We start from the raw sequence: 55428 nt of genomic DNA, 5'->3' as shown, positions 1-55428 counted from the left end.
GCCGCCACCTCCGCGCGGCGGCGCTTGGCCAGCGAGGACAGGTGGTCGTCCAGGTCGGCGAACTCCTCGTCCAGGCGTTCGGCCGGGGTCGGGGCCTCGGGGGCGCCGCTCAGGTCCCCCGACTCCTCGATCTCGTCGGCCGCCTCCTCCAGGCGGTCGGCGATGCGGTCCAGGATCTCCGGGATCGGGCCCGCGTCGACCGACTGCTCGCGCGCCATCCGGCCCACCGCGATCAGGTGGTCGCGGACGCGGTGGGCGGCGGCCACCGTCGACCGCAGCCGGGAGATCCGCTCGGTGTCGGGGACGCGTTCGTCGGCCAGGCGGGTGCGGGTCTCCGACACCGTCTCGGCCGCCTGCTCGGCGGCGACCAGCCGGTCGTGGGGCAGGGTCTCGCGTTCGCCCTCCACGACCTCGGCCGCCGAACGCGCCAGGTCCGCGTGGGCCGTCAGCATCCTGCCCAGCTGGACGGGCAGGCGCTCGGCGTGGCCCGTCGGCCACAGGAGGCGGACCGCCAGGAACGCCAGCCCCCCGCCCGCCAGCGTCAGCGCGATCCGCTCCCCGGCCGCCGTCCAGTCCGAGGGCGTCGAGAAGTCCAGCAGCATCATCGCCAGCGGAGTGCCGAACAGCGCCCAGTAGGCGAAGTTCACCGGCCGCATCGTGAAGCCCAGCAGGGCGAAGCCGAACAGGATCAACGCGGCCGTCGTCTGGTTCGGGGCCAGCGCCAGCAGCACCGCGGCGACGATCGACCCCACGGCCGTGCCGACGATCCGCTGCGTCAGGCGCGTCACGGTCTCGCCGTAGGTGCCGCGCAGGCACATCATCACCGTCAGCGACATCCAGTGGCCGTGCGGCAGCCTCAGCGCGGCGGCCAGCGCCATCGCCACCGCGACCGTCAGCCCCACCCGGGTGACCTGCCGGAAGCCGGGGGAACGGGTCCGCACCGCCCGTCCCATCCGGTCCCACGCCGACACCGGGTGCGGGGCGGGCAGTCGGCGGGGCGGGCCGACGCCGATGCGGACGCCGCCCGCGACGATCCGGCGGGCCGCGTCCACCGAGCCCGCGATCCGGTCGATGGACCGCCGGACCTGCCCGATCAGCGCGGCCGCCACCAGGTCCTCGTCCCCGGCCAGCCCGGCGCGGCGGATCTTCTCGGACTGGCGGGCCAGCCGCCGCACCGCCATCGACTCCATCGAGCCCAGCGGCGCGTCGCCGGGGCGGGCGACCGCCCCGGCCAGCAGCCGGACGCGGGCGGCGAGCGCGGCCACGGCGACCCGCGCCTCCATCTCCCACTCGCGGTCCGGCGGGCGGCGGCCCGCCGCCTCGACCAGCGTCCGCAGCGCCACCGTCTCGTGCATGATCCGCGCGAGGGCGTCGATGAGACGTTCGGGGCGGGACGGCTCCTCCCGGTTGCGGCCCGCGCGGTAGAAGCCCACGGTGGTGCGGGCCGCCCCGATCGCCCGCGACGCGGCGCGCCGCCGTTCCTCCCAGACCGGCACGCGGGTCACCGCCGCCAGGTCGGGGTCGGTGATGTCCACGGCGTCCAGCGCGGAGGTGTCGGACGTCCCGATCTCCTGGGCGACCGCGTCCAGGGCCTCGGCGACGGCGTCGGCCGCCTCCGCCAGCGCCGCCCGCAGGGGCCGCAGCCGCCGCGCGGGCCACGGCGCGAGCAGCAGCAGGCTGGCCAGCAGCCCGCCGAGCAGCTCCAGGAAGCCGTTGTAGACGACGTCGTGGGTGGGCGGCCGGACGGCCGTCAGCAGCACCGCCAGCGCCGCCGTGGGACCGATCCAAGTGATCATGCTGCCGAGCGCCACGATCGGCGGCACCACCAGCACCGCCAGCCAGGTGTGCCCGGCCAGGTGCCCGCCGACCGTCGCCCCGGCGGCGACGACGAGCACGGCGCTGGCCAGGTTGCGGGCGCGGTGGCCGTAGGGGCCCTCGGGGGCGCGCAGCGCCACCAGGTACGCCCCCAGCGCGATCATCGCCCCCTGGGCGGCGTGTCCGGTGGCGGCCCCGGCCAGCAGCGGAACGGCCATCGCGAGCGCGGCGGCCAGCCCGTAGAACGGGGCGGCCCGCCCCTCGATCCGGGCCAGACTCTCCCGGAACCCCTCGAACGCCACGTCTCCCCCCTTACCCCGCGATCAGCCGGAACGATCACATCGGGGCACGGGCGGCATCAGTCGGCGGGAGTGCCCGGGTCGGCGGCGTCGGCCGCTTCGATCTCCTCCCGGGAGATCCCCAGCAGGAACAGGATCGTGTCGAGGTAGGGGACGTTCACGGCGGTGTCGGCGGCCTGCCGGACGACGGGCTTGGCGTTGTAGGCGATGCCGAGCCCGGCGGCCTGGAGCATGTCCAGGTCGTTGGCGCCGTCGCCGATCGCGACGGTCTGGCTGACCGGGATGCCCGCCTCGCGGGCGAACCGCTCCAGCGCGGTGGCCTTCCCGGCGCGGTCGATCACGGGCCCGACGACGCGGCCGGTGAGCTTGCCGTTCGCGATCTCCAGCGTGTTGGCGGCCGAGTAGTCGATCCCCAGGTCCTCCACCAGCGCGTCGGTGACCTGCGTGAACCCGCCGCTGACGATCGCGAACTTGTAGTCCAGCCGCTTGAGCGTCCGCACCATCGTGCGCGCCCCGGACGCCAGGCGCACCTTCCGGCGGACGTCGTCGATCGCGGCGGCGTCGAGCCCGGCCAGCAGGGCGACGCGCTCGCGCAGCGACCCCTCGAAGTCGAGCTCGCCGCGCATGGCGGCCTCGGTGACCTTGGCGACCTCGTCCAGGCACCCGGCGTGCTCGGCGAGCAGCTCGATGACCTCGCCCTGGATCAGGGTCGAGTCGACGTCCATCACGATCAGGCGCTTGGCGCGGCGGTGCAGCCCGCCCGGCTGGACGGCCACGTCCACCTGCCGCTCGGCGGCCTCCACGGCGAGCGCGGCCCGCAGCCCCTCGGGGTCGGCCCCCGACACGTCCATCTCGATGCAGGTGACGGGGTAGTGCGCGAGGCGCTCGATGCGGTCGATGTTGGCGCCGTTGGCGGCGATCCGGCCCGCGATCCCGGCCATGGCGGCGGGCTTCAGCGGCGCGCCGAGCACGGTGACGTGCAGGCGTCCCCGGCGGCGCGGCACCGACTTGTCGCGGCCGGTGGACAGCTCGACCTCCATGTCGAGGTCGGTGGCGACGCGTTCGGCGGCCTGCCACACCTGCCCGATGTCGGCGCCGCCGTCGTAGGCGACCAGGACGCCGAGGACGAGGCGGCCGCGGATGACGACCTGCTCGACGTCGACGACGGTCAGCGGGAACTCGGCCAGCGTGGTGAACAGACGCGACGTCACCCCGGGGCGGTCGCGGCCGGTGAGCGTGATGAGCAGCGTGCGCTGTGGTGAGCCGTCCATGCTGCTCACCACGGTACCGGTCCGTCGGCGGCGGCGTGTGTGACGTCCACCATCCGGGACGCCCTCACGGCACGAGAAGGTTCATGTCCCCGAACTCGTGCCAGAGGTAGCCCTCGGCGAGCGCCGCCGCGTACACGTCGGAGAGCAGGTCCGATCCGGCGATCGCCGACAGCATCATCAGGTGCGACGACCTCGGCTCGTGCAGGCCGGTGAGCAGCCCGTCCACGGTGTGGACGCCGCGTTCGGGGGTGACGACGTGCTCGGTCCAGCCGCGCGAGGCCCGCACGCGTTCGCCGTCGAACGCCGTCTCCAGCGCCCGCACGACGGTGGTGCCGACCGCGATCACGCGTCCGCCGCGGCCCCGGACGTGCCCGACCAGCGCGGCCGTGGCCTCGGGCACCTCGTAGCGCTCGGGGTAGGGGGGCTCGTGCGCCTCGGGCGAGGCGACGCCGGTGTGCAGCGTGACGGGAGTGATCAGCACTCCCCGGGACACCAGCCGCGTGACCAGCTCGGGCGTGAACGGCCGTCCCGCGCTCGGCATCTCGGCGCTGCCGGTCGACCGGTCGGACGCGAACGCCGTCTGGTACGCCGCGGTCGGCCAGTCCCGCCGCACGTACCCGTACCGGATGGGAACGCCGTGCCGCCGCAGGTACGGGACGACGTCGGTGCTCAGCCGCGCCCGCCACAGCCGTCCGGTGTGCCGGGCGGCCAGCGTCAGCGTCGCCCCGCCCGGCATCGGGATCCACTCGCCGGGGGAGCCGCCCCGGTAGGGCTCGCTGCCCTTGCCGGCCCGCCGCCGCAGCTCCACCAGCCAGGTCCGGTCGTCGCCGCCGGGCAGCGGGGTGGAGAAGTGGACGGCGATCCGGTCGAGGCGGACCGCGGCGGGCAGCGTCGCGGAGGTGTTCACCACGAGCAGGTCACCGGGCGACAGCAGGTCCGGCAGGTCACCGAACCCGTGGTGGCTCACCTGCCCGTCGGCCCGGCGGCCGACCAGCAGCCGCACGCCGTCGCGGGCGCGGCCGCGGGCCTCGGGAGGCTCGTGGGCCTCCAGGGAGGCGGGCAGTTCGAAGTCGAGGAGCACGTTCATGACATCGGGTCTCCTGTCAGGGGCGGGTCTCCAGGCGGAGGGCCGCGACGATTCCGAGTGCGGCGATGGCCGCGAACAGGGCTCCGGCGACGACCAGGCCGAGTTCCAGCCGGTCGGTGCCCAGCCCGGTGACCAGGGCTCCGGCGACGCCGACGACCAGGGACGAGCCGAGGGTGTCGCTGATCTGCAGGGCGGAGGAGTTGGCGCCCTGCTCCTGCTCGGCGGACTGGTCGAGCGTCAGCACCGAGAGGCTGGAGATGGCGAAGCCCATGCCCGCGCCGCCGAGGATCCAGGCGGGCGCGGCGGCCCAGCCGTTCACCTGGAGCGCGAGCGTCACGCCGACGATCCCGGCGGTGACCAGCACCGCGCCGAGCCGCACGAAGAACGCGCGGGACCGCCGGGACCGGCCCTGGACCTGCGAGGCGACCGACCAGCCGAGCGCGCCGACGGTCAGCGTGACCCCCGCCTGGGTGGGGGAGAAGTGGTGCATCCTGGTCAGGGCGAGCGGGATGAACACGTCCATGCCGAAGAACGCGCCCGACAGCATCCCGCGCGTCGCGACGATGCTGGGCAGGCCGCGGCCCAGCCGCGCCGTTCCGGCGGGCAGCAGCCGGGTCAGCCCGAACGCCAGGCCCGCCACGGCGGCGGCCGCGACCGGGACCAGCACCCAGGTGGGGTGGTCCAGCACGTACAGCAGCGCGCCCGCGCCGGCGGCCAGCGTGACGGCCGCCAGGTAGCGCACCGGGCTCGTCGGGGTGGCCCGTCCGGCGGCCCGCAGGTCGCGCATGGCCGGGACCAGCAGCGCCGCCGCCGGGACGACCAGCGGGATCAGCCCGAGGAACACCCAGCGCCAGCCCGCGTGCTCGGCGATGGCGCCGCCGACCGCCGGGCCGATCAGCGACGGCAGCACCCACGCCGCCGACAGCGCCGCGAACACGCGGGGCCGCAGCGTCTCGGGGTACACCCGCGCGATCACCACGTACAGCGCGACCATCGACAGGCCGCTGCCGATGCCCTGCACGGCCCGGCCCGCCACGAACAGCCACATCGTCGGGGCCAGGCCCGACGCCAGCAGTCCCGCCACGAACGTCACCAGGCCCGCCAGCAGGGGCCGGGCCGGTCCGGAACGGTCCACCCAGCCGCCCGACAGCACGGTGGCGAGCAGGCTGGCGATCAGCGTCGCGGAGAAGCCCCAGGCGTACAGCGCCAGGCCGTTCAGGTCGCGGGCGACGACCGGCATGGCGGTGCCGACCGCCATGGCCTCGAACGCCAGCAGCGTCACCAGCATCACGATGCCGATCGTGGGCGCGCGGAACCTTCCCGCCAGCACCCCGCCCCGGGGAGGTTCGGGGGCGGTCGCGGCGGAGTCCGGGGGTTCGAGGGTGGTGGTCATCGCGCACCTGCCAGTTCGGCGGCCCGGTAGCGGCCGCTGGGGAGACGGTCGGTGATCAGACGGCGCAGGGCCGCGGCCGATTCCTCGGGGGGCGGCGCGGCGTCGACGTCCTCCCCGGCGGCCCGCAGCATGTCGGTGCGCATCTCGCCGGGATCGACCCACCAGACCCGCAGGTCGGGTTCCTCGGCGGCCAGCACGTTCGACAGCTGCTCCAGCGCCGCCTTGGTCATCCCGTAGCCGCCCCAGGTCCGGTAGCCCTCCACGGCGGCGTCGGAGGAGATGTTGAGGATCGCGCCGCGGCGTTCCCGCAGGTCGGGCAGGAGCGCCTGGACCAGCGCGAGCGGGGCGAGCACGTTGACGCCGAACGCGGCCGCGAGGTCGTCGAGCGGCTGGTCGGCGAGCCGGGGCAGCGGCGTGGTGCCGAGCGTCCCGGCGTTGTTGACCAGCAGGTCCGGCCCGCCCCGGTCCCGGACGGCCCGGACGAGCGCGGCCCGGTGGCCGGGGTCGGTGACGTCCCCGGCCACCGGGGTCGCGTGGCCGAGTTCTCCGGCGACGGCGGCCAGGGCGTCCGGGTCGCGCGCGTTGATGATCAGGTTCCAGCCGTCCCGGGCCAGCTCGCGGGCCAACGCCCGGCCGAGCCCCCGGGAGGCTCCGGTGATGAGTGCCGTCCTTCGCTCCGCCATGCTTCGAACCTAGGGAACGCGGCGTTCCCGGGGATCGGCCGCGCGGGTCCGCCGGGGTCGTCCGATGGACCTAGGCCCTCCGGCCCTCGGGGGCCGCCCTGACATAGCGTCACGGGATTGCCGGAAAATGTGGCGCATCGCCCGGAAAAGAGAGATCCTGGTCGCGCAAGCGATCGATGGTCCGCGCCGATGAGCTGCGCGTCCTCCGAAGTCGATCTTTGGACAGGGTGGTCACGCGCCGTGTCGGTCGAGGGAGGGCGCTGCGGTGTCAGAAGCCGGAAAATCGCTCACCTACCCCGCTGGATCTCATGACCGTTCCAAAGCCCCCATCCAGGCAGTAACACCCCAGGGCGAGATGGCCGGATACGGCCCCCGGCCCCACGGGTGACGCCGCGCCGGGAAAGCTAAACGGGCGGGCTGATTCGTGCGGGGACGGCCAGAGAGTACGGTCTTCACAGGTGAGTGCCGGATGCGCTCGCCGGTGGGACGAAAGGCCGGATGGACCGGGATGGGCACGGAGCGAGTGACCTGCGGGGATCCGCCCAGGGTGGCGGAGCCCGTGGTGGCCGACGGCGCGAACGCGGCGCTGCACGCCGTCTCCTCCGCCGTGCTCGCGGTGACGCGGCACCTGTCGGTGCACGAGGTCCTCCAGGTGATCGTCCGCGCCGCCGCCCGGCTGCTCGACGCGCGGTACGCGGCGCTCGGGGTCCCCGACGAGCAGGGCTCGTTCGCCGAGTTCGTGGTGGAGGGCGTCTCGGACGCCGAGTGGGCGGCGATCGGGCCGATGCCGCGCCAGCACGGGATGCTCGCGGCGATGCTGCGCGACGGGCGGCCCATGCGCCTGGCCGACATCCGCCGCGAGCCCGAGTTCGAGGGCTGGCCGCAGGCGCACCCGGTGCTGAAGGACTTCCTCGGCGTCCCGATCCGCGACGGGGAGAACGTCCTCGGCATCCTGTTCCTCGCCAACCGGAACCCCCGCGGCTTCACCGAGGCCGACCAGGAACTGCTGACCCTGTTCGCCGCGCACGCCGCCATCGCCATCACCAACGCCCGCCTCTACGAGCGCAACCGCGAGCTCACCGTCGTCGCCGAGCGCGGCCGCCTCGCCCGCGAGCTCCACGACGCCGTCGCCCAGAAGCTGTTCTCCCTGCGCCTCACCGCCCAGGCCGCCGCCGCCCTGGCCCCCCGCGACCCCGAGCGCGCCGTCGCCGAGCTCGACCAGGTCGAGCGGCTCGCCGCCGAGGCCCTCGCCGAGCTGCGCGCCGTCATCTTCGAGCTGCGCCCCGCCGACCTGGCCGACGGCCTGACCGCGTCGCTGCGCAAGCACGTGGAGGTGCTGGACCGCGCCTACGACACCCGTGTCCGCTTCGTCTGCGCCGAGCCGGTCGACCTGGCGGAGGACGCGGAGGCGGTGGTGTTCCGCGTCGCGCAGGAGGCGCTGTTCAACGCGCTGCGACACGCCGGGGCGCGGACCGTCGACGTCCATCTGGGCGTCGTGGACGGCAGGGCCGTGCTGGAGGTCTCCGACGACGGCACCGGCTTCTCCCGGGGTGACCAGCAGACCGGGCTCGGCCTGGCCTCGATGCGCGAGCGCGCCCGTTCCGTCGGGGGTGTCCTCACCATCGACTCCGCCCCGGCGGCGGGCACGACCGTCCGGCTGGAGGTGCCCCGATGAGCGGACCGCGGGGGCGCGACGCCGTCCGGACCGAGGAGCGTCGGGAGCTCGCGACCGGAGCGACGAGGGAAGACGGTGCCGTCGAGCGCCCCGTAGGTGAGCGGGAGGCACGGTGAGCGAGCGGATCAGGGTGCTGATCGCCGACGACCATCCGGTGGTGCGGCAGGGGCTGCGGACGTTCCTCGGCGTGCAGGACGACATCGAGGTGGTCGGCGAGGCGGAGGACGGCGTGTCGGCCGTGACGCTGGCCGAGTCGCTGCGGCCCGATATCGTGCTGATGGATCTCAAGATGCCGGGCGCCGACGGTGTCGCCGCGCTGGCGGAGCTGCGGGCACGCGGGGTCCCGGCACGGGTGCTGGTCCTGACGAGCGTCACGGAACGGCGGCACGTGCTGCCTGCTGTACGGGCGGGTGCCGCTGGGTATCTCTACAAGGATGTCGATCCGCGGGCGCTCGTTCAGGCGATCAAGGCGGTCCATGACGGGCACGTCCTGTTCGCACCCGACGCCGCCGAGGCGATGATGCGCGCCGGGACGGCCGGTGCGGCGGCCGACGCGCGCGAACGGGACGACGACCGCGGCCCGGCCGCGCTGACCGAACGGGAACGGGAGGTGCTCGTGCACATCGCACGGGGCAGGTCCAACCGGGAGATCGCCCGGACGCTCGTGGTCTCCGAGAAGACGGTCAAGACGCACGTCAGTAATCTGCTCATGAAACTCGGAGTACAGGATCGGACGCAGGCGGCGCTGTACGCCGTCCGCCACGGACTCGCCGGCGACTGAGACATCAACTCCTCTGACAGGATCGTCATCGAAATCGGTATGAACGTAGCAATCAGGTACGCAGCAGGCAGCGACATCGGATGCAGCCGAGAGAACAACGAGGACTCGGGCTACGCCGGTGCACGGTTGATCGCGGTCGCCGACGGGATGGGCGGGTACGCGGGCGGCGAGGTCGCCTCCTCCACCGTCATCGGCTCGCTGCGCTCGCTGGACACCGACGCCCCCATTGACGATCTTGTCGGGGCGCTCGGCCGCGCGGTGGCCGAGGCCAACGAGAAGTTGCGCATCGTCCGGGAGGAGCGGCCCGACCTCAGCCGGATGGGCACCACCCTGACCGCGATGCTGTGGGACGGGCGTTCGGTGGCGCTGGCGCACATCGGCGACTCGCGCGGCTACCTGCTGCGCGACGGCGAGCTGTTCCAGATCACCCAGGACCACACGATGGACGAGCTGCTGAAGGCCGAGGCCGAGCAGCAGGGCGGCACCACCGACCCGGCCGAGACCTCGCGGCTGTCGCACGTGCTGTACCGGGTGCTGGACGGCCGCGAGGACCGCGAGCCGGACCTGCGGCTGCGCGAGGCGCGGCTCGGCGACCGGTATCTGCTGTGCTCCGACGGGCTGAGCGGCCCGGTGGACCCGCAGACCATCTACGAGACGCTGACGGCGGAGGCGGACCCGGCCCGCGCGGCGCAACGGCTGATCCAGCTCGCCCGCGACAAGGGCGGCCCGGACAACATCACCGCCGTCATCGCCGACGTCGTCGAGGCCGAGCACCTCACCGAGCCCGAGGTCCCGCTGGTCGTGGGCGCCGCCGCGCAGCAGTCCTGACGCCGCGCGGCGGCCGCCCCCGGCGGCCGGGCCTTCCGTTCCCGCGCCCCCGGTCCCGACCGCTACGTTCTCCCGGGACGGCAAGGGGCGAATATCACAGTCCGGCGAACTCTGGGCAAAACGACATGCCCCAGTGGCCGGTATGTCCTACCGTGGCCCATGAGGTGGGCCAGGTCATACGGTGGGTAACGGTCGCGTTGCGGCTCGTTGGCCGGACTTGACCCGCCTTGGAGTGCACCCGGTATACGGGTCACTCGGACGCAAGTCAGGAGGCGGAGGATTCTTTTGGGGGGCACACCCGCGACCACGGTCGCCGGTGCACCGAAGGGTGCGATCGGCGTCGCGGCCGACAGGGTTCTCACCCTCATGCGGCACGGCCCCATGGGGGTGGTGCTGCGTGTCACGACGATGGCCGTCGCGGCCGTCGGCGTGGCCTGGATCCACCGTGCGCACGACCCCGGCGTGCTCTGCCCCCTCCGGGCGGTCACCGGGATCCCCTGCCCCCTCTGCGGAGGTACCACCGTGTTCATCGAGCTGGGCTCGGGCCGTCCGGTCCACGCCCTGCTGGCGAACCCGGTGGCCCTCGTCGGCGCGGTCGGCATCGCCGTGGCGCCGCTGGCGAGGGACCGGTGGTGGGCGCTGTCGCCGAGGACCCGCGCCTGGGTGCTCGGCCTCGCCCTCGTGGGGTCGGAGCTGTGGCAGCTCGCCCGGCTGGGCCTCCTGCGCATCTGAGCCGCCGTCCGTCGTCGGCCAGACTTTCGCGGAGCCTTCCGGGTCCGGCGGGCGTCACAGGAACCAAAGGGTCAACACCAATAAGGAGCAAGTGTGGGTAACCCCTACGACCCCTACGGCCAGCAGCCGGGCTACGGACAGCAGCCCGCGCAGCCGGGCTACGGTCAGCCCCCGGCCCAGCCGGGCTACGGTCAGCCCCCGGCGCAGCCGGGTTACGGTCAGCCGCCCGCCCAGCCCGGCTACGGCGCGCAGCCCGGTTACGGCCAGCCTCCGGCGCAGCCCGGCTACAACCAGACCCCTCCGCCGCCCCCGGCGCAGCCGGGTTACGGGGCCCAGCCCGGGTACGGCGCGCAGCCCGGTTACGGCCAGCCCGCCGTCGAGGTGCACCACCACCACTACGGCTCGGGCGGCCAGCTCGCCGAGTGGGGCTCGCGCGCCGGCGGCTACATCATCGACTACCTGATCTTCGCGGGTCCGGTCTTCCTGCTCTACATCCTGTCCCTGATGCTGATCGGCACCGGCGACGGCGGCGGCGCGGGCCTCGGCCTGCTGCTCATCATGGTCGGCGGCCTGATCTCCACCGCGGGCGGTCTGTGGATCTGCTACCAGGAGGGCACCACCGGCCAGTCCATCGGCAAGCGCCAGATGGGCATCCGCCTGGTCAGCGCCCAGACCGGTCAGCCGATCGGGTTCGGCATGGCGTTCCTGCGCAAGCTCGCGCACTTCGCCGACGGCGCCGTCTGCTACATCGGCTACTTCTGGCCGCTGTGGGACGAGCGCAAGCAGACCTTCGCCGACAAGATCTGCAACACCATCGTCGTCCGCGCCTGAGGCACGATGTCGTCCAGGGCGCTCCCGCATCGTGCGGGGGCGCCCTGCGCCTTTTCCGGGGCCTTCTAGGGGACGGGGTCGAACGCGCTGTTGCAGGCCGCCACCAGCGCCCGCCGCACCGCCGCGTCCAGCGACCGCAACGCCTCGTCGCGCCGCCGCACCTGCCCGGCGTCCAGCCCGCGCGCGTCCATCCGCCGCGCCAGGTCCACCACCACCGCCAGCCGCCCGGCCAGCGCCGCCACGCGGTGCGCGCGCTGGGGGTAGCCGGGCGCGAGCGGGTGGTCGTCCCGGTTCGGGTCGCGCAGGTCGATCAGCTCGTCGGCGATCTCCGGCGGGATGCCCGCCACGTCGTCGACCGTCAGCAGCGCCTCGGTCGCGTCGCGCATGGCGAGCGCCAGCGACCGGTCGGCCTCGGCCAGCGTCGGGACGTCCGGCTGGGCCGCCGAGGCGTCGTGCATCACCCACCGCACGCCCGTGTAGGACGAGCCGCGCCGGTCCTCCACCGGCACCAGCCCGATCGCGCGGGTCGGCAGCGCCAGCACCACCGCCGCGCCCGCCTCCAGCGCCGCCCGGTTGAACTCCGGCGGCCCGGTCAGCCCGAGCGGGTCGCCCGGCACCGGCAGCGCCAGCCGGAACGCCGACAGCCCGCCGATCCGCAGGTCGCCGAGGCCCCGCCGGAGGGTGACCTCGGCCGGGTCGCCGCCCAGCACCTGCGGCCCGGACCCCTCCTCCAGGAAGTCCACCGCCGCGTCGAGTCCGGCGTTGCCGGTGAGCCAGGCGTTGCCCCAAGCGACCAGCGCGGTCGCCGCGTCGCGCGCGTCGTCCATGCAGACCACCATAAGTCTTCGGAATCGCATAGGTTCTTATCCGGAGACGGATCACCCGGGAAACGTTGGATAAGGGGACAAAGGCGCGCGATGGCCGGCGAGGTACTGCAGCTCCGCGGGGTAGGGGTCAAGCGCGAGGGGGCCACCCTGCTGCGCGACGTCACGTGGACGGTGAACGAGGGCGAACGTTGGGTGATCGTCGGCCCGAACGGCGCGGGGAAGACGACGCTGCTGCAGGTCGCCGCGGCGATGCTGCACCCCAGCTCCGGCAGTGTCGAGATCCTGGAGGAGGAGCTCGGCCGCACCGACGTGTTCGAGCTGCGGCCCCGCATCGGGTTCGCCAGCTCCGCCGTCGCCGAGAAGGTCCCGGCCGGTGAGACGGTCATCGACCTGGTGCTGACCGGCTCGTACGCGATCCTCGGCCGCTGGCAGGAGGAGTACGACACCACCGACGTGTCCCGCGCGGTCGCGCTGCTGGAGGCCCTGGGCTGCTCGGACCTGATCCGCCGCTCGTTCTCCACCCTGTCGGAGGGCGAGCGCAAGCGCGTGCAGATCGCCCGCGCCCTGATGCCCGACCCCGAGCTGCTGCTGCTCGACGAGCCCGCCGCCGGGCTCGACCTCGGCGCCCGCGAGGACCTGGTGGACCGGCTGGGCCGGCTGGCCGCCGACCCGGCCGCGCCGACGATCGTCATGGTGACCCACCATGTCGAGGAGGTCCCCGAGGGCTTCACCCACGCGCTGCTGCTGCGCCGGGGCGAGCTGGTCGCGCAGGGCAAGGTGGACGAGGTCTTCACCACCGAGCACCTGACGGCCGCGTTCGGGGTGCCGCTGGGCGTGGACCGGCAGAACGGCCGCTGGTACGCCCGCACCGTCCGGTAGGGCCGCCGGGGGAAGGGACCCTGTTCGGGAGGGGAGGGGCGACTTACCATCCAGGGGTGACCTCCCCCCTGGTCGTGACGCTCCTGCTGGTCGCGGTGGCCGGGTTCGCGCTGTACCGGGCGGTGCGCATCGTCCCGCAGGCCACCGCCGACATCGTCGAGCGCCTGGGGCGCTACCACCGCACCCTGAACGCCGGGCTGGCGGTCACGGTGCCGTTCGTCGACCGCGTCCGCAGCCGCGTGGACCTGCGCGAGCAGGTGGTGCCGTTCCCGCCGCAGCCGGTCATCACCGCCGAGAACCTGGTGGTCGGCATCGACACGGTGATCTACTACCAGGTCACCGACCCGAAGGCCGCCACCTACGAGGTCGCCGACTTCCTCACCGCGATCGAGCAGCTCACGGTGACGACGCTGCGCAACATCATCGGCGGCATGGACCTGGAGCGCACCCTCACCTCCCGCGAGGAGATCAACACCGAGCTGCGGGGCGTGCTGGACAACGAGACCGGCCGCTGGGGCGTGCGCGTCAACCGGGTCGAGCTGAAGGCGGTGGACCCGCCGGACTCCATCAAGGAGGCGATGGAGAAGCAGATGCGCGCCGACCGCGACAAGCGCGCGTCGATCCTGGCGGCCGAGGGCCAGAAGCAGTCGGCGATCCTCACCGCCGAGGGCGAGCGCACCTCGGCGGTCCTGAAGGCGCGCGGCCAGGCCGAGGCGGCGGTGCTGGCGGCCGAGGCCGACGCGAAGGCGCAGGCGTCCCGGGCCCGGGGCCAGGCGCAGGCGATCGCGACGGTCTTCAAGGCCATCCACGAGGGGAAGCCCGACCAGCGGCTGCTGGCCTACCAGTACCTCCAGACCCTCCCGGAGCTGGCGCGGGGCGAGTCCAACACGGTCTGGGTGGTGCCCAGCGAGATGAGCAGGGCGCTGGAGAACCTGGGTGGCCTGTTCTCCGCGCCCGACCCCGTCCCGGCCGACCGTCCGGAGCGCAGGCCGCCGCCGCCCCGTCCGGCCGACGACGGCGGGTTCCCCCGCGAGGACGACGACTTCCGCCCCTACAACCCCTGACCGCTCACCCGGTTCCGACCGTCTCATGATTCGGGCAATTCGGACCCGCCCGTCGTGATGTTCCGGGACTTCCCTAACATCGGGGGGTCGCAGGGAACCTCAGGACTTTTGGGTGGGCGGGAACGTGGACTTGCTGGAGACGGCCGCGATCTTCGCGGCCGGGATCGCCGCGGGCGGCATCAACACCATCGTGGGCTCCGGCTCGCTGATCACGTTCCCGACGATGGTGGCGCTCGGCTTCCCGCCGGTCGTCGCCAACGTCTCCAACAACATCGGGCTCGTCCCCGGCTCGGTGACCGGCGCGTACGGCTACCGCGCCGAGCTGAAGGGGCAGCGCGACCGGCTGCTGCGGCTCGGCACCGCCTCGCTGACCGGCGCTCTGGTCGGCGCGGCGCTGCTGCTGGGACTGCCCGACAAGGCGTTCCAGTTCATCGTCCCGGCGCTGATCGTCATCGCGCTGGTCCTGGTCGTGGTGCAGCCGCGCGTGCAGAAGTGGGTGCTGGAGCGCCGCGAGCACCACCGCCCGCACGGCGGGCCGTGGCTGTGGGCGGGCGTGCTCGCGGCGGGCGTGTACGGCGGGTACTTCGGCGCGGCGCAGGGCATCGTGCTGATCGCGCTGCTGGGCATCGCGCTGGACGACGACCTCCAGCGGATCAACGCCGCCAAGAACGTGCTGTCGGCGATCGTCAACGGCTCGGCCGCCGTGCTGTTCATCGGCATGCAGATCTTCGCGGACACCCGCATCGACTGGCTGGCGGTACTGCTGATCGCGGTCGGCTCCACCATCGGCGGGCTGCTGGGCGCGAAGGTCGGCCGCCGCATCCCGCCGCTGGCGCTGCGCGGCGTGATCGTGGTGGTGGGGCTGGTCGCGCTGGTCACGATGCTGACGTGAGCGCGGGCTCGCGCAGCCGCCGGGCCAGCAGCCAGGCCAGCGCGGGGAAGGCGGCCAGCGTGGCGACCGCCGCGTGCAGCGACGTCGCGTCGGCCAGCGCGCCCAGCGCGGGGGTGAACACCCCGCCGACGCTCACCGCCAGCCCGAGCGTCACGCCGCTCGCGGTGCCGACCCGCCTCGGCAGGTAGTCCTGCCCGAGCGTGATGTGCAGCGAGAACGGAACGTACAGCGCGACCGCCGCCACGGCCACCACCCCGTACAGCGCCGGTCCTGGCACCAGCGCCACGCCGCCGAGCGCGGGCACCGCGACCGCGTAGGCCCGCCGCACCGTCGTGACCCGTCCCCAGCGCCGGGCCAGCCGCCCGCCGAGCACCGTGCCGAACGCGCCCCCGGCGAACAGCGCGAACAGCGCGACACCCCCGGCCGTCTCGCCGGGCTGGACGCGTTGCTGCACGAACAGCCCGAGGAACGAGCCGAGCCCCACGTACGCGATCGACCGCAGCACGACGACCGCCGACAGCGTCCCGAACGCGGGCCAGTCGTCCCGCCCCCGGGCCTCGCCGCGCGCCGCGCCGCCCGCGCGCCGCCCCATCAGCGGCACCGTGACCAGCGCGCCGACCAGCGCCGGGACGGCCAGCAGCGGCGCCGCCGCCAGCCCGCCCACCGCCAGCACCGGGGTCACCAGGAGCGGCGCGAGCGCGAACCCCACGTTCCCGCCCAGCGAGAACCAGCTCATCCCCACCGGATCACCGCCGGTCACCACGCGTGCCAGCCGTGCCGCCTCCGGGTGGTAGGCCGCCACCCCGAACCCGGTCAGCGCGACCGCCGCCAGCGTCAGCGGGTACGACCCGGCCATCCCGACCAGCGCGACGCCGCTCCCGGCCGCCAGCGTGCTCACCGGCACCAGCCACCGCATCGCCCACCGGTCGGTCAGCACCCCGAACAACGGCTGCACCACCGACGACAGCAGCGAGGCCGCCAGCACGACCCCGGACACGCCCAGGTAGCCGTAGTGCCGCTCGGCGACCAGGAACGGGACCAGCACCGGCACGATCCCCTGGTACAGGTCGACGCACGCGTGCCCGGCGGAGAGCGCCCAACGCTCGTTCGTTCGCATGCACGCCAGCGTCGGTCCCCGGGCGGGCTGGCGGCTTCCGATAATCTGCCAACCGATGACGGTTTCCCGCCACCTGCCGCACGCGCCCACCGGCCTGCGCCTCCTGCCGCCCGGCGGGGAGATCGACGCCCACCACCACGACGACCACCAGATCGTCTACGCGGCGCGCGGCGTGGTCTCGGTGGCCACCGGGGAGGGGCGGTGGATCGCCCCGGCCACGCAGGCGATCTGGATCCCGGCGGGGACCGTGCACGAGCACCGCGCCTACGGCCGCACCGACCTGCGCCTGGTGGGCCTCCCGGTCACCGCCAACCCCCTGGGCCTGGGCGCCCCGGCCGTGCTCGCCGTCGAGCCGCTGCTCCGCGAGCTGATCGTCGAGTACACGCGGGAGCGCGGCACCGAAGCCGAACGCGCCCGCCTGCTGGCCGTGCTGCTGGACCGCCTGCGCCGCTCGCCCCGGCGGCCGGTCCACCTGCCGGCCCCGCGCGACCCGAGGCTCGCCGCCGTCTGCGCCGCGCTGCACGAGAACCCCGCCGACCCCCGCGGCCTCGCGCGGCTGGGGGCGGAGGCCGGGGCGAGCGAGCGCACCCTGTCCCGGCTGTTCCGCGCCGAGCTGCACATGACGTTCCCGCAGTGGCGCACCCAGCTCCGGCTGCACCACGCCCTGATCCTGCTCGCCGAGGACGTCCCGGTCACCGCCGTCGCGCACCGGTGCGGGTGGGCGTCGGCGAGCGCGTTCATCGACGCGTTCCGCCGGGCGTTCGGGGACACACCCGGCCGCGCCAAACACGGTTGAGCAGGTCTTTTACTGGGTATAAGTCGAATATATGTTCGACTGTGGGGGTTGTGCCGATGAAGGGTGACAGGGTCGAGATCATGATCGACGCCGGGGGTGAGGGGACCCGGACGTACCAGGTCGCGGCCACCCGCGCCGGACGCCGGGTCGAGATCGCCAACCGTCGCGGCGTCGTGGAGGTGAGCGAGGTGACCCGCACCGGAACGCCGGTGCGGACCGCCCGCTTCATGTCCAGCAGGGTCCTCGCCCTGGTCGAGTACCCGTCGGCGGACCCGCACTCCGCCGACGAGGACGAGGAGTAGCGCGGGCCGGGAACGGGCCGGACCTAGGGGACGGGACGGACCTGGACCGTTCCGCTCTCCAGGACCCGGGTCTCGAACGAGGGCTGCCGTCCCGTGGCGGGGCCGTGCACCACCGAGCCGTCCGCGACCCGGAACGTGCTGCCGTGCCACGGGCACACCACGCACAGCTCGGCCTCGTCGTCGGTGACGATCCGGCCCTGGTGCAGCGGCCCGGCCAGGTGGCTGCACCGGTCGGCGAGCACGTGGACGTCGTCGCCGCTGCGCAGCACGAACAGGCTGATGTAGCCGAGCCGCCGGTGGACCGGCCAGCCGTCGGGCAGCTCGTCGAACTGGCACAGGTCGTGCCAGCCGAGCGGCACCAGGTGCGCCACCTGGTCGGCGTGGCTGGCCCCGGCCGCCTGCCGGAACGCCAGGTGCCCGCCCAGGTAGCCGCCGGTCAGCAGCGCCGACAGGCCCGCGAACCCCAGTCCGCGCCCGAGGCCGTCGCGGCCGCGCAGCCGCGCCACCAGCGACGCCCCGTACAGCAGGGTCGCGCTCACGGTGCCCATCGCGTGCACCAGGCCGACGCGCTGCTGCTCGCGGTGGAGCGCCGACCAGTCCGCCAGCCCCGTCAGCGCCGTCGGAACGGCCCCGGCGAGCCCGACGCCGATCAGCACCTGCGACGCGCGCCGCGTGCCGGGCAGCAGGTCGAGCACGGCCGCCGACATCCAGGCGCCCATCGGCAGGTCGGTCAGCGGCGGATGCGCGGGATGCCCGGTCGGCACGCCGTGCAGCGCGTCCTTGACCGGCCCCTTGGGCAGTGCGGCCCGGACGGCCCCGCTGATCGCGCGGGTCGCGCGGTCCAGCCCGTCGGCGTGCTCCAGCCCCTCGACCAGGTCGACCAGGCGCGACCCGGCCTGCGGCCGCCCGTTCCGCCGGAAGATCTTGCTCGCCCGTCGGTTCATGTCCCTCCTCAGGTGCGTGCCTCCGGTGCCCATGGACACTGCCGGTCGTTGCCTGACACCGTCTGCGACCCTAGTCCCCGCGATCAACCGACGGCCACCCGCGTGCGGAGTCCTACCGAACGGTAAGGCACCGTAAACCCGAAGGTTCCGACCAGCGGACGACGCCTTCTCCGGAGCCGCCCCGTCGCTTACAGTGAGGACGACCGTACGCGAGCAGGACGAGCCGAGGCTCATGGACGTTCCACCGCCGACCCGCGACCACCTGATCTCCGAGATCCAGGCACGATTCCCCGGCTGGGGCGTCTGGCACAGCGACGCCCACCGCTGGTGGGCGTTCCGCACCGCCTTCGCCCCGCTCACCATCGGCCAGCTTCGCGCGGGCTGCCGCCTGATCGTGCAGGCCGACACCCACACCGAGCTGTGCGCGGCGATCCTCGCCGAGATCGAGTACGCCCGCCGCGCGGCCTGACCGCACGGTCATCCCACCGGGGCCCCGGCGCGCGCGGAGACGTGCGGCGGGGCGGCGGCGTTCCCGGGCGGGGGGCCGGTGACGGGCTCGCCGAACGTCGTGACCAGCGGCAGCACCCCGGCCCAGCGGCCCGAGCCGCCGTTGGGGCCGTCGCCGTCGTCGGGCGGGCCCGACCGGAGCTTCACCGACGCCTCCGCCAGGGAGAGCGCCAGCAGCGACGTGGCGGCCGGCTCCCTGCGGTTCGGCCGTCGCGCGTAGTCCCACTGCCCCGGCGCACACTGCTCGGTCAGCAGCCGCAGCCCCGCCGGTTTCTCCCCGGGGTCGGTGACGGGCCGGGGCGTTCCGTAGATCATCGCGCTGCGGTGGTTGACGCCGTGCTCGAACGCCGACCGGTCGAGGACCAGGCCGTCCAGGTGCGTGACGGTGACGCGGACCTCCGCGTCGGACGCGGCGAGCAGGCTGCGGCCGGCCACCGACCCGTGCAGGTACAGGTGCCGCCCGTCGCTCCCGTAGACGGTCGGGACGACCATCGGGCATCCGTCCACGACCACGCCGAGACGGCAGATGAACCCCGCCGCCAGGATCGCGTCGAGTTCGGCCCGCTCGGGGCCGCCCTGCTCGCGCAGCCGCCGGTGCCGACTCCGCTCGGTGGCCGGGAGCCGGGACGGCAGGCTGTCGTTCACGTCGGGCCTCCCACTGTTAACAGCAGTGTGGCCCGTGTGAAACTACCGATTCAGTTGTTGAATTGCTAGATTGATACCGAATCCATTGCCGAGAGGGTGACGGGGACGCCGTTGAAGACCGCGTTGCCCGACAGCGGGTCGACGCGCTGCTCGTCGGTGACGAGGTTGACGTTCACCCCGGCGTGCGCGTCGGCCACCCGCGTGCGCGTGCCGGGACGGCCGTGGCCCCAGCCGTGCGGGATGCTGACGACGCCGGGCATGATCGCGTCGGTGGGTTCGGCGACGGCCGTCAGGGCGCCCGCCCGCGACGCGACCCGCACCGGGTCGCCCGCGCCGACGCCCAGCCGCTCGGCGTCGGCGGGGTGGAGCTGGAGGGTGCAGGTGTTGGAGCCGCGCACCAGCTCGGGCACGTTGTGCAGCCAGCTGTTGTTGGACCGCAGATGGCGGCGGCCGATCAGCACGAAGCCGTCCGGGGCGGACGCGTCCAGCCCGGCGCGCAGCCGCTCCACGTCCCGCGCGAACGCCGGCGGGCACAGCTCGATCCGCCCGGAGGCCGTGCACAGCACCTCGTCGAGCCTGGGCTTGAGCGGGCCGAGATCGATGCCGTGCGGGTGCCCGTCGCGCAGCCGGGCCAGGGTGAGCCCGTCCGGGTCGGCCCCGAATCCGTCGCCGTAGGGGCCGAGGCGGATCATCATGTCGAGCCGCCGCTCCGTCGGGGTGGAGCCCTCGACGAGCCCGTGGAGCTCGTCCGGGTCGCGCCCGGCCACCGGCGACCCCTCCATCGCGACGGCCTTCTTCAGGGTGCCCGCGATGAGCATCTCGTCCAGCGCCGCCGGGTCGGCGTCCAGCCCGGAGGCGATCACCGCGAGCCGCGCCAGGATCTCCGCCTCGCTCGGCCGCCCCTCCGGCAGCGGCACGACCGGCGGCGAGTACCGCGCGTAGTCGCGCACCGCGAACCCGAGCAGCGCGACGTCGTAGTGCGGGGTCTGCGCGGGCCGGGGCGGCGGCAGGACCACGTCGGCGTGCCGGGTGGTCTCGTTCAGGTAGGGGTCCACGCTGACCATGAACTCCAGCCCCGCGAGCGCGGCGTCGAGCCGCCCGCCGTTCGGGGCCGACAGCACGGGGTTGCCGCCGATCGTGACCAGCGCCCGGATCCGCCCGTCGCCGGGCGTCTCGATCTCGTCGGCGAGGGTGGCGACGGGGAACTCGCCGTTGACCTCGGGCAGCCCGCGCACGCGGCTGTGCCAGCGTCCGGTCGTGAACGGGCGACGCCTGCGGTAGACCGGCACGTGCGCGGCGCGGGGGAACATCGCGCCGCCCGCGCGGTCCAGGTTGCCGGTGAGGACGTTCAGGACGTCGACCAGCCAGTTGCTGAGGGTGCCGAACTCCTGGGTGCAGGTGCCGATGCGGCCGTAGACGGCGGCGCGTCCGGCGGCGGCCAGCTCGCGGGCCGTGCGGCGGATGACCGGGGCGTCGATCCCGGTGACGGCCGCGACGCGTTCGGGGGTGAGGTCCGCGGCCAGGGAACGCACCTCGTCCAGGCCGTTGGTCCGCTCGGCCAGCTCCCGCGGGACGGCGGTCAGCCCCTCCTCGAACAGCACGTTCACCAGCGCGAACAGCAGGTACGCGTCGGTGCCCGGCCGGATGAAGACATGCTCGTCGGCCAGCTCCGCGGTGCGCGTCCGCCGCGGGTCGACCACCACGACCTTCCCGCCGCGCGCCCGGATCGCCTTGAGCCGCCCGGGGAAGTCGGGGGCGGAGGCGAGGCTGCCGTTGGACTCCAGCGGGTTGGCGCCGAGCATCAGCAGGTGGTCGGTGCGGTCCAGGTCGGGCACCGGGACGGCCAGCGGGTCGCCGAACAGGTGGCCGCTGCTGACGTGCTTGGGCATCTGGTCGGCGGTGCTGGCGGTGTAGACGTTCCGCGTGCCGAGCGCCTTGATGATCGCCCCGCCGTAGAGCGGACCGGCGACCGAGTGGGCGGTCGGGTTGCCGATGTAAACGGCGACGGCGTCCTCGCCGTACCGCTCCCGGACCTTCCCGAGCTCCCGGCGCACGGTCGCGAACGCGGTCTCCCAGTCGGTCCCGGCATGCCGGTCGCCGTCGCGCAGCAGCGGTCCGGCGAGCCGGTCGGGGTCCCCGTCGAGCCGGCCGAGCGTGGCCCCCTTGGGGCAGACGAACCCCTTGCTGAACGGGTCCCGCCGGTCCCCGCGCACCCCGGTGATCGCCCCGCCGTCGTCCAGGGTCAGTTCGAGCCCGCACAGCGCCTCGCAGAGCGGACAGGTGCGATAGGCGGTACGACTCCCCATCGGAACGCTCCTCAGGTCGGGATCGCCCCATCATGACGTGATCGTCCCCACGGCGCCATGACCCCACCCGTTATCGCGCCTCCGACCCGCCGGATCCTGGCGCCCGATCGCCGGGCCTTCCTCACCGTTCACAAGGTCGCTCGCAGCCTCCCGGTCGTGACGCTCTCCGGCCCAGACCGGGCGGCGCCATGACGCCGCTGATTGCCGCGCCTCCGCGCGACCGGCCCTGATGCTGGGGCGCCGGGTCTTCCCTCGTCGTTCACGAGGTGGCTCGCAGCCTCCCGGTCGTGACGCTCTCCGGCCCGGACCGGGCGGCTCAATGACCCTGCTCACTGCCGCGCCTCCGCGCGGCCGGCCCTGGCGCTGAGGTGCCGGGTCTTCCCTCGTCGCTTTCGGGATCGTTCGCCAGCTCCCGATCTTCACGCTCCTCGGTCCAGAGCAGGCGGCGCCATGGCCGGGGAGGTTGTGTAGCGATCGATAAAAAATGCTGCTACGGTCTCTTTTTGTAGCGATCGCTAAAGAAAGGGGCATGTCATGGGAGACCTGACGGGGAAGACGGCGCTGGTGACGGGGGCGAGCCGGGGCATCGGGCGGGCGGTGGCCGAACGCCTCGCCGCCGACGGCGCGCTGGTCGCGGTGAACTACGCCCGCGACGAGACGGCCGCGAAGGAGACGGTCGCGGCGATCGAGGCGGCGGGCGGGCGGGCCTTCGCCGTCCGCGCCGAACTGGGCGCCGACGGCGCGATCGACGACCTCCTCGCCGGCCTCGACGCCCACGGCGTCACCACCCTGGACGTCCTCGTCAACAACGCGGGCATCGGCGCGCCCGCCCCGATCGAGGACGTGACCCCCGACCTGTACGACCGGGTGTTCGCCGTCAACACGCGCGCGCTGTTCTTCCTCACCCGGAGCCTGCTGCCGCGCATCCCCGACCACGGGCGGATCGTCAACATTACCACCGGCGCGACGCGCATCGCCTTCCCCGAGGGCATCGCCTACGCGATGAGCAAGGGCGCGGTGGACACGTTCACCCTGGCGCTGGCCAAGCATCTCGGCCCGCGCGGCATCACCGTCAACAACGTCGCCCCCGGCATCGTGGACACCGACGTGAACGCCGACTGGCTGCGCGGGAACGCCGAGGCCGAGGCGTACGCCGCGAGCCGTGCCGCGCTGGGACGGGTGGGACGCCCCGACGACATCGCCGCCGCCGTCGCGTTCCTCGCCTCCGGCGACGGCCGCTGGGTCACCGGGACCACGGTCGACGCGACCGGCGGATCGGAGCTCTGAACACCGCCGGATCACGGGCATGGCCGGACGGCCCATGCGGGGTTACCTTGGGAAAAAGGACTCCGGCCGCCTCTGGGGGACGCGATGGAGGCGTGGGTCGTCTGGCTGTTCGTGGCCGCGCTGCTCGGCGTGGCCGAGCTGCTCACCCTGACGCTGGTGCTCGGCCTGCTGGCCGTCGCCGCGCTGCTGGCCGGGCTGACCGGGGCCGTGGGGCTGCCACTGGCGGTGCAGGCCGCCGTGTTCGCCATCGGATCGGTCGCGGGCCTGGCCGTGGTCCGCCCCGTCGCCCGCCGCCACATCGCCCAGCCGCCCCTCCTGCGCTCGGGCGCGGACGCGCTGGTCGGCCGCGAGGCGGTCACCCTCACCCAGGTCACCCGCGACGGAGGCCGGGCCCGCATCGGCGGCGAGGAGTGGACCGTCCGCCCCTACGACCCGGACGCCGTCATCCCCGCCGGAACCGTCACCGACGTACTGGCCATCGAGGGCGCCACCGCCCTGCTGTACGCGGCACCCCAACATCGGGAGGCGCCATGACGTCCTCATCGCCGCGCCCCCGGCACGCCGGGTCCCCCCTCGCCGCTCGCAAGCTCCCGATCCTCACGCTCCTCAGTCCAGACCAGGCGGCGCCATGACCCTGCTCATTGCCGCGCCTCCGCGCGGCCGGTCCTGGCGCTTGGACGCCAGGTCCTCCCTCGTCGCTTACAAGATCGCTCGCAAGCTCCCGATCTTCACGCTCCTCAGTCCAGACCAGGCGGCGCCATGACCGAACTCGCCCTCGCCCTGTTGATCGCACTGCTCGCCGGGCTCGCGGTCCTCGTGACCGCCGTGGCCCGCACCGTGTGGATCATCCCGCAGGCCCGCGCCCGCAACGTCGAGCGCCTCGGCCGCTACCACCGCACGCTCCAGCCCGGCATCAGCTTCGTGGTGCCGTTCGTGGACCGCGTGAAACCGCTGATCGACCTGCGCGAGCAGGTGGTGTCGTTCAAGGCGCAGCCGGTGATCACCGAGGACAACGTCGTCGTCCATATCGACACCGTGCTGTTCTTCCAGGTCACCGACCCGCGCGCCGCCGACTACGAGATCGTCGACTACATCAAGGCGATCGAGCAGCTCACCGCCACCACCCTGCGCAACGTGATCGGCACCCTGGACCTGGAGGCCACCCTCACCTCCCGCGACCGCATCAACACCGCGCTGCGCGGCGTCCTCGACGACGCCTCCGGCAAGTGGGGCATTCGCGTCACCCGCGTGGAGATCAAGGCGATCGAGCCGCCGCCGTCCATCAAGGACGCGATGGAGAAGCAGATGCGCGCCGAACGCGAGAAGCGCGCCGCGATCCTGCGCGCCGAAGGCGACCGGCAGTCGGCGATCCTCACCGCCGAGGGCGAGAAGCAGGCGGCGATCCTGCGCGCCGAGGGCGCCCGCCAGGCCACGATCCTGGAGGCCCAGGGCCAGGCCACCGCGATCGACCAGGTCTTCACCGCCGTCCACGAGGCCGACCCCGATCCCAAGCTCCTCGCCTACCAGTACCTCCAGACCCTCCCGAAGCTGGCGCAGGGCGAGGGGAACACGTTCTGGGTGATCCCGAGCGAGGTGACCTCGGCCCTGGAGTCGGTGACGAAGGCGTTCACGCGGGGCCTGGAGAAGACCGCCGCGGTCCCGCGCCCCCGCCCCGGGTCGGCCGAGGCCGGGGAACGGGAGACCCCGCCCTACGAACTGGCCCCCGGGCAGCAGTGGCCCGCCGCCCTGGAGCAGGCCCGCACCCGCGCCGAGTGACGCCTCACGCCCCCGGAAGGGGGCGGTGGGCGATCTCGCGGGCGGACGCGTGGCTCAGGCCGAACATCCGCAGGACGTGTTCCGCGAGCTCGTCGCAGGCGGCCTCGTCGATCAGGTCGGGCCGCACCAGCCACAGGTGCAGCAGCCCCAGCAGCGAACCGGCCGCGCCCGCCAGGGCGACGTGGGGGTTGTCGATCCGGAAGCGCCCGGCGTCGACGGCGCGGCGGATGTCGCGCAGCGCGCGCGGCGCGAGGCCCTGGTCGGAGTCCAGGTAGGACAGCCCCAGGCGGGCGAGGACGCGGGCCACCTGCGGGTGGGTGTGGACGAGCCGCCCGGTCAGCCGCCATGACGCGGCGAACACCTCGGCGGGGTCGTCGAGGTCGGCGGTGAGCTCGTCCAGCAGCCGGCCGTGCTCCTCCAGCACGTCGGCGACCGCGGCCTGGAACAGCTCGTCCTTGCCGCCGAAGTGGTTGTAGAAGGAGCCGAAGCCGACGTCGGCGGCGTCGGTGATCTGCTGGATGCTGACCTCGGCCGTGCCGCGTTCGGCGAGGACGGCGCGGGCGGCGTCGATCAGGGCCTGCCGGGTGCGCGCCTTGCGGCGGTCCGTCCGGGAGGGCCGCCCGGCGGACGGTTCGGGGTCGGTCGAGGTCATGGCCGGATCCTAGGCGACCTCGGCGCTGACGCCCCCCTCACCTCCGGAGCCGGGACGGGTACCGATCGCCCGATGGTTGTAGCGAATCATCAAAACTGATGATCTAATCAGTTCTGATGGCGCGCGAGATCGCTCGCGCGGTCGTGTCCCTCCGTTCCGACACCCGCCGCCCCGACTCCGAAGGGCCGTCCATGAACCAGAACCCCGCCGAACCCCCGCGGAACGCCGATCCCAAGCCCCGCCTCGGGCGCCGGCGGCTGCTGCGCACCGCCATGGGCGCGGCCGTCGCGGCGCCGCTCGTCGGCATGGCCGCGTCCTCCCGGGCCGCCGAGGACCTCGTTCCCGCCGGAACGCCCCTGATCGGCCGGAACCGCGCCGAGCTGGTCCTGATCGGCACCGCCGCCGGGCCGGTGCCGATGGCCGGGCGCGCCGGGATCTCCTCGGCGCTCGTCGTCAACGGGCGCGTCTACGTGGTCGATCTGGGGCACGGGGCGTTCGACGGGTTCGAGCGCGCCGGGTTGCGGATCGCCGACCTGGACGCCGTCTTCATCACCCACCTGCACTCGGACCACATCGCCGACCTGTACACGCTGCCGTTCCTGCGGTTCGGCGGGATCAAGCCGATGACCCACCCGCTCCACATCTACGGCCCCGGCCGCGCCGGGGCCCTGCCGCGGACGGACCGGCCGCGCCCGGTGGTCAACCCGGCGAACCCCACCCCGGGCCTGACCGACCTGGTCAACGCGCAGATGGCCGGCACCGCCTACGACCTCAACCTGCGCATGCGCGACGAGGGCTGGCCCGACATCCGCGGCCTGGTCCGCACCCACGACATCGCCGTGCCGCCGGTCGGGGCGGGCCCCCACGGGCCGATGGCCCCGCCGATGCGGCCGTTCCCCGTGATGTCGGACGACAACGTGAAGGTCAGCGCGATCCTCGTCGAGCACCCGCCGGTGTTCCCGTCGTTCGCGTTCCGCTTCGACACCGAGCACGGGTCGGTGGTGTTCAGCGGCGACACCACCATCACCCCGAACGTCGTGACGCTGGCGCGGGGCGCCGACGTCCTGGTCCACGAGGTCATCGCGATGCGCCTGGTCCGGATCGCCGGGAACCTGAGCCCCGACCAGGTCAGGCACCACGAGAACAGCCACTCCGACGTCGCCCGGGTGGGCCGGGAGGTCGCGCAGGAGGCCGGGGTCGAGCGGCTCGTGCTGAGCCATCTGGCCCCGGGCGACCGGCGGATGGTCCCCGACGCCGTCTGGAAGGTCCAGGCGGGCCGGGGCTACGACGGCCGCGTGATCGTCGGCGACGACGGCATGCGCGTCCCGCTGTGACCGGCCCCCGTTCCGTGGCGGGTCAGCCGCGGAACGGCGGGGCGGCCTTGAAGTCGGGGGGGATCTCGATGGTCGGGGCCACCGCGTGCATGATGCGGCGGGCCCGGGACAGCGGATGGTCCGGGAAGTGGGGGTCCCAGCCCGGCTCCTCCGACCAGTTGCGGGGGAGACCGCCCTGGATCGTCGGGTCGTAGGGGTGCCGCGCCCACATCCGCATGACCTCGTCCAGCGGGCGGCCCTGGCCGTGCTCGGCCATGAAGCGGTTCATGACCACGCTGTCGCGCATGCCGGTGACCCCGCGTTCCATGCACTGCACCTTCAGCACGAGGCTGCGGTCGGCGCGGGGGACCGTGAACGAACCCAGGTAGACCACGCCCGTCGGCTGGTCCGGGATCCGCATCTTGACGATCTGCGCGACGGCCGCCAGCCCGTCCAGCCCGATCACGTCGAGCTCGACCAGGCCGCCGCCGGACGCCGCGACGTGCGCGGCGGTGGCGCGGCGCAGCCGGTCCTGGTCCTCCAGCGGGGCGGGCAGGTCCGGCGGAAGGTCGAACCCGTACAGGCCGAGGCCGTCCCCGTCGTCGTTGTGGAACGTGCCGGGCGCCACCTCGCGCCAGCCCGCCGTGTCGAATCGCAACATGACGCCGCACCGTAGCGACCGAACGGGGCGCCCCGCCAGATGCGGAACGCCCCGTTCGGACAGGTTCAGGCGTCGTTGACGTTCAGGCCCTGGGCGACCCGGTCGCCGAGGTCCTTGTGGATGTTGCGCCAGTACTCGACGACGCGCTTCTTCATGTCGTCGGTCACCTCGGGGGCGCTCGCGTGGCCGACGACGTTGTCGACCAGGTGGGCGCGGTCGGTGTCGGACAGGACCCGCTCCCACAGCGCGCGCGGCTGGGAGAAGTCGTCGTCCTCGCGGTGCGGGTGGTAGGCGCTGCGGACGATCTCGCCCGCGAGCTCGTACTCCTCGCCCCTCCACACGTCCGGGCCGGCCGCGACCGGGCCGCCGACCGTGTTCGGCGCGTACACCGGGCCGGCCGGGTTCCGGTAGGTCATCGGGCCGTCGAAGTTGTAGGAGTGGACCGGCGCCTTCGGCTGGTTGACCGGGAGCTGGAGGTAGTTCGGGCCGATCCGGTAGCGGTGGGCGTCGGGGTAGGAGAACAGCCGGCCCTGGAGCATCTTGTCGGGGGAGGGGCCGATGCCCGGCACGAAGCTGGACGGCTCGAACGACGCCTGCTCGATCTCGGCGAAGTAGTTCTCCGGGTTGCGGTTGAGGGTCCACTTCCCGATCGTGATCTCGGGGTAGTCGGCGTGCGGCCACACCTTGGTCAGGTCGAACGGGTTGAACCGGTAGTCCGCGGCCTCCTCGAACGGCATGATCTGCACGTTCACGGTCCAGGACGGATTCTCGCCGCGCCGGATGGCCTCGTACAGGTCGCGGATGTGCAGGTCCGGGTCGGCGACCTGGGCCGCCGCGGCCTCGGCGGCGGTGAAGTTGCGGATGCCCTGGTCGGTCTTGAAGTGGTACTTCACCCAGAACTTCTCGCCGGCGGCGTTGTACCAGAGGAACGTGTGCGAGCCGAAGCCGTGCATGTGCCGCCACGAGGCGGGGGTGCCGCGGTCGGTCATCAGGAACGTCACCTGGTGCGCCGACTCCGGCGACAGGGTCCAGAAGTCCCACTGCATGTTGTGGTCGCGCAGGTGGTTGTCGGGGCGGCGCTTCTGGGAGTGGATGAAGTCGGAGAACTTCTGCGGGTCCCGGATGAAGAAGATCGGCGTGTTGTTGCCGACGATGTCGTAGTTGCCGTCCTCGGTGTAGAACTTCACCGCGAACCCGCGGGGATCGCGCGCGGTGTCGGCGCTGCCGAGCTCGCCCGCGACGGTGGAGAAGCGCACCAGCGACTCGGTGCGCGCGCCCTTCTGGAACAGCTTGGCCTTGGTGAACTGGCTGACGTCCTCGGTGATCTCCAGGACGCCGTAGGCGCCGCCGCCCTTGGCGTGCACGACCCGTTCGGGCACGCGCTCGCGGTTGAAGTGCGCCATCTTCTGGATGAGGTAGTGGTCCTGGAGCAGCAGCGGGCCGTTGGGGCCCACCGACTGCGAGTGCTCCAGGCTGGGGGCCGGGCTGCCGGCGTCGGTGGTGGCGGTGGGGCGTTCGGACATGGTCGCGGTTTCTCCTCTGGTGGGCGGGGACCGGGTCAACCGGATGCGGACGTGTCCGCGCGGCACGCGGGGCACAGGCCCCAGAAGGTGACGTCGGCCTCGTCGACCCGGAACCCGGCGTCGTCGGCGGGGTCCAGGCAGGGGGCCCGGCCCCGGACGCAGTCGACGTCCTCGATCGCTCCGCACCGGCGGCACACCAGGTGGTGGTGGTTGTCGCCGACGCGGCCCTCGAACCGGGCGGGGCCGCCCGCGGGCTCGACGCGGCGGACCAGCCCGGCGGCGGTCAGCGCGTGCAGGGCCTCGTAGACGGCCTGCGTCGAGACGTGGCCGACGCGTCCGCGCGTTCCCTCGGTGATCGCCTCGACGCCGAGGTGGTCTCCGGCGCGGACGGTCTCCAGGATCGCGACCCGGGCCGCCGTCACCCGCAGGCCGGCCCCGCGCAGGGCGTCGGCGGGGGCGGTCGGGTCCGGGGTCATGGGACCACCGTATCCCGCTAAACCTGAATGATTCAAGTTAGCGAGTGGCTCAAGTATGAGAGGAGGGTCACGGCGGCCCCGAACCTCCTTCCGTCCGCCGGCATCCAAGCGGTCGGGACGTACAAACCAGGAGGTAGCGGTGGGGTTCGGACGGCACACGGGGCGGTTCACCGCACTGGGAGCGGGGGTGGCGCTGGTCGCGGCCTCACTGGTCGGCTGCGGCGAGGGCGTCGGCCCGAAGGCGGAGGGGAAGCCGTTCACGGTCGCGTTCGGCGGGGACGTCCACTTCGCCGGTTCCCTCGCCAACCGCCTGGCGACCTCGCCCGACACGGCCCTCGGCCCGATCGCCGAGCACCTGAAGCCCGCCGACCTGGCGATGGTGAACCTGGAGACGGCGGTCACCGACGGCGGCACGCCCGCACCGAAGCAGTACGTCTTCCGCGCGCCGTCCGCCGCGTTCCGTGCGCTGCGGTCGGCCGGGGTGGACGTCGCCACCATGGCCAACAACCACGGCATGGACTACGGCGAGACCGGCCTGCGCGACTCCCTCGACGCAGCGCGGCGGTCCGGCTTCCCCGTGGTGGGCATCGGCGGCAACGCGGCCGAGGCGTACCGGCCGCACGTCGTCACCGTGAAGGGCAACAAGGTCGCGATCATCGGCGCGACCCAGGTCCTCGACGACCACCTGATCACCCAGTGGACCGCCACCGACGCCAAGGCCGGGCTCGCCTCCGCCAAGGACGCCCCGCGGCTGGTCCAGGAGGTGCGCGCCGCCCGGAAGAAGGCCGATTTCGTGATCGTCAACCTGCACTGGGGGCAGGAGCTCAACCAGTGCCCCACCCCCGTGCAGCGCCAGCTCGCCGCGCAGCTCGCCGACGCCGGGGCCGACGCGGTCGTCGGCAGCCACGCCCACGTGCTCCAGGCGGGCGGCTGGCTCAAGGGCCGGTACGTCCACTACGGCCTGGGCAACTTCGTCTTCTACAACTCCGGCCCGCGCACCGGCCGCACCGGGGTGCTGACGCTGACGTTCGACCCGAAGGGCAAGCCCTCGCGGGTCAGCCGGGCCGACTGGACGCCCGCCCACATCAACGGCGGCGTCCCGCAGCCGCTTTCGGCTGCGGAGGCCCGGCAGGCGCGGGCACAATGGGAGGGTTTGCGGAGCTGCGCCGACGTCGCGGCCGCTCCGGCGTGACCGGCCGTTCCCCGGACGGCACGGCCAGGCGGTTCCCAAGGAACACCCCGCTCCGGGCCGATCGACGGCGGTTCCGGACGAGACCGTCGGCGACGCGTGCCATGCTGTCGCCGAGCCGATCAAGGAGGGGCGTCATGCACCGGAACGTGATCGCCGCGACGGCCCTGGCCGGGGTGTTCGCTCTGGCCGCCACGGCCTGCGACGGCACCGAGGACCCCGCGGACAAGGGAACGCCGCAGGCGACGTCGTCCCAGCGGCCCGCCGACCAGCCGAAGGCCGCCGCGCAGCCGAAACAGCCGTTCACGATCGCGTTCGGCGGCGACACCCACTTCGAGGGCCAGCTGCGGGCGCGGCTGGCCAGCCCGGCGACCGCGCTCGGCCCGATCGCCCGGACCCTGAAGTCCGCCGACCTGGCGATGGTGAACCTGGAGACGGCGATCACGACCGGCGGCACGCCCGCGCCCGGCAAGGAGTTCACGTTCCGCGCCCCGGCGTCGGCGTTCACCGCGCTCAAGGCCGGCGGGGTGGACATCACCTCCATGGCCAACAACCACGGCATGGACTTCATGGACTCCGGCCTGCGCGACTCGCTGAAGGCCATCAGGAGGACCGGCTTCCCGACCGTGGGCATCGGCCGGAACGCCGACGAGGCGTACCGCGCGCACCGCTTCACCGTGAAGGGCAACAAGGTCGCGGTCGTCGGCGCGACCCAGGTCCTGGACGACCACCTGATCTCGGCGTGGACCGCGACCGACACCAAGGGCGGCCTGGCCTCGGCCAAGGACGTCCCCCGGATGGTGCGGGCGGTCCGCGAGGCCCGCAAGGACTCCGACGTGGTGATCGTGCACCTGCACTGGGGCCAGGAGATGAGCCCCTGCCCCCTGCCGCGCCAGAAGGACCTGGCCCGCCGGCTGACCGAGGCGGGCGCGGACGTCGTCGTCGGCGGCCACGCCCACATCCCGCTGGGCGGCGGCTACCTCGGCGACAAGTACGTCCACTACGGCCTGGGCAACTTCGTCTTCTACTCCGCCAACGGCGCGACGGCGAACTCCGGCGTCCTCGTCCTGAAGATCGACAACGGGAAGGTCGTCGCCGACCGCTGGAAGCCCGCCCGCATCTCCGGCGGCCTGCCGCGCCTGCTGACCGGCGCGGCGGCGGCGGCCGAGAGCAGGCGCTGGCACTCGCTCCGCCGCTGCACGGGCCTGACCGCCCGGCCCGCCTGACGCGTGGACGAGGAACTGCTGCCGATCGGGCGGTTCGCCCGGCTGTGCCGGCTGAGCGTCAAGCGGCTGCGGCACTACGACGAGATCGGGCTGCTCCGCCCCGCCCGGGTGGACGCGGCGTCGGGCTACCGGTACTACCGGCGCGAGCAGGCACGGGACGCGTTCGTCATCGGGCTGCTGCGGTCGCTGGACGTGCCGCTGCCGGTGGTCGCGCGGGTGCTGGAGGGGGAGGCCGCGGACGCCCTCCGGCAGGCGCGGGACCGGATGGAGGCCGAACTCGCGCGGCGGCGCAGGGCGCTGGCGGCGCTGGACCGGGTGCTCGCCGAGGGGCTGCCCGCGCCGCGGGTCGAGCTGTGCGAGGAGCCCGCGCGGCGGGTCCGGACCGTGCGCGACCTCGCCACGCCCGAGAGCGTCGCGGCCGTCACCTCGGCGTGCGTGGCGCGGGCACTCGACGGGCCGCCGCCGGGGCTGATGGCCGGGCTGTTCCCGCTGGACATGCGGGACGAGTTCCCCGTCACGGTCGCGGTGGAGGACCCCGCGGGCGCGGAGGTGCTGGACGGCGGGCGCTTCGCTGCGGCCGTGCACCTGGGCCCGTACGAGCAGATCCCGCTGACGGTGCACGCGGTGCTGGCGTGGTGCGGCGAGCACGGGTTCACGCCGGTCGGGCCGGTGCGCGAGGTCTATCTCGACGATCCGGCGTCGGTGCCCGCCGAGGCGCTGGCCACGCGGATCATGGTCGAGGTGGCGGAACGGTGAGCGACCCGGGCGGCGCCCCGGGACCACGGGGCGCGTCCTGGCCGGGACCGGCCGCCGCCACCGGATCCACCTGACCGGGCCCGAGGAGAAAGATCCCGCCAAGTTCCGCACCTTCCTGCGTCAGCCGGTGCGGGCGGCCTGGACAGGAACACGTGGGCGCGTAGTTTCGCAGGAAAGGAGCATCCTCAAGCGGGCAGGTGAGCGTCGTGCGTGACCACCGGGTGAGGTCGGGGGAGATCGAGCTGGCCGTGCGGGAGCGCGGGGAGGGGCACCGGCCGACGGTCGTGCTCGTCCACGGGTACCCCGACACCGGCGCGATGTGGGACGAGGTCGCCGAGCGGCTGGCCATGCGGTACCGCGTCATCACCTACGACGTGCGCGGGGCCGGGCGGTCCTCCGCGCCCTCCGACCCCGGCGACTACGGCATGGACGCGCTGCTCGGCGATCTGGAGGCCGTGCTCGACGCGGTCGGCGGGGACGCGCCCGTCCATCTCGTCGGGCACGACTTCGGGTCGTTGCAGGGCTGGGAGGCCGTCACCGGGGACCGGCTCCGGGGCCGGATCGCCTCGTTCACGTCCCTGTCGGGTCCCGCGCGGCAGCACGTGCTGCCGTGGGCGCGCGAGGCACTGCGGTCCGGGCCGCACGGGGTCGCCGAGGTGCTGGGGCAGATGCGCCGCAGCTCCTACATCCCGCTGTTCGCCTCGCCGCGTTCCGGCGAGGCCATGGCCCGCGTCTTCGTGCGCCTGTACGAGCGCGCGCTGCTGCCCGCCGAGGGCGTCACGCCGCGCCCCGGCCACCCGGCCGACACCCTGGAACGCGACGCGCGCAACGGCCTCGGCCTCTACCGCGCCAACCTCCGCCGCCTCCAGGACGCGCCCGGCGACGGCCGCACCGACGTCCCGGTGCAGGTCATCGCGCCGATCAGGGATCCGGCCGCGACCGAGGGGCTGCTGCTGTCGGCGCGGGGCCGGGCCGAACGCCTGTACGCGCGCCGCATCGCCGCCGGGCACTGGTCGCCGCGCGCCCGCCCCGACCAGGTCGCGCGGTGGATCGTGGAGTTCGTCGACCATGTCGAGGGCGGCCCGGAGACCGCCGACCTGGCCCGCGCGCGGGCGGCGGGCGAGCCCGGCCGGGAGTTCGGCGGGCGGCTGGCCGTGGTGACCGGCGCGGGCAGCGGCATCGGGCGGGCGACGGCGAAGGCGTTCGCGGCCGAGGGCGCGCGGGTCGTGGTCGCCGACATCGACGAGGCCGCGGCCAAGCGGACCGTCGACGAGATCGGCGTGCGGGGCGGCGAGGCGTACGTGTACGGGGTGGACGTGGCCGACGCCGACGCGATGGAGCGGTTCGCCGAATACGTCCGCGACACGTTCGGCGTCCCCGACGTGGTGGTCAACAACGCCGGGATCGGCGTCGCCGGCTCGCTGCTGGACATGCCCGAGGAGGACTGGCGGCGGATCGTCGGGGTCAACCTCGACGGCGTCTACCGGGGCTGCCGCCTGTTCGGGAGGCAGATGGCCGACCGGGGCGAGGGCGGCCACCTGGTCAACCTGTCCTCGATGGCCGCGTACCTGCCGACCGCCGCGCTGCCCGCCTACTCCGCCACCAAGGCCGCCGTGCTCCAGCTCAGCGAGTGCCTGCGGCTGGACCTGGCCGACCACGGCATCGGCGTCACCGCGGTCTGCCCCGGCGTGGTCGACACGCCGATCACCCGGAACGCCCGGTACCTGGGGGTGCCGCCGGAGGTCGAGCGGCGGATGCGGGAGGAGGCGGCGCAGGCGTTCGGCCGCCGCGGCTACCCGCCCGAACGCGTCGCCGCCGCGATCCTGCGGGCCGTCCGCGCCGACCGCCCGGTGCTGCCGGTCACGGCCGAGTCCCGCGTCGCCCGCCGGCTGGCGGGGATCGTGCCCGCCGCCGCCCGGGGCCTGGCCCGGCTCGGCCACCGCGCCGAGCGGCGCGCCCAGGCCCGGATCGCGGAGGAGCAGGTCACGGGAGGCCGGGTGACGGGGGGAACGCCAGCCTGACGACCGTGCCGCCGCCGGGGGCCGCCTCCGCGGACACCCCGGCGGCGTGCTCGGCCGCCACCTGCGCGACGATCGCCAGTCCCAGGCCCGATCCGGGCAGGCCCCGCGCCGCCGCCGACCGGTAGAACCGGTCGAACACGTGCGGCAGGTCCGCCGGGTCGATGCCGGGCCCGTGGTCGCGCACCGTCAGCCCGTCCCCGCGCAGGGCCACCTCCACCGGGCCGTGCGCGCCGCCGAACTTGGCCGCGTTGTCCAGCAGGTTCGTCACCGCGCGGGTGAGGCGGCGGGGCATCCCCGAGACCACCCGCGGCTCCAGGTCCGTGGTGAACGCGACGTCCGGCCACCGCGCCCGCGCCCCGCCGACGCAGTGCGCGACCAGCGCGTCCAGCCGGACGTCCTCGACGGGGTCGTCCGGCGCGTCCCCGCGCGCCAGCTCGATGAGGTCACCGACCAGGCCGGTCAGCCCGGCGAGCTGGCCGCGCAGCCGGGCCAGCACGCGTTCGCGGCGCTCGGGCGGCAGCCGGTCGAGCAGCTCGACGTCCGACCGCAGGCTGGTCAGCGGCGTGCGCAGCTCGTGCGAGGCGTCCGCGACCAGCCGCCGCTGGGCGGTGACCGACTCCTCCAGCGCGGCCAGCGCCGCGTTGAAGCTGGCCGCCAGCCGGGCCAGCTCGTCGCCGCCGGTGACCGCCATGCGGTGGCTCGGGTCGCCGGTCGCGGTGATGCGCTCGGCGGCGCGCGTCAGCCGGATCACCGGCCGCAGCGCGCCCCGCGCCACCAGGTATCCCAGCAGCGCCGCCACCCCGACGCCGGCGAGCGCCGTGGCCAGCAGCGCCAGCCGGGCGGTGCGCAGGTTGCGCTCCACCCCGTCGGCGCGGACCCCGACCTCCAGCGCCCCGCCGGACGGCAGCGGCTCGGTGTAGATCCGCACGGGCAGCCCGCCGGCCACGGCGTCGGTGTAGAACGGCGGGCCGCTCCCGTTCGCGACCCGCACCACCCGCGGCGTCACCGGCAGCCCGGCCTCGTCCGGCTCGACGGCGCCGTCCCGGCGCACGATCTGCGCGCACGGCGAGGTGATCCACTCGCAGGACCCCGTCCGCGCCCAGTCGCTCGCCCGGATCTCCCGGTCGAGCTGCGCGGCCTGCCGCGCCAGCGAGCGGTCCAGCTCGGCGCGCGTGCTGCGGTCCAGCACCGCGTAGGCGACGAACGTGGCCCCCGCGATCGACACGGCCACGGCGGCGGCCGTCAGCACCGCCAGCCGCGCCCGCAGCGGCAGCCTCCCCCAGGCCGGTGGCGGCCTCCTCATTCGGCCCTCAGGACGTAGCCGATCCCCCGGACGGTGTGCAGCAGCCGGGGCTCGCCCCCGGCCTCCAGCTTGCGGCGCAGGTAGCCGACGTAGACGCCGAGGGAGTTGGAGCCGGGCCCGAAGTCGTAGCCCCAGACCCGATCCATGATCGTTTCGCGGGTGAGGACCTGCCCGGCGTTGCGGACCAGCAGCTCCAGCAGGGCGAACTCGGTCTCGGTGAACCGGACGCGCCGCCCGCCCCGCACGCCCTCGCGCGTGTCGGGATCGAGCGTCAGGTCCGCGTGGCCGAGCGGACCGGCGGGTGGGGCGGCGTTCACCCGGCGCAGCAGCGCCCGCACCCGGGCCCGCAGCTCGTCGGGCGCGAACGGCTTGACCAGGTAGTCGTCGGCGCCCGCGTCCAGCCCGTCCACCCGGTCGGAGACGGCGTCGCGGGCGGTCAGCATCAGGACCGGCGTGCGGTCGCCGTCGGCGCGCAGCGTCCGGGCGACCTCCAGACCGTCGGCGCCGGGCATCTGCACGTCCAGCACGATCGCGTCGGGCCGCAGCGCCGCCACCGCCCGGAGGGTGGCCGCCCCGTCGGCGGCGGTGTGGATGTCGTACCCGTCCAGGCTCAGCGTGTCGCCGACCGTCTCCCGCACGGCCGGTTCGTCGTCGGCCACCAGGACCCGAACTTCCTCCGTCACCCCTCCGACGCTACCGGTGACCTGCGCGGAAACCGGCCGACGGCGCCGCCGGCCCCTCAGCCGCCGGGGAACCGCGCCTTCTTCGCCGCGTCCACCCGCCACACCACCAGCAACGCCACGACGAGGACCAGGCCGGAGACGACCCACCAGGCCGGGGCGGGCATCCGCACGGGCAGCGCCCGGATCGGCGTCCAGCCGAACGCCTTGGCGGGGAACGGCACCAGTCCCTCCCAGAAGCCGACGAGCAGCGCCGCGCCCGAGATCATGTCGTAGCTCTTGGGGTCGTTCATGCCGGTCATCGTCGCGGGCGCGGTCCCGGCCCCGGTAGCGACGAAAGTCGATCCGGCCGTCACTTAGGAATCTTTCCGGTTCACCCGCGACCGAAGGAACAGAAGCGGCGGGAGGATCGTTACCAAATCGGGTCGGGAAGGGACCCGCGATCTGGATCGGCGCCTTGTGGGGGCAGGCGCGGGCCCGGTCGCGACCGCCGTCGAGCACGTCGACCGGACGGACCCGGCCTACGCCGCAGCGGACGTGACGGTCTGCCGGGCGGGTTCGGCGACGACCGCCGAACTCGCCCATGTCGGTGTCCCGGCCGCGCGTTCCCGGCGCGGGCTGACCTGTGACGAACCCACGATCTTCCTGAAGAGCGACTGTCGCGGACATCCGCCGTGATTCGTGACAATCTGGACCGTATTTCTGTGCGGGGGTACGCGCGATGACCAGGCAGACCCGGCCGGAGCTGAGCCGGACCGAGACCGGACGGCTCCGGCGGCGGCGCAGGCGCGTCCGCCTGCTCGCCGTGGCCGTCGTCGTGCTGGGCCTGGTGCCCCTCGGGGTGTTCGCCGCCTACAGCGGACTGGACGGCGGCATCGCGCACGTCCGGGCCGACGACCTCGGCCCGCGTCCGGACAAGCGCACGAAGGCGGAGAACATCCTGGTCGTCGGCTCCGACAGCCGCGCGGGCGCGAACGCCCGCTACGGCCGGGACGAGGGCGCCCGCACCGACACGATGATCCTGTTCCACGTCCCGGCGGACGGGCGGCGGGTGACGGGCGTCAGCCTGCCCCGCGATTCGATGGTCCAGATCCCGGCCTGCACGACCGCCGGCGGCGTCGTCCCGGCCCGGTCCGGCATGATCAACTCGGCGTTCAACGACGCGGGCCTGCAGTGCGCGTGGAAGACCGTCGAGCACGTCACGGGCGTCCGCGTCGACCACGCCGTCCAGATCGACTTCACCGGCTTCGAGCGGATGGTCGACGCGCTCGGCGGCGTGGAGCTCGACGTCGCCCAGGACATCAGGGACGACAAGGCCAAGCTGTTCCTGAAGAAGGGCCGCCAGAGGCTCGACGGTGAGCGGGCCCTCGGCTACGCCCGCGCCCGCTACGGCGTCGGCGACGGCTCCGACCTGGGACGCATCCAGCGCCAGCAGGCCCTGATGAGGGCGATGGCCGCCACCGCCCGGCAGCGCCTCACCGAACCGGCGAAGGTGTGGGCGTTCCTCCGCGCCGCCACCGGGTCGGTCACCACGGACCAGGGCTTCGGGCTGAAGCAGATGTTCGACCTGGCGATGAGCGTCGGTGACGGCGGCGACGTGGACTTCAGGACCGTCCCGGTCCACGAGTACCCCGGCGACCGGAACCGCGTGCAGTGGACCCGCCCCGCCGCCGACCGGCTCTTCGCCTCCCTGCGCTGAGACCTTCCGCCCGGCCTCAGGCGATCAGCAGGGCGGCCAGCGCCGGGCCGAAGGCGCCGCCGAGCTGGTAGGCCAGGGTGAACAGCCCGACGGCGGGCTGCCGGTAGGGGACCGGCGTCAGGCGGCCCACGCGCGCCGCGTACCAGGCCGTCGCCGCCGTGGCGGCGAACACCGCGCACGCGACCGCCACCGCGGAGCCGAGCGGCCGCGGCGTGTACCGGGCGAACGGCATCGAGCCCAGGGAACCGGCGGTGAGGCTGACGAGCATCGCCACGCCGGTGCGGTGGGACGTCCGGTGACGCTCCATGGCGCGTGGCGCGGCGCCGAACGCTGACGGGGCAGAGCCCGGCCGCCCGCGTCCGCGCGGATGCGCCGGGACACGAACGGCCGGGGTCCGCCGTCAGCGGGGCTCCTGTCCGAGGCGGTCCACCACGGCGACCCTCAGCAGGGACTGCTGGTAGATGATGTGGCCGGCCTCGTACTGCGCGTAGGGCTTCGGAGCGGCGCTTCCGGTCGGGGTGGGGCCGGCCGAGGGCGAGGCGCTCTCCGACGGGGACGGAGACGGAGGAGCCGTGGGCCGGGACGGAGTGTCCGACGGCCGTGCCGTCGAAGTGCCGCCCGGCTCCGGCGTCGAGCCGCCGCCCGGCCGGAACGAGTCGTCGCGGTCGACCACGGCCCGTTCCCCGAGCAGCCGGTAGCTCCTGGCATCGAAGATCAGCTCGTTCCGCAGGCCGTGCCAGGTCTGGCCGACCGCCACGCCCCGCCGCCCGGCGAAGTCCACCGCGTTCCGCCGGACCGTCACGCCGGGGATCTTCGCGGCGGCCCGGAACATCGCGGCCATCGCGGCGGGCGGCACGTAAGTCTCCCGGATGGTGTCGCCCACGGTGACGAACGCCTGGACGTCCGGCGGGTTGCCGCCCCGGCTGTTGCGGTAGAGCCAGGAGCGCATGCGGTCGGGGTCGGTCGGCAGGTCGGCGCGGTAGGCGGGGGGATGCACGCAGCCCCGCGGCGGCCGGGAGAGATCGACCTTCTCCCCCGCCGGCCGTCCCTGGTTGTGGCAGAGCCAGTCACGCGAGGTCTTCCCGTTCTCCACGCTGGCCAGCAGGCCCGGTTTCCCGCCGCCGGCGGGCAGCCACGTCTTGCGGTGGACGGCCATCGGCTCGGCTCCTCCGGTGCGGAGGGCGACTTCGGTCTGCCGGTTCCTGGACTCGAAGTAGAGGAACTGGCCGGGGCGCGGCTTCAGGGGCGGCTGCGCGACGGCGGCGTCGGCGGCCTTGGCCAGCACGGACGTCGCGCTCATCGGTGCGACGGCGGGGTTGCGCGGGGTGTCCCCGGACGGGAGGGCGACCGCGGCGGCCCCGGCGACGAGGGCCGCGCCCGCCAGCCCGCCGAACAGTGCGCGGCGGGACGGGAACGGGCGGCGCGCCGGGCTCCGGTCGATCTCGGTCAGCAGGTGCGCGCGGCGTGCCTGGTGGCGGCCGGGCGGCATGTCACGGGTCTCGGGAAGGAGCGGTTCGGGCATCAGGAGATCTCCTCAGCGGTGAAGTATGTGGTGGTTCCTCCCTCTCTGTGTCTGCCGGGCGGAACGGGTTCCGCCGGGAGACGGAGGTCGGCGCGCAGCCGTTCGCGGGCCCGCGCCAGCCGGGACCGGACCGTGCCGACCCGGATGCCGAGCGCGGTGGCGATCTCCTGGTAGCTCAGCCCCTCCCACGCCGACAGCGTCAGGATCTCCTGGTCGCGGCGGGAGAGGCGGTCGATGGAGGCGAGGACGGTACGCATCTGGCGTTCGGCGTCCAGCCGCGCGGTGGCGGCGTCGGCGTCGTCGGGCACGGTCTCCGGGAGCGGCAGCCGGGCCAGCGCGTCGCGGTGGCGGCGCAGGCCGCGGCGGTGGTTGTGCAGGACGTTGGCCGCCACGCCGTACAGCCACGGCAGCAGCGACGCCGACTCCATGCGCACCCGGTCGCGCCGCCGCCACGTCTCCAGGAACACCACCGAGGTCAGGTCCTCGGCGGCCGTCCAGTCGGCGGTGCGGCGGAAGCAGTAGTTGTAGACAGTGCGCGCGTGCCGGTCGAACAGCGTCCCGAAGGCGTGCCGGTCGCCGTCGCGCACCCGTCTCCACAACTCCGCGTCGGTGGGGGATTGCGGGCTCATGCCCTGTCTGTGTCCGTCGCGGGCGGGCGGTTCCCGGCGATCTCGGGTCAGGGGTTCCGCGCGGCGGCGATGAGGTCGCGGTACCAGCCGAACGACCTGCGCGGCGTCCGCCTCTGCGTCTCGTAGTCCACGTGCACCAGGCCGAAGCGGGGGCCGTAGCCGTTGGACCACTCGAAGTTGTCCAGCAGCGACCAGACGTAGTAGCCGCGCACGTCCACCCCGTCGTCGACCGCGGCCTTCATCGCCTCGATGTGGGCGTTCAGGAACTCGACGCGCGGCTCGTCGTCCACCTCGTGGGGGAACGAGCAGCCGTTCTCGGTGATGTGCAGCGGCGGCAGCGCTGCGCCGTAGGTCCGCTTCAGCCCGCGCAGCAGGTCGCCGAACGCCTCCGGCACGATCGGCCAGCCCGTCCCCGTGGTCGGGTACCCGGTGACCTCGCCCAGGTCGAACGGCAGCGGGCCGTCCGCGTCCGGCGTGGTCACCAGGGTCGGGTTGTAGTAGTTGACGCCGAGGAAGTCGAGCGGCGCGGCGATGACCTTCAGGTCCTCTGCGCGGACCGCCGCCTCCAGCGGGGCGCCGTGCCCGCCGAGGTCCGGGTAGCGGCCGAGCAGCACCGGGTCGGTGAACAGCCGGTTGATGACCGCGTCGAACGCGCCCGCCGCCGCCTCGTCGCCGGGGGTGGCCGCCCACGCGGGCGTGTAGTGGTTGGCGAGCCCGACCGAACGGGCGTTCCGGCCGCGCAGCGCGTTCACCGCCAGGCCGTGCCCGAGGAGCTGGTGGTGCGCGGTGGGCAGGGCGTCCATCAGCAGCGTCCGGCCCGGCGCGTAGGTGCCGAACGCGTACCCGTACGCCATCACCACCATCGGCTCGTTCAGCGTGATCCACCGTTCGACCCGGTCCCCGAGGCGTTCGGCGACGAGGTAGGCGTACTCGGCGAACCGGTAGGCGGTGTCGCGGTTCATCCACCCGCCCGCGTCCTCCAGGGGTTGCGGCAGGTCCCAGTGGTAGAGCGTGACGGTGGGGGAGATGTGGCGCTCCAGCAAGGCGTCCACGAGCCGCTCGTAGAAGTCCAGGCCCCGGGCGTTGACGGCCCCGCTCCCGGACGGCTGCACGCGCGGCCAGGCGACCGAGAACCGGTAGGCGTCCACCCCCAGCTCGCCCATCAGCGCGACGTCCTCGGGCCAGCGGTGGTAGTGGTCGCAGGCGACGTCGCCGTTGTGGCCCCCGGCGACCCGGCCGGGGGTGTGGCTGAAGGTGTCCCAGGTGGAGGGACCGCGCCCGTCCTCGTCCACCGCGCCCTCGATCTGGTAGGCGGCGGTGGCGACGCCCCACTGGAAACCGGCCGGCAGGCCCATGCGATCCCTCCCGAACGTGAAGCTTTCTCGGACTTTAGGGGAGGGAGGGGGTGTGACGGAAGACTCCCCACCCGGATGCCGACGGCGACGGTGGGAATCGGGCCAGAATGGGAGAGTGACCGAGACCCGGACCCCGCTCCGCCGCCGCCCCGCCCAGCGCCGCAGCGCCGAACGCGTCCAGCGCATGCTCGACGCCTGCGCGGCGATCCTCGACGAGGACGGCTACGACGGCCTGACGACCACCCGGATCGCCCAGCGCGCGGAGGTCGCGATCGGCTCGGTCTACCAGTTCTTCCCCGACAAGCGGGCCGTCGCGCAGGCCCTCGCGCTGCGCAACCTGGAGCGGTTCGGGCAGCGGGTGGCGCAGAAGCTGGAGACCGGGACCTTCGAGGACTGGTCCGACACCGTCGGCGTGATTATCGAGATCTACGTGGACATGCACCGCACCGTGCCGGGCTTCAAGGTGCTGCGCTTCGGCGACGTCGCCGACGTGCACCTGCTCGACGACGCCTCCGACAACAACGCCGTCGTGGCCGACCGCCTCCGCGAGATGATCGTCGAGATGTTCGGCGTGACCGACACCCCCGAGCTGGCCCGCGCGCTGGCCATCGCGGTCGAGGCCGCCGACGCGGTGCTGAAGATGGCGTTCCGCCACAACCCCGACGGCGACCCCGCGATCCTCGCCGAGACCGAACGCCTCATCCACGGCTACCTCTCCAGCCACATCTCGTCCGCCTAGCGGGGTAGAAAGGGCGTCACCCCTCCCGACAGAAGCAGGTGAGCCCGTGGACGACCAGACGCTCCAAACGCAGAACAGATTCCTCGTCAGGCAGCGCGTCCGCCTGATGGTCAACCAGTACGAGGTGCACACCGAGGCCCCCGGCGGCGGCGAGGGCGAACTCGTCGCGTTCGCCCAGCAGAAGAGGCTGGCGTTCAAGGAGCAGGTCACCCTGTACGCCGACACCGACAAGAAGCGGCCGGTGTTCGGGTTCAAGGCGCGCAAGCGCATCGACCTGGGCGCGGCCTACGACGTCACCGACGCCGCCGGGCAGCCGATCGGCGTGTTCCGCAAGGACTTCAAGAAGTCGCTGCTGCGGTCGACATGGCACCTGGAGCAGCCGGGCCTCGGCGTCGCGACCGGCAGCGAGCGCAACCCGACCGTGGCGGTCCTGCGGCGGGTGTGGGAGTTCATCCCGTTCCTGGAGAACCTGCCGTTCGCCTGGCCCTACCACTTCGACTTCCGCGCCGGTGACCAGGTGGTGTTCTCGGTGGAGAAGAAGTTCGCGCTGCGCGACCGGTACGTGGTGGACATCCGGGACCCGAACCTGGACCGGCGGCTGGTGATCGCGCAGGCGGTGGCGCTGGACGCCCTCCAGTCCCGGTGACGCGGGCCCGCTAGCGCGTTCCGGCGAACGCGTCCAGCGCCAGCCGCGTGGCGTCGACGCGGGCGGTGGTCGCCCCGGCCCCGATGGAGAACGACCCCGGCCAGGAGTGACCGCCGCCCGCGACCGTGTGGAGCTCGACGCGCACCCCGTCCCGGCACCCGGCGTACCGCACGCGCCGGACCTCCCCGCCGACCGTGGAGCGCTCGCCCGGCCCGCACCCGAACGTCCGCGCCCACCGCCCGGCCACCGTCGTGACCGGCGGCAGCGCGAACACCCCGTCCACCGGCCGCATCCACGCCGGGATCCGCGCCCGGTTCCCGCCGAACGGCTCCCCGCCCCCGTACGGCACGACCGGGTCACCGGTCCCGTGGAACGCCACGATCGTCGTCGGCCGCGCCCCCGCGCAGGGCCGCGCCAGGTTGAGGCCCGCGACCGGCGCGACCGCCGCCAGCCGCCCGCGCAGCCCGCAGACCAGCGCCGCCGACAGCCCGGCCCCGTTGGAGAACCCGGTGGCGAACACGCGTCGGCGGTCCACGCAGAGCGTGCCCTCCAGATGGTCCAGCAGCCTGCCCACGTAGGCGACGTCGGCGTCGCCGCCGGTCATGCCGGGCAGCTTCCAGCCGCCCCGGCCCCGGGCGGCCTCGGGCTGCACGACGGCGAACCCGCGCTGCGGCCCGGCGCTGGCCATCCGCCCGTAGAGGGCCTGCTGGAAGGCGTTGGAGTTCAGGCCGTGCAGGTCCAGGACCAGCGGGACGGGCGTGCGGCCGTCGTAGGGCGGCAGCGTCAGCGAGTAGGGGCGGCCGCCGAACGCGTGCCGTCCCGTGCCCGGCGACCGCCGGCCGCACCCGTCGCTCGCGTTCGCCACGGGCGAGGGCGGCACGGGCGACGGCGACGCGCGGCGCGGCGGGTCGGGCGTTCCGGACGAACACCCGCCCAACGCCACCCCGACGGCCAGAACCCCGAGAACCAGACGCATCGCCTGGATGCTATGCGCTCTACAGCCAGCCCTGCCGCTCGGCGGCGCGGGCGGCCTCGATGCGGTTCCGCACGCCGACCTTGCTGATCGCCGAGGACAGGTAGTTGCGGACGGTGCCCTCCGACAGGTGCAGCCGGGCCGCGATGTCGGCGATCGTGGAGCCGTCCGCGCCCGCGGCGAGCACGTCGCGTTCGCGGGGCGACAGCGGGTTCGGCCCGGCGCTCAGCGCGGCGGCGGCCAGCGCCGGGTCGATGACGCGCTCCCCGGCCACGACCCGCCGGACCGCCGCCGCCAGCTCCGCCGCCGGACCGTCCTTGATCAGGAACGCGGACGCGCCCGCCTCCATCGCCCGCCGCAGGTACCCCGGCCGCCCGAACGTCGTCAAGATCACGACCCGGCACCCCGGCACGGCCGCCCGGATCCCGGCCGCGGCCGTCAGCCCGTCCCCGTCCGGCATCTCGATGTCCAGCAGCGCGACGTCCGGCCGGGTCCGGACCGCGACGGCCACGGCCTCGGCGCCGGTCACCGCCTCCCCGACGACCGTCAGGTCCTCCTCCAGCCCGAGCAGCGCCGCCAGCGCGCCGCGCACCATCCCCTGGTCCTCCGCCAGCAGCACCCGGATCATGGGGCGGACCCTACGGGAACGCGCACCCGCACGCGGAAGCCGCCGCCCGGCAGCGGCCCGGACTCCAGGTCGCCGCCCGCCGCCGCGACGCGTTCGGCGAGGCCGCGCAGGCCGTTGCCCGGGGCGTGCCCGCCCGCCGCCCGCCCGTCGTCGCGGACCTCCAGCACGGCCGCCTCCCCGTCCCACGCCACCTCGATCACGCACCGCGCGGCGCGCGCGTGCCGCACCACGTTGGTGACGGCCTCCCGCACCGCCCACCCGAACAGCCCGTCGGTCTCGCCGGGCAGCGGGGGCCCGGCCGTCCGCACGACCGACTCGACCCCGGCCGCCGCGAGCACGGTCCGCGCGCCGTCCAGCTCCTCGGCAAGGTCGCGCCGCCGGTACCCGGAGATCGCCGCCCGCACGTCGGCCAGCGAGGTGCGCGCGACCGACTCGATGTCGCCGATCTCGGCGACGGCCCGCGCCGGATCGCGCTCGGCCAGCCGCCGCGCCAGCTCGCTCTTCAGCACGATCAGCGAGAGGCTGTGCCCGAGCAGGTCGTGCAGGTCGCGCGCGATCCGCAGCCGCTCGTCGGCGGCGGCCAGCCGGGCGACCTCGCCCCGCGCCTCCTGTAGCTGCGCGACCAGCGTCCGCGAGTGCCGGAACGCGACCATCATCATCCCGAACGACAGCAGCATCAGCGCGATCCCGCCGGTCGCCGCGGGCGTGGACCGCGACAGGAGCCCGCCCGCCAGCGCCACCGCCAGCGCCCCCAGCACCCCGAACGGCGCCCACCGCAGCGGCAGCCCCATCGCCAGGACGAACGACAGGTAGATCGGCGTGCCCATCCACTCCGGCCCGAACGCCACCGGCAGCGCCGCCGCCAGCGCGGCGAACGCCCCCAGCACCGCCCACACCCGCCAGGTGAACGGATCGGCCCAGCTACGCCGCGCGAACGCCGCCGCGTAGTACAGCGCCACGAACGCCGCCAGCGCCGCGAACCCCAGCACCCGCCGGACGCCGTCGTACCGCGCGACCGCGAACCCGACCGGGATCAGGAACAGCAGCCCGAACGACACCCAGAAGGCCCGTTGCCGAAGCTCGGGGCCCTCCGCGTCGCCCTGGAACAGAAGCCTCATCAGCGGGCCACGCTAGCGCGCCGGTACGCGGCGACCGCGAGCGCGCCGAGCAGCAGCGTCCAGCCCGCCAGCACCAGCCCGGCGGCGGGCGACGGCGCGTGCCCCGCGGCGACGGCCCGCCCCAGCTCGGCGAACCGGGTGGACGGCAGCCATCCCGCGACGTCCCGGATCGCCTCCGGCAGCACCGACAGCGGCAGCCACAGTCCGCCGCCGATCGCCAGCGCGAAGTAGCAGCCGATGGTGACCGGCTGCGCCGCGTCCGGCCCGACCAGCGACCCGATCAGCGTGCCGAGCGCCGCGAACGGCAGCGTCCCGACCCACAGCAGCACCACGATCGCGGCCCACTGCCCGGGGCTCAGCCGCACCCCCTGGTAGACCACCGACGCGAACCCGACCAGCACCACCGCGGGCAGCCCCAGCGACATCGCCGCGAGCGTCTTCACCGCGACCACCGTCCGCGCCCTCAGCGGCGTGACCCGCAGCTGCCGCAGCCATCCGCTGCGGCGCTCCGCCGCGAGCCGCACCCCCGTGGTCATCAGCGTCGCGCCGAGCGCCCCGTAGGAGGCCATCGACACCATGATGTCCACCGGCAGCGCCAGCCCGGTCATCGGATCGGGGCGCTCGGCGGTGAAGACGCTCGACCACAACAGGTAGAAGCCGACCGGGACGGCCAGCGTGAAGAACAGGTAGTGCCGGTCGCGCAGCACCGTCAGCAGCTCCAGCCGCAGATAGCCCCACATCACCGCTCCTTCGAGGTCAACGAGAGGAAGGCGTCCTCCAGCGCGGGCGTGACGATCTCCAGGTCCCGGACCCGCAGCCCGGTCCGGTACAGCTCGGCGACCACCCCGTCCGGATCGCCGGTGCGCAGCGTGGCGACGCCGCCCCGGACCTCCAGCCCGGTCACCCCCGGCAGCCGGTCCAGCCCGGCGGCGGGCTGGTCGCCCAGCGCGAACCGCACCGCCCGGCCCCCGACGCGGGCCTTGATCTCGGCGGGCGTCCCGTCGGCGACGACCCGGCCGCGCGCGACGACCACGACGCGGTCGGCGTTCTCGTCGGCCTCCTCCAGGCGGTGCGTGGCGAACAGGACGGTCCGCCCCTCGCCCGCGTAGGCGCGGATCCCGGTCCAGAACGCCCGCCGGGCCGCCACGTCCAGGGCGGCGGTCGGCTCGTCCAGCACCAGCACCCCCGGCGCGCCCGCGATCGCCGTCGCGAACCGCACCCGCTGCGCCTGCCCGCCCGACAGCGCCCCGGTCCGCCGCCCGGCCAGCGCGGTCAGCCCGGCGATCTCCAGCACCTCGTCCAGCGGCATCGGCGCGGGGTACAGCCCGCGCACGAACCCGACGACCTCCCGGACGGTCAGGTTCGGCACGAGCGCGCCGTCCTGGAGCATCGCCCCGACCCGCCCCCGCGCGGCGGCCTCGGCGGGCGCGGCCCCGAACAGCGACACCCGTCCCGCGTCGGGCCGCACCAGCCCGAGCGTGATCCCGACCGCGGTGCTCTTGCCGGCCCCGTTCGGTCCGAGCAGCGCCACGACCTGTCCGGCGGGCACGTCCAGGCTCAACGCATCGACGGCCCGCACGTCCCCGTAGTTCTTGGAGACGTTCTCCACGCTGATGGCTTCCATGTCCCCAACGCTAGAAACGCACAGGTCGGCGCGTTAGTGAACGTTGTCCGGTCTTGGCGATGACAAAAGTCACGGGGCGGGGGACGCGACTTCGTGAATTAGTGCCCTGGGGCCTGTTCCCCTCCGGGAAACGGCGATCAGAATGACCGCCCATGAGAAGAATCGCCGCAATCGCTCTGGTGACGCCGCTCTTCGCGGCGCCGGCCGTGGCCCCGGCCCACGCGGCCGCCCCCGCCGCCCCCGCTTCCGCGCCGGTCGAGCAGGTCGTGTCCGTACCCCTGGAGACCGGTCCGGGCGAGGTGCACGCCGCCGCCACCAAGAAGGTCTCCATCAAGACCCAGGAGCAGCAGAAGTACTACTGGTGCGCCCCCGCCGCCGGACGCGCCCTGCTGTCCGCCTACATCAGCCGGGGCCTGCCCAGCCAGAGCAAGCTGGCCGGATGGATGGGCACCAAGCCGCCCGACGGGACCTGGGAGACGGGCATGCGCAACGGTCTGCGCAAGGCCCTCCAGACCTACGCCGGGCGTCCCTACGAGGTCGTCGTCCTGAACCCGAAGTCCCAGAGCGCCTTCCTGACCAATGTCAAGGCCGCCGTGGGCAGCAAGAAGAAGCCGCTGATCTACCGCGTCCTCGTCGGCCACAAGCCGTGGGGCCGGACGACAGGGAACAAGGCGGGCCACTTCATGGTCGTGTACGGCTACACCACCGGCTCCAACCCCAAGATCCTGTGGTGGGACCCCGCCGACAACACTCGGCGCACCGCCTCGCTGAGCAAGTCGTGGGCCTCCGTCAAGAAGGCGGGGCACCGGGGCACCACCGCGGTCGCCTCCTGACGGTCCGCCGGACCCGCGCGGTCGTGCCCCGCGCGGGTCTGGTCACGGCGCGGTTGACATGTTACGAACGCATGTAAAGCAGTGGGCGGCACCCGCGCTGAGGAGGGCCCATGAGCTCGTTCGACTTCTACACCGCCCCCGTCCCCACCGAGACCTGGAACGTCCCCATGGCGGGCGCGGCCCGCTTCACCTGGGAGTACGACGACGGCCGCGACCGCCTGCTGAGCCTGTACCAGAAGGGCAAGGACAAGCAGTGGGACGCGGCCAAGCGCATCGACTGGGACCTGGAGGTCGATCCGAACAACGTCGCCGCGCTGCCCGAGCAGTTCAACCCGCTGTACGGCTCCGACATCTGGGACCGCATGCCCCAGAAGGCCCGGGACGAGTTCGGGCGCCACCAGGGCGCGTGGCTGTTCAGCCAGTTCCTGCACGGCGAGCAGGGCGCGCTGAACGTCTCGGCGCGCATCGTGCAGTCCGTGCCCGACCTGGACTCCAAGTTCTACGCCGCCACGCAGACCATGGACGAGGCGCGGCACGTGGAGCTGTACGCCCGGTTCGTGCACGAGAAGATCGGCATGTACTACCCGATCAACCAGGACCTCGCCCGGCTGCTGGCCGAGTCGCTGGAGGACTCCCGCTGGGACCTGCCCTACCTGGGCATGCAGGTGCTGATCGAGGGGCTGGCGCTCGCCGCGTTCGGGCTGTACCGCGACATGTCCGGCAACCCCCTGGTCAAGCAGATCCTCGCCTACGTCATGCAGGACGAGGCGCGGCACGTGGCGTTCGGCCGGCTGGCGCTGCGGGACTACTACGCCGAGCTCACCGACCGGGAGCGCGCCGAACGCGAGGAGTTCGTCGTCGAGGGCTGCCACCTCATGCGCGACCGCTTCAAGGGCCGCGAGGTCTTCGAGAACCTCGGCATGCCCGTAGGGCGCTGCATGGAGTACGTCGAGCACTCCGAGATGTTCACGCTGTACCAGTCGCTGCTGTTCAGCCGCATCGTCCCGTGCGTGCGCGACGTCGGCCTGTGGGGCGAGCGCGTCCAGGACGCCTACCGGGCCATGGGCGTGCTCGACAACGCCAAGGCCGACCTGGAGGCGCTCATGCGCCAGGACGAGGAGATCGCCGAACGCGCCGACGCCGAACGCCACGAGCGCGAGCTGGCCGCGCGCCAGGCCGAGGTCGCCGCGGCGATCGCCCTCGGGAACGGCGGGCCGGTCACCCCATGAAACCGTCGGCTCGGTAAAAAGTCGGGACGTCCCGGAGGCTCGCGGGGGCGTCCCGATTTTCATCGGAGTTCCATTCGTTCTCCAAGTCGGGGCCATTGTCGCGGTCTTTTCGGGGGAGAACGTCCCGGTATGACGGCCGGTCAGGGTGGCTTTCGTAAACCGGCATTACTTCCTCCGACGGATTTTCCCATCACCCTGTGCGATGCGTCGGCGCGTACTAACGTCGCGGCTCGACGGTGCGGCTGAATACCGATTCCGGGAGGGGTTCCTCGGAACCGCAGTGCGCGCACGTGCAGGGTCAATCGAAACCCCGGAGGGGAAAAGCAATGAACCGAACCACGAGGAGCCTGTTGAAGGCCGCCGTGCTGGCTCCGGCGGCCGTTCTGCTGGCGGTCGGCGCGGCGCCCGCCCACGCCGAGGTGGCGGACGGGCTGAGCCAGCGGGCTCTGGCGCCGGTCCAGGCCCACCAGGCCGCCGCCGCGGACTGCGTTTCCGGGCTGATGAGCCGCGCGATGGACGGGACCGGGCTGCGCACCCGCGGCGGCGCCGCCCGCTGCCCCGTCGAGGAGATCACCTCGCTCGCGGGCCTCGACCGCGTCACCGGCCTCACCGGGACCGTCGAGCCGCCGCTGCGCGCGGGCGCCAACCACCGCAGGGCCGGGACCGACGGCGTGGACCGGCTGGTGAACGACCTGGAGGGCACCGTCCGCGCCCCGCTGCCGCGGGAGGCGTCCGACGTGCTGACCGAGACCAAGGCGGTGCTGCCGGAGGCCAAGGCGGTGCTCCCCGAGGCCCGGGGAGTGCTGGCCGAGGCGCGCGGCGCGCTGTCGGAGAACGAGCAGGGCATGCGCCGGGCCAACCCGCCGGTGCCGGGCGGCGACGCCCTGGGCAGCGTCGCCGACACGGTCAACCCGGCCGTCACCGACCTGGTCAACCCGGTCCTCCACGACCTGGGACCGGGCCGGAGCGCCCCGGCCAACGGCCGCGTCGCCGGGCCGGAGCCGCTGCGGCAGCTGCTGGGCGGCCTGCTCGGCGAGCCCCCTCACTCGGTGTCGATCGACAGCCGGCGCCGGCTGGCCAACGACCCGATCAACGACATCACCGGCTCGCTGACCGCCCCGGTGACCAGCCAGCTGAACAACGCGGTCGGCGGCGGGAACCCCGCGCTGCCCGCGCTGCCCGTGCCCGGCCTGCCCGGCCTGCCCGGACAGGGCTGACCGAGCTCCGAGAACACCGGCGGCCCGACGCGGCCGCGCACGCCCGACGGGGCGCGAACGAGGACCGGAACGTCCTCGTTCGCGCCCCGTCGGCGTTCCCGGGAACGCGCCGTGATCTCCCCGAGATAAGCGATCATGAAATGGTAAAGACGATCTACGAAATTGGTGACCCTGTGTAGTAAAGCAACTCCGCAGGGAAGGAGCGGGGGTGACAAACCCCACAAACAACGGGGTTCCGGTTGCTTCTCGCGAATACCAACGTACGGTCAAGAACTTGTGTGCGACGCCTGAGATCGGTCCGGCCGAACGACCCGTGACCGACCGAGTGACCGACAAGTGAACACGCGCCGGTGTCGCACCACCGGACGCCGGATCCGCGCACGCGGAGAACGCCCTTCACAGGGCCGGGATCGGACGCCCGCGAAGCCTGACGGCGGCGGGAGCGTTCCGCGCGGCACGAACACGAACCACGCCGCTGAACGACCGTGATTCCGGCTGTCCGAGGACCTGTCCCCGATCGAAGGACTTTCTCTGTGGGCATCTTTGGTACGCCTCGCCCTGCCAAGCGCCTTCCTCTCATCCTCGTCGCCTCCGGCGTCGCCGTCGCGGTCATCGCGGCGGGCGCGATCGCCCTGCTGACCAGCGCCTCCGGCTCGACCCGCCCGGCGGCGGCCGCCCAGAACGTGCCGGCTCCGACCGCCGCGCCGACCTCGCCGGCCGCGCCGCTCGCGGACGCGCCCCGGCCCACGCCGACCCGCGCCTCCCGCGGCAAGGAGCGCGCTCCCCGGCTGAAGGAGATCCGCCCGCGCCCGTCGAGCGCGGCGAAGAAGAAGCCCGCCAAGCCCCGGACTCGGGTGGTCGGCGGCGGCTCCTGCGAGGCCTCCTACTACTGGGAGGGCCAGATGACCGCCAGCGGCGAGCGCTTCGACCCCAGCGAGCTGACCGCGGCGCACAAGACGCTGCCCATGGGCTCCAAGGTCCGCGTGACCAACAAGAACAACGGCCGCTCGGTGACCGTCCGGATCAACGACCGGGGCCCGTTCGTGTCCGGTCGCTGCCTGGACCTGTCCAAGGCCGCGATGACAAAGGTCGGCGGCACCGGATCCGGTGTGATCCCGGTCCGCTACCAGGTGCTCGCCCGCGCCTGACGCGGGTCGCGTTCCCCGCGCCGCGGGCTCAGCCCGGCGGGAGCGCCGTTCCCTCCAACCGCACCGCCACCGGCACCTGCCGTTCGTGACGCCCGCCCTCGGGCCGCTCGCCCTCCCGTGGCGCGGCCGGAGCGGCGGGCGTCGGGCGCGCCCCGGCGGCGGGCGACCCGTCCGCGCCCTCCGGGACGACCTCGGCGAGACGCTCCCGGAACCAGTCGTTCAGCACGCCGTCCACCCGCACCGCCTCGGTGATCGGGGGCCGCGGCTCGACGCCGGGCTCGGCGGCCAGGGCGTGCCCCATCCGGAACGTCGCCGACTCGACGGTGCCGTCGCCGAGCCGGCGCAGCAGGTCCCGCAGGGCGGTGATCTCGGTGGGCGGCACCACCCGGTCCCGGGCCCCGCCGATCAGCAGCAGCGCCGCGCCCCGCGCGGCGATGTCGGCGGCGCGGGCGCCGAGGTCGAGCCGTTCGGCGAGCCCGCGCGCCCGGTCCGACCAGGCGCGCTCGCGGCCCGCGCGCTTCTCCAGCGCCCGCGCGGCCCGGCCGGGGGCGACGACCGGCGCGACCAGCGCGGCCGTGCTGACCGGGACCACGCCCCGCGCCAGCGCCAGCAGCGCCGCCGACGCGCCGACCGAGAACCCGGCGAGGGCCACCGGGCCCTCCGCGATCCCGAACGTCCGCCGGAGCTCGGCCAGCGCGGCGGGCAGCCGCTCCACGGCCTGCTCCACGGCCGCGCCGTAGCACTCCATCCCGCGCGTCTCCAGGAACGCCCCCGAGCCCAGCCCGGTGGGCGCACGCCCCTCGGGAGCCGGAAGGTCCAGGTAGAAGCGCCAGGCCGGAACGCCCGTCAGCGGCACGGCGGCGGCCATCGCGGCGGCGGTGCGCGGCGGCTCGAACCCCGGCCAGACCACGACCAGCCGGGTGTCCCCGGCGGGCCGGGCGTCCACGGCGCTCGGCGGCAGCGCGACGTAGCCGATCCCGGCCGCGCTGCCGTGCACCGGCCGGTCGAGGCCGGACGGGCTGGAACGGTCGGCGCTCATGACCTCGTCAGCTCCCCCGGGGGGCCTCCCCGTTCGCACGGGGCCAACGAACCTCATGTTTCCAGCGGACGCCGGGAAATGCGCCGGAATCCCCGCAGCCGGTGCATGTGGGTAATGAAAACATCACCCCGGGTAACTCCTTCTCATCCCGGATGCCAGGAATCACCACCCGCCGCGCCGGGCACGGCCGCGCCCGGCGATCGAGGGGAACAACCCGGCGGCGCGGCGCGTCCTAGTAGAGCGTGGGCGCCACGGGGGCGCGCCCACAACCCGCGCCCGAGGAGTTCCATGAGCAAGAAGCGCAACGCGGCCGCCGCCGGTGCCGCCTGGGAGATCTACAACGAGACCCTCAAGCCCGGCGCGCCCGGCCTGGGCGAGCGCGTCCGCGCCGTGCCCCGCATGGTCAAGGGGGTGCTGCGCGGCGACTACAAGGGCATGTCGTACGGCACGCTCGGGCTGCTGGCCCTCGCGCTGGTCTACATCGTCTCGCCGATCGACGCGGTCCCCGAGGTGCTGCCGGTCGTCGGCGTCCTGGACGACACCGGCGTGGCGCTGTGGGTCCTGACGATGCTGGTGAGGTCGGCGGGCGACTTCGTGGTCTGGGAGCGCGGCGGCCACCCCGGCGCCGTCCCCGGCGAGGTGGTCGACTGACGCGGGCGCTTCCGGCGCGCCCTCACGGGGCCGCCGGATCCAGCTCCCGGGCGAACCGCGCCGCCACCTCCCGCATGATCGGAACGACCTCGGCGACCGTCTCGTGCGTCATCCGCGCCGACGGCCCCGACACCGACAGCGCCGTCAGCGTGGGCGCGCCCGGCAGCGGGACGGCCACGCACCGCACGCCGATCTCCTGCTCCTCGTCGTCCACCGCGTAGCCGCGCTCGCGGATCCGCGCCAGCTCGGCCACCAGCGCGTCGGGGTCGGTGAAGGTGTGCGGCGTGTGCGCGGGCATCCCGGTCCGGCCGAGGATCTCCCGCGCCCGCTGCTCGGGGAGCTGCGCCAGCAGCGCCTTTCCGACGCCCGTGCAGTGCGGCAGCACCCGCCGCCCGACCTCGGTGAACATCCGCATCGAGTGCCGGGAGGGCACCTGCGCGACGTACACCGCCTCGTCGCCCTCCAGCACGGCCATGTTCGCGGTCTCGCCGACCTCGTCGACCAGCCGGGTCAGCGCCGGGCGGGCCCACGAGCCCAGCAGCCGCGACGCGCCCTCGCCCAGCCGGATCAGCCGGGGGCCCAGCGCGTACCGTTTGGACGGCTCCTGCCGGACGTACCCGCGGTTCACCAGGGTGCGCATCAGCCGGTAGATCGTCGGCATGGGCAGCCCGGAGACCTCCGTCAGCTCCGACAGCGCCATCTCCCCGCCGGCGTCGGCCAGATGTTCCAGCAGCTCGAAGGTGCGCTCCAGCGACCGTACGGCCTCCGCCACCGACGTCTCCTCTCTCGCGGTCCGCCCGATTCTACGGAAAGGTTATTTCGCTGTGTGAAATGCCGCTCGACATACATACCTCCCGCGCGGGACGTTACGGAGCGTCGCGGACCGGCAATACTTGTTAACGCCCCCCAGGCGACCGGCCAGTGCGACGGAGGGGAATCGGGTGCCGACCGGAGGGCGTACGGGACGCGGTGGAGCGGCGCGGATGCGTCGCTGGGGCGTCGCGGTGCTGAGCGGGGCGGTGGTGCTGCCCCCGGCGCTGCTCGCCGGGCCGCACTCCGGGGCCACCGACCGCGGGGCCGCCGAGCCCTCCGACCCCGTTCTCCTCGTGGTCGAACGGGACCCGGCCGTCCCCACGCCCATCGGGCCCGCCGTCCGGCCCCCGTCCCGGCCGCCCTCCCCGCCCTCGCCCCCGTCCCCGACACCCACCAGGAAAGCGCCGGCCGCGGAGGTCCCCCCGGTCGTCCCGCCGGCCACCGCCACCCGGCCGCCGAAGCGGCGCGACCGGGTCCGCCTCGCCGTCGCGATCAGCCCGGCCGGACGCTCGGCGCTCGACGGCCAGGGGGTCGCCCGCTACCGCGTCACGGTCCGGCCGATCGGCGGCGCCGCCCGCGACACCGCCCTGCTGGTGCTCGCCCAGCGCCCGCTGACCTGGGCGGAGAACCCGCCCGAGTGCGTCTCGCGCGGGAAGGGCGCGCCGCTGCGCTGCGACCTGGGCGACCTGGTCCACGTCCGGCACGTCGAGGTCGCCGTGCGGATCCCGGAGCGGGCGCGGGTGGCCTCGGTGCCGCGCGTCGTCGCGATCGCGGGCGCCAGCAACGTCCGGCGCGAGTCGGTCGCCGCCGCCACCCCACCGGCCCCGGCCCGCGGCCCGCGCCCGGAGCCCACGCCGACCCGTTCGGCGAAGCCCGCCCCGAGCCCGGCCCGGCCGTCCGCCGCCAAACCCTCGCCGGCCAGGCCATCCGTCGCCAAGCCCCCCGTCGCCAAGCCCCCCGCCGTCGACCCGCCCACGGTCAAGCCGCGCGCGGCCGGACCGCGTGCGACCACGCCGCGCCGGAACCCT

56 protein-coding genes and 1 pseudogene (1 of these 57 only partly in view) are annotated in these 55428 nt (G+C 74.0%); 29 read left to right on the top strand and 28 right to left on the bottom strand.

Annotation, left to right across the window (positions count from 1 at the left end; genetic code table 11):
- The 5 genes from AKI01S_RS09555 to AKI01S_RS09535 all read right to left on the bottom strand — a co-directional run.
- Positions 1 to 2117, bottom strand: the 5' portion of a protein-coding gene (locus tag AKI01S_RS09555; RefSeq protein WP_067814062.1) for an FUSC family protein. Its footprint begins 148 nt before the window's first position; 2117 of the gene's 2265 nt are visible here — the first part of the coding sequence; its start codon is at positions 2115 to 2117; the stop codon falls past the left edge of the window.
- Positions 2118 to 2173: 56 nt separating this feature from the next.
- On the bottom strand, positions 2174 to 3385 hold the full coding sequence (gene serB, locus AKI01S_RS09550; protein ID WP_067814060.1) for a phosphoserine phosphatase SerB: 1212 nt from the start codon (positions 3383 to 3385) through the stop codon (positions 2174 to 2176).
- A gap of 64 nt (positions 3386 to 3449) precedes the next feature.
- On the bottom strand, positions 3450 to 4472 hold the full coding sequence (locus AKI01S_RS09545) for an S-adenosylmethionine:tRNA ribosyltransferase-isomerase (protein ID WP_067814058.1): 1023 nt from the start codon (positions 4470 to 4472) through the stop codon (positions 3450 to 3452).
- 16 nt (positions 4473 to 4488) lie between these two features.
- Positions 4489 to 5865, bottom strand: coding sequence for an MFS transporter (locus AKI01S_RS09540; RefSeq protein WP_067814056.1), 1377 nt, complete (start codon positions 5863 to 5865; stop codon positions 4489 to 4491).
- On the bottom strand, positions 5862 to 6548 hold the full coding sequence (locus tag AKI01S_RS09535) for an SDR family NAD(P)-dependent oxidoreductase (protein WP_067814054.1): 687 nt from the start codon (positions 6546 to 6548) through the stop codon (positions 5862 to 5864). Before AKI01S_RS09535 ends, AKI01S_RS09540 begins: the two co-directional genes overlap by 4 nt.
- 547 nt (positions 6549 to 7095) lie before the next feature.
- On the opposite strand from AKI01S_RS09535, the gene AKI01S_RS09530 reads away from it, so the two are divergent.
- The 5 genes from AKI01S_RS09530 to AKI01S_RS09510 all read left to right on the top strand — a co-directional run bounded on the left by AKI01S_RS09530 (position 7096) and on the right by AKI01S_RS09510 (position 11395).
- A complete protein-coding gene (locus AKI01S_RS09530) occupies positions 7096 to 8223 on the top strand; it encodes a GAF domain-containing sensor histidine kinase (protein WP_245681541.1) in 1128 nt (375 codons plus the stop codon).
- 124 nt (positions 8224 to 8347) lie between these two features.
- Positions 8348 to 9004, top strand: a complete 657-nt coding sequence (locus AKI01S_RS09525) for a response regulator (protein ID WP_218009614.1) — start codon at positions 8348 to 8350, stop codon at positions 9002 to 9004.
- 39 nt (positions 9005 to 9043) lie between these two features.
- Entirely contained in the window at positions 9044 to 9832 is a 789-nt protein-coding gene (locus tag AKI01S_RS09520; RefSeq protein ID WP_083999236.1) for a PP2C family protein-serine/threonine phosphatase, read from the top strand.
- Between the two features lie 366 nt (positions 9833 to 10198).
- Positions 10199 to 10564 carry a DUF2752 domain-containing protein gene (locus tag AKI01S_RS09515; protein ID WP_157419743.1) on the top strand — a complete coding sequence of 122 codons (366 nt, stop codon included), beginning with the start codon at positions 10199 to 10201 and terminating at the stop codon, positions 10562 to 10564.
- Between the two features lie 93 nt (positions 10565 to 10657).
- The gene (locus AKI01S_RS09510; protein ID WP_067814046.1) at positions 10658 to 11395 is read left to right on the top strand and encodes an RDD family protein; all 738 of its coding nucleotides are present in this window, start codon (positions 10658 to 10660) and stop codon (positions 11393 to 11395) included.
- A gap of 65 nt (positions 11396 to 11460) precedes the next feature.
- Here AKI01S_RS09510 and AKI01S_RS09505 read toward each other — a convergent pair whose 3' ends face one another.
- Positions 11461 to 12222, bottom strand: coding sequence for an Rv1486c family protein (locus AKI01S_RS09505; protein ID WP_067814118.1), 762 nt, complete (start codon positions 12220 to 12222; stop codon positions 11461 to 11463).
- A 90-nt stretch (positions 12223 to 12312) separates the two neighbouring features.
- Between AKI01S_RS09505 and AKI01S_RS09500 the strand changes: the two genes are divergently transcribed.
- The 3 genes from AKI01S_RS09500 (at position 12313) to AKI01S_RS09490 (ending at position 15057) form a co-directional block, all read left to right on the top strand.
- Positions 12313 to 13101, top strand: a complete 789-nt coding sequence (locus tag AKI01S_RS09500) for an ABC transporter ATP-binding protein (RefSeq protein WP_067814044.1) — start codon at positions 12313 to 12315, stop codon at positions 13099 to 13101.
- A gap of 56 nt (positions 13102 to 13157) precedes the next feature.
- A complete protein-coding gene (locus tag AKI01S_RS09495) occupies positions 13158 to 14165 on the top strand; it encodes an SPFH domain-containing protein (protein WP_083999232.1) in 1008 nt (335 codons plus the stop codon).
- Between the two features lie 124 nt (positions 14166 to 14289).
- Positions 14290 to 15057, top strand: coding sequence for a sulfite exporter TauE/SafE family protein (locus AKI01S_RS09490; protein ID WP_067814116.1), 768 nt, complete (start codon positions 14290 to 14292; stop codon positions 15055 to 15057).
- On the opposite strand, the gene AKI01S_RS09485 is transcribed toward AKI01S_RS09490, so the two are convergent.
- On the bottom strand, positions 15041 to 16174 hold the full coding sequence (locus tag AKI01S_RS09485; RefSeq protein WP_067814042.1) for an MFS transporter: 1134 nt from the start codon (positions 16172 to 16174) through the stop codon (positions 15041 to 15043). The two genes, AKI01S_RS09490 and AKI01S_RS09485, sit on opposite strands and share 17 nt — an antisense overlap.
- 55 nt (positions 16175 to 16229) lie before the next feature.
- Here AKI01S_RS09485 and AKI01S_RS09480 point away from each other — a divergent pair, with 55 nt between their 5' ends.
- Positions 16230 to 16970: an AraC family transcriptional regulator gene (locus tag AKI01S_RS09480; protein WP_067814040.1), complete on the top strand. Its 741-nt coding sequence runs from the start codon at positions 16230 to 16232 to the stop codon at positions 16968 to 16970.
- A gap of 56 nt (positions 16971 to 17026) precedes the next feature.
- On the top strand, positions 17027 to 17272 hold the full coding sequence (locus AKI01S_RS09475; protein ID WP_067814037.1) for a DUF8836 family protein: 246 nt from the start codon (positions 17027 to 17029) through the stop codon (positions 17270 to 17272).
- 23 nt (positions 17273 to 17295) lie between these two features.
- Here the strand turns inward: AKI01S_RS09475 and AKI01S_RS09470 are convergent, their stop codons facing one another.
- Positions 17296 to 18216 (bottom strand): Rieske (2Fe-2S) protein, encoded by a 921-nt coding sequence (locus AKI01S_RS09470; protein WP_067814035.1) that lies wholly within the window; start codon positions 18214 to 18216, stop codon positions 17296 to 17298.
- A 193-nt stretch (positions 18217 to 18409) separates the two neighbouring features.
- Between AKI01S_RS09470 and AKI01S_RS09465 the strand changes: the two genes are divergently transcribed.
- Positions 18410 to 18685, top strand: a complete 276-nt coding sequence (locus AKI01S_RS09465) for a hypothetical protein (RefSeq protein WP_157419742.1) — start codon at positions 18410 to 18412, stop codon at positions 18683 to 18685.
- An 8-nt stretch (positions 18686 to 18693) separates the two neighbouring features.
- Here the strand turns inward: AKI01S_RS09465 and AKI01S_RS09460 are convergent, their stop codons facing one another.
- Positions 18694 to 19368, bottom strand: a complete 675-nt coding sequence (locus AKI01S_RS09460; RefSeq protein ID WP_067814031.1) for a pyridoxamine 5'-phosphate oxidase family protein — start codon at positions 19366 to 19368, stop codon at positions 18694 to 18696.
- Between the two features lie 65 nt (positions 19369 to 19433).
- Positions 19434 to 21674, bottom strand: coding sequence for a molybdopterin oxidoreductase family protein (locus AKI01S_RS09455; protein ID WP_067814030.1), 2241 nt, complete (start codon positions 21672 to 21674; stop codon positions 19434 to 19436).
- Positions 21675 to 22208: 534 nt separating this feature from the next.
- Here AKI01S_RS09455 and AKI01S_RS09450 point away from each other — a divergent pair.
- The 3 genes from AKI01S_RS09450 to AKI01S_RS09440 all read left to right on the top strand — a co-directional run bounded on the left by AKI01S_RS09450 (position 22209) and on the right by AKI01S_RS09440 (position 24737).
- On the top strand, positions 22209 to 22961 hold the full coding sequence (locus AKI01S_RS09450; protein WP_067814028.1) for an SDR family NAD(P)-dependent oxidoreductase: 753 nt from the start codon (positions 22209 to 22211) through the stop codon (positions 22959 to 22961).
- 84 nt (positions 22962 to 23045) lie between these two features.
- Entirely contained in the window at positions 23046 to 23495 is a 450-nt protein-coding gene (locus tag AKI01S_RS09445; protein WP_067814026.1) for an NfeD family protein, read from the top strand.
- A 225-nt stretch (positions 23496 to 23720) separates the two neighbouring features.
- Positions 23721 to 24737, top strand: coding sequence for an SPFH domain-containing protein (locus tag AKI01S_RS09440; RefSeq protein WP_083999230.1), 1017 nt, complete (start codon positions 23721 to 23723; stop codon positions 24735 to 24737).
- Positions 24738 to 24741: 4 nt separating this feature from the next.
- Here AKI01S_RS09440 and AKI01S_RS09435 read toward each other — a convergent pair whose 3' ends face one another.
- Entirely contained in the window at positions 24742 to 25389 is a 648-nt protein-coding gene (locus AKI01S_RS09435; protein ID WP_067814024.1) for a TetR/AcrR family transcriptional regulator, read from the bottom strand.
- Between the two features lie 191 nt (positions 25390 to 25580).
- On the opposite strand from AKI01S_RS09435, the gene AKI01S_RS09430 reads away from it, so the two are divergent.
- Positions 25581 to 26723, top strand: a complete 1143-nt coding sequence (locus AKI01S_RS09430) for an MBL fold metallo-hydrolase (RefSeq protein ID WP_169813933.1) — start codon at positions 25581 to 25583, stop codon at positions 26721 to 26723.
- Positions 26724 to 26745: 22 nt separating this feature from the next.
- Here AKI01S_RS09430 and AKI01S_RS09425 read toward each other — a convergent pair whose 3' ends face one another.
- The 3 genes from AKI01S_RS09425 to AKI01S_RS09415 form a co-directional block, all read right to left on the bottom strand.
- A complete protein-coding gene (locus tag AKI01S_RS09425) occupies positions 26746 to 27363 on the bottom strand; it encodes a hypothetical protein (RefSeq protein WP_067814022.1) in 618 nt (205 codons plus the stop codon).
- Between the two features lie 65 nt (positions 27364 to 27428).
- A complete protein-coding gene (locus tag AKI01S_RS09420) occupies positions 27429 to 28886 on the bottom strand; it encodes a catalase (protein ID WP_067814020.1) in 1458 nt (485 codons plus the stop codon).
- Positions 28887 to 28921: 35 nt separating this feature from the next.
- Positions 28922 to 29362 (bottom strand): Fur family transcriptional regulator, encoded by a 441-nt coding sequence (locus tag AKI01S_RS09415; RefSeq protein ID WP_067814019.1) that lies wholly within the window; start codon positions 29360 to 29362, stop codon positions 28922 to 28924.
- A 139-nt stretch (positions 29363 to 29501) separates the two neighbouring features.
- Between AKI01S_RS09415 and AKI01S_RS09410 the strand changes: the two genes are divergently transcribed.
- The 4 genes from AKI01S_RS09410 to AKI01S_RS09395 all read left to right on the top strand — a co-directional run bounded on the left by AKI01S_RS09410 (position 29502) and on the right by AKI01S_RS09395 (position 34554).
- A complete protein-coding gene (locus AKI01S_RS09410) occupies positions 29502 to 30554 on the top strand; it encodes a CapA family protein (protein ID WP_067814016.1) in 1053 nt (350 codons plus the stop codon).
- A gap of 134 nt (positions 30555 to 30688) precedes the next feature.
- Positions 30689 to 31777 (top strand): CapA family protein, encoded by a 1089-nt coding sequence (locus AKI01S_RS09405; protein ID WP_067814014.1) that lies wholly within the window; start codon positions 30689 to 30691, stop codon positions 31775 to 31777.
- A gap of 3 nt (positions 31778 to 31780) precedes the next feature.
- Positions 31781 to 32533, top strand: coding sequence for a MerR family transcriptional regulator (locus tag AKI01S_RS09400; protein WP_067814012.1), 753 nt, complete (start codon positions 31781 to 31783; stop codon positions 32531 to 32533).
- A gap of 197 nt (positions 32534 to 32730) precedes the next feature.
- Positions 32731 to 34554 carry an SDR family oxidoreductase gene (locus AKI01S_RS09395; RefSeq protein ID WP_083999224.1) on the top strand — a complete coding sequence of 608 codons (1824 nt, stop codon included), beginning with the start codon at positions 32731 to 32733 and terminating at the stop codon, positions 34552 to 34554.
- Here AKI01S_RS09395 and AKI01S_RS09390 read toward each other — a convergent pair.
- The 3 genes from AKI01S_RS09390 to AKI01S_RS09380 are packed head-to-tail and all read right to left on the bottom strand — an operon-like array spanning position 34517 to position 36830.
- Positions 34517 to 35857, bottom strand: coding sequence for a HAMP domain-containing sensor histidine kinase (locus tag AKI01S_RS09390; protein WP_067814010.1), 1341 nt, complete (start codon positions 35855 to 35857; stop codon positions 34517 to 34519). The two genes, AKI01S_RS09395 and AKI01S_RS09390, sit on opposite strands and share 38 nt — an antisense overlap.
- Positions 35854 to 36540, bottom strand: coding sequence for a response regulator transcription factor (locus tag AKI01S_RS09385; protein ID WP_067814007.1), 687 nt, complete (start codon positions 36538 to 36540; stop codon positions 35854 to 35856). Before AKI01S_RS09385 ends, AKI01S_RS09390 begins: the two co-directional genes overlap by 4 nt.
- Positions 36541 to 36596: 56 nt before the next feature.
- On the bottom strand, positions 36597 to 36830 hold the full coding sequence (locus tag AKI01S_RS09380; protein WP_067814005.1) for a hypothetical protein: 234 nt from the start codon (positions 36828 to 36830) through the stop codon (positions 36597 to 36599).
- A gap of 115 nt (positions 36831 to 36945) precedes the next feature.
- On the opposite strand from AKI01S_RS09380, the gene AKI01S_RS09375 reads away from it, so the two are divergent.
- Both AKI01S_RS09375 and AKI01S_RS09370 read left to right on the top strand, forming a co-directional pair.
- Positions 36946 to 37215: a glycosyltransferase gene (locus AKI01S_RS09375; RefSeq protein WP_083999223.1), complete on the top strand. Its 270-nt coding sequence runs from the start codon at positions 36946 to 36948 to the stop codon at positions 37213 to 37215.
- A 43-nt stretch (positions 37216 to 37258) separates the two neighbouring features.
- Positions 37259 to 38236, top strand: coding sequence for an LCP family protein (locus tag AKI01S_RS09370; RefSeq protein WP_067814001.1), 978 nt, complete (start codon positions 37259 to 37261; stop codon positions 38234 to 38236).
- Between the two features lie 16 nt (positions 38237 to 38252).
- Here the strand turns inward: AKI01S_RS09370 and AKI01S_RS09365 are convergent, their stop codons facing one another.
- The 4 genes from AKI01S_RS09365 to AKI01S_RS09350 form a co-directional block, all read right to left on the bottom strand.
- On the bottom strand, positions 38253 to 38510 hold the full coding sequence (locus AKI01S_RS09365; RefSeq protein WP_169813932.1) for a hypothetical protein: 258 nt from the start codon (positions 38508 to 38510) through the stop codon (positions 38253 to 38255).
- 126 nt (positions 38511 to 38636) lie between these two features.
- Positions 38637 to 39758 carry a CU044_5270 family protein gene (locus AKI01S_RS09360; protein WP_067813998.1) on the bottom strand — a complete coding sequence of 374 codons (1122 nt, stop codon included), beginning with the start codon at positions 39756 to 39758 and terminating at the stop codon, positions 38637 to 38639.
- Positions 39758 to 40387, bottom strand: a complete 630-nt coding sequence (locus AKI01S_RS09355; protein WP_067813996.1) for an RNA polymerase sigma factor — start codon at positions 40385 to 40387, stop codon at positions 39758 to 39760. The genes AKI01S_RS09360 and AKI01S_RS09355 overlap by 1 nt, the downstream gene beginning before the upstream one ends.
- 47 nt (positions 40388 to 40434) lie before the next feature.
- A complete protein-coding gene (locus AKI01S_RS09350) occupies positions 40435 to 41742 on the bottom strand; it encodes a GH1 family beta-glucosidase (RefSeq protein WP_067813994.1) in 1308 nt (435 codons plus the stop codon).
- A gap of 115 nt (positions 41743 to 41857) precedes the next feature.
- On the opposite strand from AKI01S_RS09350, the gene AKI01S_RS09345 reads away from it, so the two are divergent.
- Together AKI01S_RS09345 and AKI01S_RS09340 are read left to right on the top strand one after the other, a co-directional pair.
- A complete protein-coding gene (locus tag AKI01S_RS09345; RefSeq protein WP_067813992.1) occupies positions 41858 to 42481 on the top strand; it encodes a TetR/AcrR family transcriptional regulator in 624 nt (207 codons plus the stop codon).
- Positions 42482 to 42527: 46 nt separating this feature from the next.
- A complete protein-coding gene (locus tag AKI01S_RS09340; protein ID WP_218009610.1) occupies positions 42528 to 43127 on the top strand; it encodes an LURP-one-related family protein in 600 nt (199 codons plus the stop codon).
- 10 nt (positions 43128 to 43137) lie between these two features.
- Here the strand turns inward: AKI01S_RS09340 and AKI01S_RS09335 are convergent, their stop codons facing one another.
- The 5 genes from AKI01S_RS09335 to AKI01S_RS09315 are packed head-to-tail and all read right to left on the bottom strand — an operon-like array spanning position 43138 to position 47470.
- Complete coding sequence (locus tag AKI01S_RS09335) at positions 43138 to 44103, bottom strand: CE1 family esterase (protein ID WP_067813990.1); 966 nt, start codon at positions 44101 to 44103, stop codon at positions 43138 to 43140.
- A gap of 19 nt (positions 44104 to 44122) precedes the next feature.
- A complete protein-coding gene (locus AKI01S_RS09330) occupies positions 44123 to 44728 on the bottom strand; it encodes a response regulator transcription factor (RefSeq protein WP_067813988.1) in 606 nt (201 codons plus the stop codon).
- The gene (locus AKI01S_RS09325) at positions 44725 to 45846 is read right to left on the bottom strand and encodes a sensor histidine kinase (protein WP_067813986.1); all 1122 of its coding nucleotides are present in this window, start codon (positions 45844 to 45846) and stop codon (positions 44725 to 44727) included. Before AKI01S_RS09325 ends, AKI01S_RS09330 begins: the two co-directional genes overlap by 4 nt.
- Positions 45846 to 46586: an ABC transporter permease gene (locus AKI01S_RS09320; RefSeq protein ID WP_067813984.1), complete on the bottom strand. Its 741-nt coding sequence runs from the start codon at positions 46584 to 46586 to the stop codon at positions 45846 to 45848. The genes AKI01S_RS09325 and AKI01S_RS09320 overlap by 1 nt, the downstream gene beginning before the upstream one ends.
- Positions 46586 to 47470, bottom strand: a complete 885-nt coding sequence (locus AKI01S_RS09315; RefSeq protein ID WP_067813982.1) for an ABC transporter ATP-binding protein — start codon at positions 47468 to 47470, stop codon at positions 46586 to 46588. Before AKI01S_RS09315 ends, AKI01S_RS09320 begins: the two co-directional genes overlap by 1 nt.
- A gap of 179 nt (positions 47471 to 47649) precedes the next feature.
- Between AKI01S_RS09315 and AKI01S_RS09310 the strand changes: the two genes are divergently transcribed.
- The 4 genes from AKI01S_RS09310 (at position 47650) to AKI01S_RS09295 (ending at position 51897) form a co-directional block, all read left to right on the top strand.
- Positions 47650 to 48303, top strand: a complete 654-nt coding sequence (locus AKI01S_RS09310; RefSeq protein ID WP_067813980.1) for a C39 family peptidase — start codon at positions 47650 to 47652, stop codon at positions 48301 to 48303.
- Between the two features lie 110 nt (positions 48304 to 48413).
- Positions 48414 to 49532: a ferritin-like domain-containing protein gene (locus AKI01S_RS09305; protein ID WP_067813979.1), complete on the top strand. Its 1119-nt coding sequence runs from the start codon at positions 48414 to 48416 to the stop codon at positions 49530 to 49532.
- 326 nt (positions 49533 to 49858) lie between these two features.
- Positions 49859 to 50749, top strand: a complete 891-nt coding sequence (locus AKI01S_RS09300; RefSeq protein WP_157419739.1) for a hypothetical protein — start codon at positions 49859 to 49861, stop codon at positions 50747 to 50749.
- Between the two features lie 533 nt (positions 50750 to 51282).
- On the top strand, positions 51283 to 51897 hold the full coding sequence (locus tag AKI01S_RS09295; protein WP_245681539.1) for a septal ring lytic transglycosylase RlpA family protein: 615 nt from the start codon (positions 51283 to 51285) through the stop codon (positions 51895 to 51897).
- A gap of 28 nt (positions 51898 to 51925) precedes the next feature.
- Here AKI01S_RS09295 and AKI01S_RS09290 read toward each other — a convergent pair whose 3' ends face one another.
- A complete protein-coding gene (locus AKI01S_RS09290) occupies positions 51926 to 52936 on the bottom strand; it encodes an alpha/beta hydrolase (protein WP_174567368.1) in 1011 nt (336 codons plus the stop codon).
- A gap of 288 nt (positions 52937 to 53224) precedes the next feature.
- Between AKI01S_RS09290 and AKI01S_RS09285 the strand changes: the two genes are divergently transcribed.
- A complete protein-coding gene (locus tag AKI01S_RS09285) occupies positions 53225 to 53587 on the top strand; it encodes a YkvA family protein (protein WP_067813977.1) in 363 nt (120 codons plus the stop codon).
- Between the two features lie 22 nt (positions 53588 to 53609).
- Here AKI01S_RS09285 and AKI01S_RS09280 read toward each other — a convergent pair whose 3' ends face one another.
- Complete coding sequence (locus AKI01S_RS09280) at positions 53610 to 54359, bottom strand: IclR family transcriptional regulator (protein WP_083999221.1); 750 nt, start codon at positions 54357 to 54359, stop codon at positions 53610 to 53612.
- A 211-nt stretch (positions 54360 to 54570) separates the two neighbouring features.
- Here AKI01S_RS09280 and AKI01S_RS09275 point away from each other — a divergent pair.
- A pseudogene (locus AKI01S_RS09275) lies at positions 54571 to 55428 on the top strand (hypothetical protein); the annotation flags it as partial.

The sequence above is a fragment of the Actinomadura kijaniata NBRC 14229 genome (assembly GCF_001552175.1).
Classification (GTDB): domain Bacteria; phylum Actinomycetota; class Actinomycetes; order Streptosporangiales; family Streptosporangiaceae; genus Spirillospora; species Spirillospora kijaniata.
The sequence above is the reverse complement of the archived record's forward strand: the minus strand, read 5'-3'. Positions and strand labels throughout refer to the sequence as shown.

Bases quoted from the DNA above. Each gene is read 5' to 3' on its own strand.
- AKI01S_RS09350 (WP_067813994.1), bottom strand. From the start codon at position 41,742: ATGGGCCTGCCGGCCGGTTTCCAGTGGGGCGTCGCCACCGCCGCCTAC.
- AKI01S_RS09320 (WP_067813984.1), bottom strand. From the start codon at position 46,586: ATGTGGGGCTATCTGCGGCTGGAGCTGCTGACGGTGCTGCGCGACCGG.
- AKI01S_RS09450 (WP_067814028.1), top strand. From the start codon at position 22,209: ATGGGAGACCTGACGGGGAAGACGGCGCTGGTGACGGGGGCGAGCCGG.
- AKI01S_RS09520 (WP_083999236.1), top strand. From the start codon at position 9,044: ATGAACGTAGCAATCAGGTACGCAGCAGGCAGCGACATCGGATGCAGC.
- AKI01S_RS09500 (WP_067814044.1), top strand. From the start codon at position 12,313: ATGGCCGGCGAGGTACTGCAGCTCCGCGGGGTAGGGGTCAAGCGCGAG.
- AKI01S_RS09315 (WP_067813982.1), bottom strand. From the start codon at position 47,470: ATGGAAGCCATCAGCGTGGAGAACGTCTCCAAGAACTACGGGGACGTG.
- AKI01S_RS09485 (WP_067814042.1), bottom strand. From the start codon at position 16,174: ATGCGAACGAACGAGCGTTGGGCGCTCTCCGCCGGGCACGCGTGCGTC.
- AKI01S_RS09290 (WP_174567368.1), bottom strand. From the start codon at position 52,936: ATGAGCGCCGACCGTTCCAGCCCGTCCGGCCTCGACCGGCCGGTGCAC.
- AKI01S_RS09330 (WP_067813988.1), bottom strand. From the start codon at position 44,728: ATGATCCGGGTGCTGCTGGCGGAGGACCAGGGGATGGTGCGCGGCGCG.
- AKI01S_RS09300 (WP_157419739.1), top strand. From the start codon at position 49,859: ATGAACCGAACCACGAGGAGCCTGTTGAAGGCCGCCGTGCTGGCTCCG.
- AKI01S_RS09360 (WP_067813998.1), bottom strand. From the start codon at position 39,758: ATGCCCGAACCGCTCCTTCCCGAGACCCGTGACATGCCGCCCGGCCGC.
- AKI01S_RS09390 (WP_067814010.1), bottom strand. From the start codon at position 35,857: ATGAGGAGGCCGCCACCGGCCTGGGGGAGGCTGCCGCTGCGGGCGCGG.
- AKI01S_RS09335 (WP_067813990.1), bottom strand. From the start codon at position 44,103: ATGCGTCTGGTTCTCGGGGTTCTGGCCGTCGGGGTGGCGTTGGGCGGG.
- AKI01S_RS09325 (WP_067813986.1), bottom strand. From the start codon at position 45,846: ATGAGGCTTCTGTTCCAGGGCGACGCGGAGGGCCCCGAGCTTCGGCAA.
- AKI01S_RS09305 (WP_067813979.1), top strand. From the start codon at position 48,414: ATGAGCTCGTTCGACTTCTACACCGCCCCCGTCCCCACCGAGACCTGG.
- AKI01S_RS09535 (WP_067814054.1), bottom strand. From the start codon at position 6,548: ATGGCGGAGCGAAGGACGGCACTCATCACCGGAGCCTCCCGGGGGCTC.
- AKI01S_RS09515 (WP_157419743.1), top strand. From the start codon at position 10,199: ATGCGGCACGGCCCCATGGGGGTGGTGCTGCGTGTCACGACGATGGCC.
- AKI01S_RS09505 (WP_067814118.1), bottom strand. From the start codon at position 12,222: ATGGACGACGCGCGCGACGCGGCGACCGCGCTGGTCGCTTGGGGCAAC.
- AKI01S_RS09425 (WP_067814022.1), bottom strand. From the start codon at position 27,363: ATGTTGCGATTCGACACGGCGGGCTGGCGCGAGGTGGCGCCCGGCACG.
- AKI01S_RS09475 (WP_067814037.1), top strand. From the start codon at position 17,027: ATGAAGGGTGACAGGGTCGAGATCATGATCGACGCCGGGGGTGAGGGG.
- AKI01S_RS09430 (WP_169813933.1), top strand. From the start codon at position 25,581: ATGAACCAGAACCCCGCCGAACCCCCGCGGAACGCCGATCCCAAGCCC.
- AKI01S_RS09420 (WP_067814020.1), bottom strand. From the start codon at position 28,886: ATGTCCGAACGCCCCACCGCCACCACCGACGCCGGCAGCCCGGCCCCC.
- AKI01S_RS09355 (WP_067813996.1), bottom strand. From the start codon at position 40,387: ATGAGCCCGCAATCCCCCACCGACGCGGAGTTGTGGAGACGGGTGCGC.
- AKI01S_RS09370 (WP_067814001.1), top strand. From the start codon at position 37,259: ATGACCAGGCAGACCCGGCCGGAGCTGAGCCGGACCGAGACCGGACGG.
- AKI01S_RS09405 (WP_067814014.1), top strand. From the start codon at position 30,689: ATGCACCGGAACGTGATCGCCGCGACGGCCCTGGCCGGGGTGTTCGCT.
- AKI01S_RS09540 (WP_067814056.1), bottom strand. From the start codon at position 5,865: ATGACCACCACCCTCGAACCCCCGGACTCCGCCGCGACCGCCCCCGAA.
- AKI01S_RS09380 (WP_067814005.1), bottom strand. From the start codon at position 36,830: ATGAACGACCCCAAGAGCTACGACATGATCTCGGGCGCGGCGCTGCTC.
- AKI01S_RS09285 (WP_067813977.1), top strand. From the start codon at position 53,225: ATGAGCAAGAAGCGCAACGCGGCCGCCGCCGGTGCCGCCTGGGAGATC.
- AKI01S_RS09470 (WP_067814035.1), bottom strand. From the start codon at position 18,216: ATGAACCGACGGGCGAGCAAGATCTTCCGGCGGAACGGGCGGCCGCAG.
- serB (WP_067814060.1), bottom strand. From the start codon at position 3,385: ATGGACGGCTCACCACAGCGCACGCTGCTCATCACGCTCACCGGCCGC.
- AKI01S_RS09480 (WP_067814040.1), top strand. From the start codon at position 16,230: ATGACGGTTTCCCGCCACCTGCCGCACGCGCCCACCGGCCTGCGCCTC.
- AKI01S_RS09435 (WP_067814024.1), bottom strand. From the start codon at position 25,389: ATGACCTCGACCGACCCCGAACCGTCCGCCGGGCGGCCCTCCCGGACG.
- AKI01S_RS09440 (WP_083999230.1), top strand. From the start codon at position 23,721: ATGACCGAACTCGCCCTCGCCCTGTTGATCGCACTGCTCGCCGGGCTC.
- AKI01S_RS09445 (WP_067814026.1), top strand. From the start codon at position 23,046: ATGGAGGCGTGGGTCGTCTGGCTGTTCGTGGCCGCGCTGCTCGGCGTG.
- AKI01S_RS09455 (WP_067814030.1), bottom strand. From the start codon at position 21,674: ATGGGGAGTCGTACCGCCTATCGCACCTGTCCGCTCTGCGAGGCGCTG.
- AKI01S_RS09545 (WP_067814058.1), bottom strand. From the start codon at position 4,472: ATGAACGTGCTCCTCGACTTCGAACTGCCCGCCTCCCTGGAGGCCCAC.
- AKI01S_RS09415 (WP_067814019.1), bottom strand. From the start codon at position 29,362: ATGACCCCGGACCCGACCGCCCCCGCCGACGCCCTGCGCGGGGCCGGC.